At 49.3% G+C, this 57,671-nt stretch carries 34 protein-coding genes and 2 pseudogenes (1 of these 36 running past the window's edge); 14 read left to right on the top strand and 22 right to left on the bottom strand.

What is annotated here, in order from left to right; all coding sequences use genetic code 11:
- The 3 genes from Q3C19_RS09685 to Q3C19_RS09675 form a co-directional block, all read right to left on the bottom strand.
- Positions 1–289: the 5' portion of a Xaa-Pro peptidase family protein gene (locus Q3C19_RS09685; protein WP_302728978.1), read on the bottom strand. It extends 875 nt beyond the left edge of the window; only the first 289 of its 1,164 coding nucleotides appear in the window; its start codon is at positions 287–289; its stop codon lies off the left edge, out of view.
- Between the two features lie 183 nt (positions 290–472).
- Positions 473–1,810 carry an NADP-specific glutamate dehydrogenase gene (gene gdhA, locus Q3C19_RS09680; protein ID WP_071148823.1) on the bottom strand — a complete coding sequence of 446 codons (1,338 nt, stop codon included), beginning with the start codon at positions 1,808–1,810 and terminating at the stop codon, positions 473–475.
- 163 nt (positions 1,811–1,973) lie between these two features.
- Complete coding sequence (locus Q3C19_RS09675) at positions 1,974–4,091, bottom strand: prolyl oligopeptidase family protein (protein WP_302728976.1); 2,118 nt, start codon at positions 4,089–4,091, stop codon at positions 1,974–1,976.
- 660 nt (positions 4,092–4,751) lie between these two features.
- Between Q3C19_RS09675 and Q3C19_RS09670 the strand changes: the two genes are divergently transcribed.
- Positions 4,752–6,581 carry a S41 family peptidase gene (locus Q3C19_RS09670; protein WP_277122618.1) on the top strand — a complete coding sequence of 610 codons (1,830 nt, stop codon included), beginning with the start codon at positions 4,752–4,754 and terminating at the stop codon, positions 6,579–6,581.
- Positions 6,582–6,631: 50 nt separating this feature from the next.
- On the opposite strand, the gene Q3C19_RS09665 is transcribed toward Q3C19_RS09670, so the two are convergent.
- Genes Q3C19_RS09665 through Q3C19_RS09650 form a run of 4 tightly spaced genes read right to left on the bottom strand, consistent with a single transcriptional unit; the run spans position 6,632 to position 13,742 of the window.
- On the bottom strand, positions 6,632–7,390 hold the full coding sequence (locus Q3C19_RS09665; RefSeq protein WP_071148820.1) for a LytTR family DNA-binding domain-containing protein: 759 nt from the start codon (positions 7,388–7,390) through the stop codon (positions 6,632–6,634).
- Positions 7,387–8,430 carry a sensor histidine kinase gene (locus Q3C19_RS09660; protein ID WP_071148819.1) on the bottom strand — a complete coding sequence of 348 codons (1,044 nt, stop codon included), beginning with the start codon at positions 8,428–8,430 and terminating at the stop codon, positions 7,387–7,389. The genes Q3C19_RS09665 and Q3C19_RS09660 overlap by 4 nt, the downstream gene beginning before the upstream one ends.
- 9 nt (positions 8,431–8,439) lie before the next feature.
- Positions 8,440–9,363 carry an efflux RND transporter periplasmic adaptor subunit gene (locus Q3C19_RS09655; RefSeq protein ID WP_235817049.1) on the bottom strand — a complete coding sequence of 308 codons (924 nt, stop codon included), beginning with the start codon at positions 9,361–9,363 and terminating at the stop codon, positions 8,440–8,442.
- A gap of 53 nt (positions 9,364–9,416) precedes the next feature.
- Positions 9,417–13,742 (bottom strand): CusA/CzcA family heavy metal efflux RND transporter, encoded by a 4,326-nt coding sequence (locus tag Q3C19_RS09650; RefSeq protein WP_302728971.1) that lies wholly within the window; start codon positions 13,740–13,742, stop codon positions 9,417–9,419.
- Between the two features lie 282 nt (positions 13,743–14,024).
- On the opposite strand from Q3C19_RS09650, the gene Q3C19_RS09645 reads away from it, so the two are divergent.
- Positions 14,025–16,994, top strand: coding sequence for a PEP/pyruvate-binding domain-containing protein (locus tag Q3C19_RS09645; protein ID WP_071148817.1), 2,970 nt, complete (start codon positions 14,025–14,027; stop codon positions 16,992–16,994).
- 23 nt (positions 16,995–17,017) lie between these two features.
- Here the strand turns inward: Q3C19_RS09645 and Q3C19_RS09640 are convergent, their stop codons facing one another.
- The 6 genes from Q3C19_RS09640 to Q3C19_RS09615 form a co-directional block, all read right to left on the bottom strand.
- Positions 17,018–18,085, bottom strand: coding sequence for a metallophosphoesterase (locus Q3C19_RS09640; protein ID WP_302728968.1), 1,068 nt, complete (start codon positions 18,083–18,085; stop codon positions 17,018–17,020).
- 120 nt (positions 18,086–18,205) lie between these two features.
- Entirely contained in the window at positions 18,206–19,138 is a 933-nt protein-coding gene (locus Q3C19_RS09635) for a hypothetical protein (protein WP_277122607.1), read from the bottom strand.
- A gap of 124 nt (positions 19,139–19,262) precedes the next feature.
- Positions 19,263–19,964: a porin family protein gene (locus Q3C19_RS09630; RefSeq protein ID WP_302728965.1), complete on the bottom strand. Its 702-nt coding sequence runs from the start codon at positions 19,962–19,964 to the stop codon at positions 19,263–19,265.
- Positions 19,965–19,987: 23 nt separating this feature from the next.
- Positions 19,988–21,067, bottom strand: a complete 1,080-nt coding sequence (locus Q3C19_RS09625; protein ID WP_277121969.1) for a DUF4848 domain-containing protein — start codon at positions 21,065–21,067, stop codon at positions 19,988–19,990.
- 60 nt (positions 21,068–21,127) lie between these two features.
- Entirely contained in the window at positions 21,128–21,508 is a 381-nt protein-coding gene (locus Q3C19_RS09620; RefSeq protein ID WP_277121971.1) for a DUF3244 domain-containing protein, read from the bottom strand.
- Between the two features lie 130 nt (positions 21,509–21,638).
- A complete protein-coding gene (locus tag Q3C19_RS09615) occupies positions 21,639–23,333 on the bottom strand; it encodes a tetratricopeptide repeat protein (RefSeq protein WP_277121973.1) in 1,695 nt (564 codons plus the stop codon).
- Between the two features lie 146 nt (positions 23,334–23,479).
- Here Q3C19_RS09615 and menA point away from each other — a divergent pair, with 146 nt between their 5' ends.
- Complete coding sequence (gene menA / locus Q3C19_RS09610) at positions 23,480–24,391, top strand: 1,4-dihydroxy-2-naphthoate octaprenyltransferase (protein ID WP_302728961.1); 912 nt, start codon at positions 23,480–23,482, stop codon at positions 24,389–24,391.
- An 89-nt stretch (positions 24,392–24,480) separates the two neighbouring features.
- Positions 24,481–25,344, top strand: a complete 864-nt coding sequence (locus Q3C19_RS09605) for a DMT family transporter (protein ID WP_302728959.1) — start codon at positions 24,481–24,483, stop codon at positions 25,342–25,344.
- A 288-nt stretch (positions 25,345–25,632) separates the two neighbouring features.
- Here the strand turns inward: Q3C19_RS09605 and rfbB are convergent, their stop codons facing one another.
- The 3 genes from rfbB to Q3C19_RS09590 all read right to left on the bottom strand — a co-directional run bounded on the left by rfbB (position 25,633) and on the right by Q3C19_RS09590 (position 28,694).
- Complete coding sequence (gene rfbB / locus Q3C19_RS09600) at positions 25,633–26,772, bottom strand: dTDP-glucose 4,6-dehydratase (protein ID WP_071148810.1); 1,140 nt, start codon at positions 26,770–26,772, stop codon at positions 25,633–25,635.
- 151 nt (positions 26,773–26,923) lie between these two features.
- Positions 26,924–27,796: a glucose-1-phosphate thymidylyltransferase RfbA gene (gene rfbA / locus Q3C19_RS09595; protein ID WP_022163381.1), complete on the bottom strand. Its 873-nt coding sequence runs from the start codon at positions 27,794–27,796 to the stop codon at positions 26,924–26,926.
- A gap of 400 nt (positions 27,797–28,196) precedes the next feature.
- A complete protein-coding gene (locus Q3C19_RS09590) occupies positions 28,197–28,694 on the bottom strand; it encodes a metallophosphoesterase (RefSeq protein ID WP_071148809.1) in 498 nt (165 codons plus the stop codon).
- A gap of 54 nt (positions 28,695–28,748) precedes the next feature.
- Here Q3C19_RS09590 and Q3C19_RS09585 point away from each other — a divergent pair, with 54 nt between their 5' ends.
- On the top strand, positions 28,749–30,800 hold the full coding sequence (locus Q3C19_RS09585; RefSeq protein WP_302728955.1) for an RNA degradosome polyphosphate kinase: 2,052 nt from the start codon (positions 28,749–28,751) through the stop codon (positions 30,798–30,800).
- A 76-nt stretch (positions 30,801–30,876) separates the two neighbouring features.
- Positions 30,877–33,126 carry an inorganic phosphate transporter gene (locus Q3C19_RS09580; protein WP_302728953.1) on the top strand — a complete coding sequence of 750 codons (2,250 nt, stop codon included), beginning with the start codon at positions 30,877–30,879 and terminating at the stop codon, positions 33,124–33,126.
- 330 nt (positions 33,127–33,456) lie between these two features.
- Here Q3C19_RS09580 and Q3C19_RS09575 read toward each other — a convergent pair whose 3' ends face one another.
- Positions 33,457–34,896, bottom strand: a complete 1,440-nt coding sequence (locus tag Q3C19_RS09575) for a CCA tRNA nucleotidyltransferase (RefSeq protein WP_022164386.1) — start codon at positions 34,894–34,896, stop codon at positions 33,457–33,459.
- A 172-nt stretch (positions 34,897–35,068) separates the two neighbouring features.
- Between Q3C19_RS09575 and Q3C19_RS09570 the strand changes: the two genes are divergently transcribed.
- Complete coding sequence (locus tag Q3C19_RS09570) at positions 35,069–35,893, top strand: hypothetical protein (RefSeq protein WP_302728951.1); 825 nt, start codon at positions 35,069–35,071, stop codon at positions 35,891–35,893.
- 2 nt (positions 35,894–35,895) lie between these two features.
- Here Q3C19_RS09570 and Q3C19_RS09565 read toward each other — a convergent pair whose 3' ends face one another.
- Positions 35,896–39,909, bottom strand: coding sequence for a DEAD/DEAH box helicase (locus Q3C19_RS09565; protein ID WP_302728949.1), 4,014 nt, complete (start codon positions 39,907–39,909; stop codon positions 35,896–35,898).
- An 84-nt stretch (positions 39,910–39,993) separates the two neighbouring features.
- Between Q3C19_RS09565 and Q3C19_RS09560 the strand changes: the two genes are divergently transcribed.
- The 7 genes and pseudogenes from Q3C19_RS09560 (at position 39,994) to Q3C19_RS09535 (ending at position 52,020) form a co-directional block, all read left to right on the top strand.
- A complete protein-coding gene (locus tag Q3C19_RS09560) occupies positions 39,994–41,640 on the top strand; it encodes an ABC-F family ATP-binding cassette domain-containing protein (RefSeq protein ID WP_302728947.1) in 1,647 nt (548 codons plus the stop codon).
- 544 nt (positions 41,641–42,184) lie between these two features.
- Entirely contained in the window at positions 42,185–45,562 is a 3,378-nt protein-coding gene (locus Q3C19_RS09555) for a glycoside hydrolase family 2 TIM barrel-domain containing protein (protein ID WP_302728945.1), read from the top strand.
- A 77-nt stretch (positions 45,563–45,639) separates the two neighbouring features.
- On the top strand, positions 45,640–46,059 hold the full coding sequence (locus tag Q3C19_RS09550; protein ID WP_302728943.1) for a DUF6769 family protein: 420 nt from the start codon (positions 45,640–45,642) through the stop codon (positions 46,057–46,059).
- 110 nt (positions 46,060–46,169) lie between these two features.
- Positions 46,170–47,393: an efflux RND transporter periplasmic adaptor subunit gene (locus tag Q3C19_RS09545; RefSeq protein ID WP_302728941.1), complete on the top strand. Its 1,224-nt coding sequence runs from the start codon at positions 46,170–46,172 to the stop codon at positions 47,391–47,393.
- A gap of 101 nt (positions 47,394–47,494) precedes the next feature.
- A pseudogene (locus Q3C19_RS18435) lies at positions 47,495–49,075 on the top strand (efflux RND transporter permease subunit); the annotation flags it as partial.
- Between the two features lie 225 nt (positions 49,076–49,300).
- Positions 49,301–50,797: pseudogene (locus Q3C19_RS18430) on the top strand (efflux RND transporter permease subunit); the annotation flags it as partial.
- Positions 50,794–52,020 (top strand): TolC family protein, encoded by a 1,227-nt coding sequence (locus tag Q3C19_RS09535; protein WP_302728937.1) that lies wholly within the window; start codon positions 50,794–50,796, stop codon positions 52,018–52,020. The pseudogene Q3C19_RS18430 and the gene Q3C19_RS09535, both read left to right, overlap by 4 nt.
- Before the next feature lie 64 nt (positions 52,021–52,084).
- On the opposite strand, the gene Q3C19_RS09530 is transcribed toward Q3C19_RS09535, so the two are convergent.
- From Q3C19_RS09530 to Q3C19_RS09515, 4 genes are all read right to left on the bottom strand, one after another.
- Positions 52,085–53,578 (bottom strand): rRNA cytosine-C5-methyltransferase, encoded by a 1,494-nt coding sequence (locus Q3C19_RS09530; protein ID WP_302728935.1) that lies wholly within the window; start codon positions 53,576–53,578, stop codon positions 52,085–52,087.
- A 26-nt stretch (positions 53,579–53,604) separates the two neighbouring features.
- Positions 53,605–54,567: an Rpn family recombination-promoting nuclease/putative transposase gene (locus tag Q3C19_RS09525; protein ID WP_302729015.1), complete on the bottom strand. Its 963-nt coding sequence runs from the start codon at positions 54,565–54,567 to the stop codon at positions 53,605–53,607.
- Positions 54,568–54,906: 339 nt separating this feature from the next.
- Positions 54,907–57,207, bottom strand: a complete 2,301-nt coding sequence (locus tag Q3C19_RS09520; RefSeq protein WP_302728933.1) for a TonB-dependent receptor — start codon at positions 57,205–57,207, stop codon at positions 54,907–54,909.
- A 110-nt stretch (positions 57,208–57,317) separates the two neighbouring features.
- Positions 57,318–57,656 carry a hypothetical protein gene (locus Q3C19_RS09515; protein ID WP_071148794.1) on the bottom strand — a complete coding sequence of 113 codons (339 nt, stop codon included), beginning with the start codon at positions 57,654–57,656 and terminating at the stop codon, positions 57,318–57,320.
- Between the last annotated feature and the right edge of the window lie 15 nt (positions 57,657–57,671).

The following is a 57,671-nucleotide window of genomic DNA, read 5'->3' as shown; positions in this document are numbered from 1 at the left end:
CGCCTTCCAACATCAGTTTTTTGGGCAAAGGCAAGCCACACTCCAGTATCAGTTCCGGCAATTGTTCGGGCTTGCGTACAGGAAGTACATGTTCTCCGGTAATGTTATTGGGGCGCTTGACAAACAGACGGGCAGGCGATTCCAGCGGCAAATACAGGTAACCGCTAACTACAGTTCCGTAGGTATATATCAGATTGACATTGCAAGCAATAAGGGCGGCATCAATTCCACGTTGAGCCATCAGTACACGTATCTTATCACGTCTTTGTTTTAATTCCGGTTGTAACATCTTTTATAATTATGATTGGTTAGCATTCTTCGTTTTCGCACACAAAGATACAATTCTCCCGTCATAATTCCATCAATCCGGAAAATGATTATATACGCCTATATAAAAAAAGTACTGCCCCATACCTTCACAGGCCGCAGGCAGCACAAACCACAAATACAAATACAACTAAACAAAGTTTCTTTATACTATTCCCTGACCCATCATGGCGTGAGCCACCTTCATGAATCCGGCGATATTTGCGCCTTTCACATAGTTGATGTAACCGTCAGGTTCTGTACCATATTTAACACATTGCTCATGTATGCCGTGCATGATAGTGTGCAGTTTCTCATCCACTTCTGCAGCACTCCAGCTCAGGTGCATGGCGTTCTGCGACATTTCCAGTCCGCTGGTAGCCACACCACCGGCATTTACAGCCTTACCCGGTGCATACATAATCTTGTTTTCGATAAAGAGGTCGATGGCTTCGGGCGTACATCCCATGTTGGATATTTCGCCTACGCAAGTCACGTTATTATCTATCAGGTGACGGGCATCTTCGCCATTCAGCTCGTTCTGTGTAGCGCAAGGCAGTGCGATGTCTACCTTCACTTCCCACGGACGTTTGCCAGCTACGAATTTTGCACCCGGGAACTGCTCGGCATACGGTTCAACGATATCATTGCCCGAAGCACGAAGTTCCAGCATATAGTCAATCTTTTCGCCACTGATGCCATCCGGATCGTAAATGTAACCGTCGGGACCGGAAATGGTAACCACCTTGGCACCCAGTTGCGTAGCTTTTGTAGCAGCACCCCAAGCCACGTTACCGAAACCGGAGATAGCTACTGTCTTACCTTTAATATCAATACCTTTCGTCTGCAGCATCTGGTTCACGAAGTACAAACCACCGAAACCTGTAGCCTCAGGACGGATCAGCGAACCGCCGAATTCCAATCCCTTACCAGTAAACGTACCGGTAAACTCACGGGTCAGCTTCTTGTACATACCGAACATATAGCCTACTTCGCGGCCACCTACGCCGATATCACCGGCAGGAACATCCATATCGGGTCCCAGATGACGCCACAATTCCAGCATAAATGCCTGGCAGAAACGCATAATTTCGGCATCGCTCTTACCACGCGGTGAGAAGTCGGAACCTCCCTTACCGCCCCCCATAGGCAGCGTAGTCAGCGCGTTCTTGAAAGTCTGCTCAAATCCTAAGAATTTCAGGATGGAAAGGTTGACGGAAGCATGGAAACGGATACCGCCTTTGTACGGACCAATGGCATTATTGAACTGTACACGGTAACCCAGATTCGTCTGAACTTCACCCTTATCGTCCACCCACGTAACACGGAACGTAAAAATCCGGTCAGGTTCAACCAATCGTTCTATAATCTTTGCTTTTTCGAACTCTGGATGCTGGTTATATATATCTTCTATAGAAAGAAGTACTTCCTTTACGGCTTGAAGATATTCAGACTCGCCGGGGTGCTTAGCCTCCAAAGAGGACATGATACGTTCGATGTTCATAATATTACTTTTTTAAAAGGTTATTGCCTCTGTTATTTATTCAAGGTCATTCGAGCAATTTGTCAACAAACAACACTGCAAATATAGGAAAACTTTTCGTATTTCCTAAATTTTAAAGCGATATTTTGATTAATAAATGATAAAATGACAAAAACTACGTATTTTATTCCTTAAAACCCATTCCCAGGTTGTACATGATGAAGCTATATATGTCTGCCTGCTCCTCCAGCACCTTGCTCATGGGCTTTCCTGCTCCGTGTCCGGCCTTGCTGTCGATGCGGATAAGGGTCGGATTCGTTCCATCATTGCAAGCCTGCAGCATTGCCGCAAACTTGAACGAGTGTGCCGGCACTACGCGGTCGTCGTGATCGGCCGTCGTAACCATAGTGGCAGGATATTTTGTACCCGGTTTCAGGTTGTGCAAGGGCGAATACCCCTTCAGGTACTCGAACATTTCTTTGCTGTCTTCGCTCGTACCGTAATCGCTTGCCCAGTTCCAGCCAATGGTGAACTTATGATAGCGAAGCATATCCATCACGCCCACTTCGGGAATGGCTACACGGAACAGATCGGGACGCTGCGTCATGCAGGCACCTACCAGCAGACCTCCGTTCGAGCCTCCCACGATGGCTATCTTGTCCTTATTGGTATAGTTGGCAGCTATCAGATACTCGGCCGCCGCAATAAAGTCGTCGAAAACATTCTGCTTCTGCATCTTTGTGCCGGCCACATGCCAGGCTTCGCCATATTCGCCGCCTCCGCGCAGGTTGACCTGCGCATAGATTCCTCCGTTCTCCAGGAAAGGAATGCGCATAGCCGAGAAGCCAGGATTCAGACTGATGTTGAAACCTCCGTAACCGTACAGGTATACCGGATTCGTACCGTTCTTTTTCAGGTCTTTCTTATATGTAAGGAACATGGGAATCTTCGTACCGTCCTTGCTGGGATAGAACACCTGTTCGGTAACGAAAGCATCGGCATCGAAATCGACCTTCGGCGCACGGAACAGTTCGTATGTATTCTTATCCATATCATATTTATAGGTAGCACCCGGAATGGTGAACGAAGTAAAGCTGAAGAAACATTCCTTGTCGTCCTTGTCGCCACTGAAGCCCACGGTTCCCAACGACGGCAGCTTGATTTCCTGCAACTGCTTGCCGTCGAGTCCGTACACATAAGCGTGGTTGGAAGCGTCTTTGTCGTAAGTCAGGAACAGCTTTCCGCCAATCACCTGTGCGCCCGACAGCACTGCTTCCGACTCGGGCACCAGTTCTGTCCAGTCTTTCAGTTCGCTCTTGGCAAGGTCGGCCACCATTATGCGGTTTTTCGGAGCTCCGTGGTTGGTGAACAGATATATTTTCCCGCCAATCACTTCCAGCGGACTATACTGATAGTCCATATCTGTAGCCATCGCCACAAAGGGAGCGTCATTCCGGCGCAGATCCTTCACGTACAAGGCATTTCCACGTCCTTCTCCGCTTTCGTACAAGAAGAGCATCGTCTCATCCTCGCTCACACTGCAAGTATAGAAGCGTTTGGGATAGGCCGGATTCTGGTACACCAGCTTGTCCTGCGACTGGGGAGTACCCAGTTTGTGATAGTATATCTTATGATTGGCATTCATGTTGGAGAACTCCTTTCCTTTCTCGGGAGCATCGTAAGCACTGTAATAGAATCCGTCGCCCTGCCATTCGGCTCCGGTAAACTTGGCCCATTCGATGTGATCGTCCAGCAGCTGTCCGCTTTCTGCATCCATCACATAAATCTCGGTCCAGTCCGAACCGCTACGCGAAATGGTATAGGCCGCATACTTTCCATTGTGTGAGAAGAAGATGCCGGTCAGTGCCACCGTACCGTCGTCCGACAGACGGTTAGGATCGAGGAACACACGTGGTTCGCCATCCAGCTTGTCCTGCACATACAATACGCTCTGATTTTGCAGACCGTCATTCTTGAAGAAATAATACTTTCCGTGTTTTTTGAACGGCGTACCTATCTTTTCGTAGTCGGACACCGCAGTCAGGCGTTTCAACAATGCCTCACGAAACGGAATCTGCAACAAGTAACCGTTTGTAACCTTATTCTGAGCTTCGACCCACGCAGCCGTTGCCGCACTGGTATCATTCTCCAGCCAACGATACGGATCGGGGACTTCCGTGCCGAAATACACATCTACCGTATCTACTTTCGCCGTTTCGGGATACACCAATTTGGATTGTTTCACACCACAAGATACTGCTGTCATACTCATAGCCAATGCTAAAATCTGGACTTGTTTCATAAAATATTTCCGTTCGTTCAGTGTTATTGGCGCAATATACGAATAAAAAATGAATATTTAAAAAACTATGGTTCGAAATATCGCGAATATTCTCCCCCGTTTTTTCCCCAGTTAGGAAATATTTTTTTCCCAGTTAGGCAGATATTTTTTCCTAACTGGGAAAAAAACGGCACCCTTAAGTATAAAAGAATAGGCAGGAAAGCACAGGAAAACACAAAAAAACAGGAAACGAAGTCATCCGTCTTTCACCCTTCACAGCAATTCATTGATTATCAGCGAGATGCGGTGAAACTTCACACAGAAAACTTTGTTTACAACAGAAAAAGCGGTGAAATCACGATGTTTCACCAGTCTCCCAAACAAGTCTTGTAAACCACTTGCACGGCTCACGAACGACACTTGTATGGCTCGCGAGCAACACTTGCACGGCTCACGAGTAACACTTGTACGACTCACGAGCTACACTTGCATAATAGCCCTCACAACTATGGACTTTAGCAACGTAAAGAGGGACTTGGGAGGCGTAAAGAGGGACTTTCGGAGAATAAGGTTTGAGATAAAATGATAGGGGAATTTTTATTGAATAAGAATGTAAAAACGGCCTTGAAACAAAAAAATAGATTACTTTTGTCTTAGCATAAATCCAATAATAAATTAAGTATGAAAAATATGAATCTGGCTGTAGTCAGAATTATTCTGCTGTTTATCTGTTTTTGCACATATACGAGCTATTCACAAGCGATAAATATATCTCATTACGTTGAATTTGCCCACACATACGGCGTCATCCGCTACTTTTCTCCCAACCCATACACTAAAGACTGGTCAGAAAGCGATTGGATGAAAGTGTGTGCGTTACTTGCACATAGGATAGAGACGCAACCACTTGAGACGGTATTCCAACCGCTTGCTCCCACTTTATACTTCTCAACCGCACCCATTTTATCAAAGAAAGACACCACAAAATCGACTACTTCTGCCCAATTCTATTATTACAGTGGATCAGGGGAATTGAAGGTACCTTTTCTCGCTAAATTGCAGATGCCCGGGCTTGCCAATTATATTCCTTATTACAAAAGACTCTCTACCGTTCTCAACCTCCAAGACTCTGTAACCGCGCCAGTGCCCAACCGATATTATAACTACGCAGTAGGCAATGAAAAATATCTAAATATCCAGCATGCACTACCCAAAGAAATGTTTGATAGCAAGACTACGCATCGGCTGCTTACCGAGGCTAAAAATTATTGGAAACATCATCAAAGTAACGACAAGATGTTATCCTCAAATCGCCGATTTATTTTCGGACTACTGTCAGACAAAGCAGTTAGAATAGCTGATTTAGCTGTCCGTTGGAATATAGTCCGCCACTTCTACCCTTATTACGAAGAGGACAATCTTGATTGGGATCATCAATTAAAAATCTATCTGCAAAAAGCCATTCAAATAGGAGAAATAGATTCTTTTGAATCACTTCTTGAATGGTACGATACAATTAACCGTTTTCTCAATCCAATAAAAGACGGACATCTTTTCGTACGCAGAGACATGAATATTTCTAATATCAAAGCAACCTATCTACCCGAATACTTTGCAGACGTTGAAACAAGGTGTGTAAATGACACGTTACTCATACGTACAGAAATCGGTGGCAAACAAACTTGGCGTATGCTCCACACTATTAACGGTAAGCCCGCTTCCATACGTTTACAAAGTTGCAAGGAAATGACAAATGCTGCAACAGAAGCACATCGAAACAAAATAGCTGTTGACAAACTATTTTCATCCTCCGTATACGATACTCCGTTTGTTATCGAAAGTAGTGGCCTTGCGGAACAAATGCATAAAGATACACTTTATACTCGATACCCTGATTTACCTGTATCCAAACATGAAAACCAGCCTATCCGGAAATACGACAATGGGTTCCTGTACATTGACGCCACTTCACACAAGCTGAACGAGAAACGCTTTTTATCAGCACTAACTCCTGATATAAAAAAACTTTGTTTCGATTTACGAGGACTACCTTCGTACCGATTCGAAGATATTTTAGCACATTTAATCTCTTCCAACGTGAAAGCTCCAGCAACGGAAGTTCCGATTAACAGTTTCCCCTTCCAACAAAAATTATCGTGGCGTGTCAATACAGAAACTCTTCAAGCCAAATTACCTCATGTTAATTTGCCGGCAGTCTTTTTGTGTGATGCAGGAACCGTCAGTTGGGGCGAAACCATTCTGATGATAGTCCGTCACTACGGATTAGGCACAATTATTGGACAAACAACAGCAGGAACCACAGGCGATATGACACAATTCGATCTACCTCTGTTCCCGTTCGCTATGACCGGTATGCGTATGCACTGCATGGATGGAGAACAACACCACGCCCAAGGCATTGTGCCCGACAAAATTATTCCCATCTATGCCAATGACTATATAACTAATTATGACAGAACTTTAAATGCAGTTTTCAATATATTAAAATAAGTTCAAAAAAACACCTACAAACAACTTCCATACCTCTACATGCATAACCATCAAAACCATACCCTGAAAGCCGGCACACGTGCTTTGCTGATGATGACTTTTTCGTCGGTAGGAGGCGTAAGCTGAAGAACCATCCGCCCGCCAAACCACAGACTGACGCCTACGACGGCTTTGTGGGCAATGATATACTGACGGTTGGCCCGGAAGAACTGACGGGGATTCAGCAACTCGGCCAATTCATCGAGCGTCTGTCGGAAAATAAAAGTCTCGGAAGACTGGAGAACTGCCTTAACCACTCCATCGCTGATGTAGAAATAAGAGATCTGGTCTACACTGACCGGCACGAAACGGTCGCCTTTCACAGGAACCAGAAAGTGAGTTTTATATCCTTCTTCCCGCTTCAGGGCGTGCATGACAGCCTGAAAATCGGTCTTCGTACTCTCCGCTTTCGCACCTCCGAGCAGCTTCAGCTTGTCGATGGCCATTTGCAGGTCGGCACTGCTGATGGGTTTCAGCAAATAAGCAATGCTATTCACGCGAAAAGCCTGCAAAGCATATTCATCGTAAGCGGTGGTAAAGATGATGGGACAGGTGATGTCAACCTGCTCGAAGATGCCGAAAGCCGACCCGTCTGCCAGGTGGATATCCATAAATACCAGTTCGGGCATGGAGTGGCTGGCAAACCACTCCAGTGTATCGGTCACACTATCCGTCTCGCCTACAATATCGAAATCGGTATCCACCTCTTGCATGGCTGCTTTCAGGTTGCGAAGGGCAGCCTTTTCGTCTTCTATAATCAGTGTCCTCATATCAGTGGCAAGGTTACTTTAAAGTCGTTGTTGCTTTCTTCGATGGTAATGTCTTTCCCGAAAAGCAGCCGATAACGTTTGGACAGATTGGCCAGTCCGATGCATGTACTGCTACTGCTTGACAGTTTGGGCTGTATACGATTCGTGACATACAGTTCATTACCATTCGCCCGGATGCTGATCGTTAACGGATTCCGCCGGCTGATTTCATTATGCTTCACCGCATTTTCCACCAGCATCTGTACTGCCATTGGCGGTACCTCCCGCTGCAACAGCTCCTGCGGGATATCTATATCGAAGTGCAGATTGTCCTCGTAGCGCATCTGCAAAAGATATATGTACGAACGTACAAAAACCATCTCTTCATTCAGAGTGACAGTATGCGACAGATTGTCGTGCAACGTATAGCGCATGACCCTCGACAGTTCCTGAAGATAATTCTGAGCCTTGTCCGGCGATTCCCGTATCAGCGAATACAACGTATTGAGCGAGTTGAAAAGCATATGCGGATTCAGCTGGCTTTTCAAAGATTCGTATTGGTTGACAAGATTTTCCGTACGCAACTGCTCGTTTTCGAGCAGCATCTTGCGGCTACGCCGGTTCTGATAATCCAGATAGCAAGTGCCCGTCACAATGCAGGCTATCAGGATGTCCCTCAACGGATGCAGGTAATGATGGAGCATGGCAGTGATGGCCGGTATGCCGAAGTGCTGGTGAGCATAAACAAAGCCTTTTCCCAACAGGTTGCATACAACCAGTGTGACCACAAAACTCACCACTACTCTTTTCCAACTCAATGCTGTAGCCAAGCTGCCGGACATCATGATTCTGACATTGATGAAAAACAACAACAGTATGGAGAAATAAGTAAACAGTATTTCGTAACAGACATTGAGCCAATGAATATCCGGGAACAGATGGCTGCCCGATACAGGATCGGACAACGCTATCAGTTCGGGCAAGTGCATGAGGAACGCCACGATAACGGAAATGGCATTCAACATCAGCAGAAACTTCTTATGGATGCGCAATAACTTCATGCGGCAAAGTTAGTGTTTTTTATCCATAATTCTGGCCGCCACATACATTCCCGGCCGGAAATCGGAATTAGTCTGCGTGATACGCGCATAGACTTTAATGGAACGGTTGACGTTGTCCACCATCTGATCTACCGAAACAAGTTCGGCTGTGAACGTTGTATCCTGCATGCCATTGACCTTGAACGAAAAGCGACTGCCGGGCAACAGTTTGTCCAGGTCTTTTTCGTAAGCCGTAAGCTGCAACATGGGGTTGCTCTTGTCAATCACATCACAGACTGGTTCGCCGGCAGCAAAATACTTGCCTGCATTGACATTCATGTTGGTTACGTAGCCGTTGCGCGGAGCACGTACTTCCAGATAGGTGCGAATACCGTCGCGAGTCACTGCTACAGTATCTGTACCCAGCAAGGCCAGTTGGGCGGCAGCAGCCTCCATACGGCTTTTCATGGACAGATAGTCGGCCTTGCTTTGCTGCATACGTTTCAACGAAGCCGATTCGCCGGAAACAAGTTTCTGCTGACGCTCGTATTCCTTCTTCAGATATTCGGTCTGGGCAGCAGCATCGAGATAGGATTGCTGAAGCTCGATAAAGTCCGGATTGGCCAAAGTCAGCAGGATTTCTCCCTTCCGTACATATTCACCCGGCAGGACACGGATGTCGTGTACCGAACCGCCCATGCTCAGCGTAACAGTCACATGACTCTGCGGAGGCATGACAATAACACCGTTGAACGACGGCGGATTGGCCACGTTGGTAGCACCGCTTATGCCGTCTACTTCGGGAGTCTGTGTGGTGTCCGAACCGGCTTGCTCTGCCATCTCTGTAGCGTTTGCCGATTCAGTCTGCTGGGCAGAGGGATTTGAACACGATGCTGCCAGCAAAGCAAGCATCAGGTAAATCATTCGTTGTTTCATCAGGTTCATCTTATTCATTTTTTCTAATGTTCGTTTTTAGTGATAAATTCTTGGACTCAGGAACCACTGTCTTATTCAGTGTAAAGTTCCAATTCTAATAAGGTAACGTTGTAGGCATAGACCGTTTCAATATACCCACGCTTGATTTCGCGGACAGTATTCAGGCTTTGAATGAATTCGCTGATATCGGTTTCATTCTCCTGAAACTTTTGGGTTGCACTTTGCTGTAAAGCTTCAGCTTCCTTGATAGCTGCCTGCTGATAATAAGTCAGACGTTCGCGCTGACGGGCAAGCAGGCTTTGCAGTTCGCTTACTTTATTGGACAGTTGCTGCCGATTGGCCTCTGCCTCCCAGCCGGCTGCCTGCATAGCGATGCGCGCCTGTCTGGCACGGCTCCGCTGAGGGAAAAAGAGAATGGGGAAAGAAGCCCCTACCATCCACGAATTAAGTCCGGTAAGCGGAGCTATCTTCTGACGGACATAACCAATGGAAAACTCAGGAAAGAAACGGCTTCGTTCAATTTTCAACAAGTCTTTTTTCTCTTGCAGCTGAGCATTGAAATAATCCAGATGACGGGTTGACAGGATACGACCCTCTGTCGGCATCTGCATAACCGACAGGGTCGTATCGGCAGGGACCAAAGGCCGATCGCTATAACAAGTCCATACAAACCGGCGTTCGGCCAGTGTCAGGTCTCCGGCTGTTTCCATCCATCGTGTATTCAGGTCGGCTGCCAGTGCTGTTATCATGTTACGTTCGGCCAGATCAATGTCTCCCTGAAGGTAACGCTGTTCACCACTGTTCCGCAACTGTTCAGCCAGTTCTTTCTGTCCATTGTACAAAGCGTTAAGGTTGAAAGCATACTGGTAGTACGCCCATGCCCGCTTTACTTCTGCAGTGATTTCTTTCTTCACCATGTCCCGATAGCTTTTTCCTTTGTTTATCTGCGTGTTGGACAATGCATTCTTGTAGAAAGGAGTCAGCAGAGAGCCAAGTGACTGCTCAATAGCCAGTTCGTTATCGTGGCGGTCGGTACCATTCAACTGTCCCCACGAATAACTGAAAGAAGTATTGCCACCATCCCAGGCTTCGCCTTTCGAAGCACGGGCACGTTCAATCTCCGACTCGGCCATCTTCAGACGCGGATGATTGCGCAAGGCTATTTCAACAGCCTGCTCCAAGGTCACCGGCTGCTGCGCTTGTACGGCAGGCACACTGATGACCAGCATGGCGATGCCAAGCATCATCCGACGAAAAGCAAGACGATTCTTCCTGCGTATGCGTCTGGCAGCGATACTGCCCACCAGGCGGTAGAATACAGGAATAATGATCAGCGTCAGTATGGTAGACACAATCAGTCCGCCTATCACAACTGTAGCCAGCGGACGCTGTACTTCGGCACCGGCCGAAGTAGCGATAGCCATCGGCACAAAGCCCAACGAAGCTACCAAACCGGTCAGGAAGACTGGGCGCAGCAAATGCGGACACCCTAAAGATATGATACGATCGGTACACATATGATATTTAGTTTGTTTGCGTATGTCGTTGAAATGATTGATCATCAGAATTCCGTTCAATACGGCCACACCAAAAAGGGCAATGAAACCGACACCGGCCGAGATACTGAAAGGCAAGCCGCGCAGCCACAAGGCTACGATACCTCCAATCAGTGAAAGCGGAACGGTGGAGAATACAACCAGCGAATAGATGACGCTGCGGAACGCGAAGAACAGCAACAGCAGGATGAGCAGCAAAGCAATAGGGATAACCACCGTCAGAGTGCTGATAGCGTTCTGCAGATTTTCAAACTGACCGCCGTATTCGAAATAATAACCGGGCTTAAGTTTCACGTTCTTTTCGAGCGCGTCGCTGATTTGGCTGACTACTTGCTGAATGTCGGCATTGCGCACATTCACACCAATGACAACCCGGCGTTTGGTAGCGTCACGATTAATCTGGAGAGGTCCGTTCACCAGTTCGATACTGGCTACTTCACTAACCGGCAACTGAATGTTATCCTTAGTACGGACAAACAGTTTGTCGATGTTCAAATCACTCACCTTTTCCTTGTCCAGACGAACAACGAGGTCGAACCTGCGCTCGTTCTCGAATACCACTCCTGCCGTCTCGCCTGCATAAGCAGTACGGATAACAGTATTCAGTTCTTCGATGTCGATACCATAACGGGCTATTTTTGCGCGGTCGTAGTGGACAAGCAACTGTGGAAGTCCCATGGCCTGTTCCACCAATACGTCGGCTGCTCCTGGAACCTGTTCCACGTAGCGGGCTGCTTCCTGAGCCTTTGCATACAATTCGGCCATGTCTTCTCCATAAAGTTTGATGGCAATATCGGCCTTGGCACCTGTCATCAGCTCGTTAAAACGAAGCTGGATAGGCTGACTGAAGTTAAATTCGGCTCCGTCAATAGAGTCCAGACACTGTTTCATCTTCTCTACCATCTCTGCACGGCTCGACGCGGAAGTCCATTCGGCAAAAGGTTTCATAACAATCATCACATCGGCATCTTCCACCGCCATCGGGTCGGTCGGAACTTCGGCCGTACCGATCTTGGCTACAACATGCTTGATTTCGGGAAAGCGTTCTTTGAGACGTTTTTCTGCTTCGAGCGAAACTTCAATGCTACGGCTCAGCGAACTACCAGCAGGCAGCGTCATCTGCATGGCAAAGTCGCCTTCGTCAAGGGTCGGGATAAATTCGGCTCCCAACTTTGTGAAAAGCAGCAACGAAAGCAACAGGGCTACAAAAGAAGCAGCAATAGTGCCCCACACATGAGCCAGACTGAAACGAAGCACACGCTGATAGATTTTATTCAGCCAGTCGAAGAAACGGTCGGCCAGTGTAGGCTTCACCGTCATGGTACGTTTCAGGAAGAGGGATGCCATCATCGGAACATAAGTTATAGAAAGAAGAAGAGCACCGATAATGCAGAACACCAGTGTCTTGGCCATCGGCGTGAAGTATTTGCCTTCGATACCGGTCAAAGTCAAGATAGGGAAGAACACGATCAGAATGATAAGTACGGCAAACGTAGCACTTCTCACCACACGGCCTGCTCCTTTTTCTACTTCCTGATCCATCTCCTGAGAAGTCAGCGTACGTCCTTTCAGTTCCCGCCCGTAAAGATGGGCCAGAATTCCTTCCAGAATAACAATGGAACCGTCTACCACGATACCGAAGTCTATCGCACCAAGACTCATAAGGTTGGCCGAGACATTAAATATACGCATCAGAATAAAAGCGAAAAGCATCGCTAGTGGAATGACCGATGCCACAATCAGGCCGGCACGCATATTGCCTAAGAAGATAATCAGTACCAGAAACACAATGATGGCACCTTCCACCAGGTTACGTATTACGGTAGAGATATTACGTTTCACCAGCTCCGAACGGTTCAGATAAGGTTCCACACTCACTCCTTCGGGCAACATCTTCTGGACTTTCTCCACCCGCTTCTCCAGTTCCTTGGTCACGACATTGGAATTGGCACCTTTCAGCATCATGGCAATACCGCCCACACACTCTCCTTCGCCATCTTTCGTCATGGCTCCAAAGCGTTTGGGAGCGCCGAACTGTACTTTACCAATGTCTCCGATGTGTACTGGTATACCGCCACGATTGGTCACAACAATCTGCTCCACATCATGCAAATCGTTGATCATACCTTCCGAACGGATATAATAGGCACGGTTTACCTTTTCTATATAACTGCCACCCGTATTCTGGTTGTTGCGGCTCAAGGCTTCGAATACCTCGCCGATAGTAATGTTGAGCGAATATAAGGCATCAGGATCTACCGCTACTTCATATTGCTTCAGATAACCACCGAAACTATTGATTTCTACAATACCGGGAATACCCGACAATTGTCTTTTCACAATCCAGTCCTGAATGGTGCGCAACTCCATGGCATCATAACGGTTTTCATACCCCGGAGCTACCTTAAGCACATACTGATATATTTCGCCCAAACCCGTCGTGATAGGCATCAGTTCGGGAGTTCCTAGTTCCGACGGAATTTCACCCGCCACCATCTGAATTTGTTCGTTAACCAGTTGCCTGGCGTCCAGCGTAGGAACATCTTCCTTGAAAACAACCGTTACAACCGACAGCCCGAAGCGGGATACCGACCGTATTTCCTCTACGTTCATGACGTTGCTCATGGCTATTTCGATAGGGAAAGTGATAAGCTGTTCCACTTCCTGCGGAGCCAGTGTAGGCGACACAGTAACAATCTGCACCTGATTGTTGGTAATATCGGGCACGGCATCAATGGGCAGCGTCAGCATGGAATATATGCCAGCCGCCAGCAAAAGCAGCGTGGTCAGCGCCACAAACAGCTTCTTTCTGATTGAAAAATGTACGATTTTTGTAAACATAAAATAAGCGACACTAAATTTATAATGATTACAAAGTTAGTGCTTATACAATCTACATTCTCCACCTCACCGTTGAAACGCCCAAAATGCAGGTTGAAATACACAATACGGGAAATGACCTTACCACAACATTCGTTCACAGTTCCCATCCCCAAACGTTTCGGAAGTGTTCAATGTCCGGAACATCGCCAGTAAACTCCATTTTTTATTACCGCCTCCTTGCATATCCCAAGAAAAAGCACGAATTTTGACGGACTAATCTATTAAATTGCAAAAACAGACATGCTCAGCAAGTTCAAACTAAACCAGCTGTACTTCAAGGACACACAGTTTGCCAACCTGATGACCAGACGTATCTTCAACGTTCTGCTGATAGCCAATCCTTACGACGCTTTCATGTTGGAAGATGACGGGCGCATCGACGAAAAGATATTCAATGAATACACCTCGCTCTCGTTGCGCTATCCGCCGCGCTTCACACAGGTCAGTACGTGCGAAGAAGCCCTGAAGCAACTGTCATCCATAACCTACGACCTCATTATCAGCATGCCGGGAACAGGCGACAACGAAGGTTTCGACGTGGCACGTAATATCAAAGGGCAATATCCCAACATCCCGATGGTGATACTGACCCCCTTCAGTCACGGCATCACCAAACGCATAGCCAACGAAGACCTCAGCCCGTTCGAATACATTTTCTGCTGGCTGGGAAATACCGACTTGCTGGTATCCATCATCAAGCTGATAGAAGACAAAATGAACCTGGAGCATGACGTCAACGAGGTAGGCGTCCAGACCATTCTGCTGGTAGAAGACGGCATCCGCTTCTATTCGTCCATACTGCCTAATCTCTATAAATTCGTGCTGAAGCAGAGTCAGGAATTCTCGACCGAAGCCCTGAATGCCCACCAACGTACCCTGCGCATGCGTGGACGACCCAAAATAGTGCTGGCACGTACTTACGAAGAAGCTATTCACATTTACGAAAAATACAAAAACAACATATTGGGTGTCATTACCGATGTCCGTTTCCCTCGCGTAGAGCGTGGCGAAAAAGACGGGCTGGCCGGTATCAAGCTTTGCGCCGCCATCCGCAAGGAAGATCCGTTTGTGCCACTCATCATCCAATCGTCCGAATCGGAGAACGTTTCGTATGCAGCCAAATACGGTGCAGCTTTCATCGACAAGAACTCCAAAAAGATGGATGTGGACCTGCGCCGCATCGTATCGGAGAACTTCGGTTTCGGCGACTTCATCTTCCGCAATCCCGACACACACGAAGAAATTGCCCGCGTAAAGAACCTGAAAGAACTGCAAAACATCATCTTTGCCGTACCTGCTGAATCGTTTCTTTACCACATCAGCCGCAACCACATCAGCCGTTGGCTCTATTCGCGTGCCATGTTCCCCATTGCCGAGTTCCTGAAACCCATCACCTGGAACAGTTTGCAGGACGTGGACGCTCACCGCAAAATCATCTTCGAGGCCATTGTAAAATACCGCAAGATGAAAAACCAGGGTGTGGTAGCCATCTTCAAGCGCGACCGCTTCGACCGCTACTCCAACTTTGCCCGCATCGGCGACGGCTCGTTAGGAGGCAAAGGTCGTGGATTGGCTTTCATCGACAACCTGGTGAAACGGCATCCCGAATTTGAAGAGTTTGACAATGCACGAGTAGCCATTCCCAAGACTGTCGTTCTGTGTACCGACGTCTTCGACGAATTTATGGAGACCAATAATCTGTATCAGGTAGCCCTGTCGGATACAGACGATGCCACCATACTGCGCTACTTCCTGAAAGCCAAACTGCCCGACCGACTGGTAGAGGACTTCTTCACCTTCTTCGACGTGGTGAAGTCGCCCATTGCCATCCGCTCGTCCTCGTTGCTCGAAGACTCACACTACCAGCCCTTTGCCGGCATCTACAATACGTACATGATTCCCTACCTGGACGATAAGTACGAAATGCTGCGTATGCTCAGCGATGCCATCAAGGGCGTATATGCGTCGGTCTACTTCCGCGACTCCAAGGCCTACATGCAGGCCACAAGCAACGTCATCGACCAGGAAAAAATGGCTGTCATCCTGCAAGAAGTTGTGGGTAACCAATATGCCGAACGATACTATCCTTCGATGTCGGGTGTAGCCCGCTCGCTGAACTACTACCCCATCGGCGACGAGAAGGCTGAAGAAGGCATCGTAAACCTGGCTCTCGGATTAGGCAAGTACATCGTGGACGGAGGATTAACCCTACGCTTCTCGCCCTATCACCCCAACCAGGTGCTGCAGACCAGTGAAATGGAGATTGCCCTGCGCGAGACACAGACTCGGTTCTATGCCCTCGACCTGAGCAACGCCGGACACAACTTCTCCATTGACGACGGCTTCAACCTGCTGAAACTGCACGTCAAGGAGGCCGAGAAAGACGGTGCACTGAACTACATCGCTTCAACCTACGATCCGTATGACCAGATCATACGCGACGGGCTGTATCCGGGTGGACGAAAAGTCATCACCTTTGCCAACATCCTGCAACACGACGTTTTCCCACTGGCACGCATCCTGCAACTGGCTTTGAAATACGGCCAGGAAGAAATGCGCCGTCCCGTCGAAATAGAGTTTGCCGCTACCATGAGCCGCGAAAAGGATAAGACAGGTACCTTCTACCTGCTACAGATACGCCCCATTGTAGACAGCAAGGAGATGCTCGACGAAGACTTGGCCGCCATCCCTGACGACCAACTATTGTTACGCTCGAACAACTCGCTGGGACATGGCATCATGAACGAACTGTACGATGTGGTCTACGTCAAAACAGATCACTACAGCGCCTCGCACAATCCTGAAATAGCACGCGAGATAGAAAAGCTGAACCAACAATTCCTGAACGAACAGAAGAACTACATCCTTATCGGACCGGGACGCTGGGGAAGCAGCGATTCCTGGCTCGGCATCCCCGTGAAGTGGCCGCACATCAGCGCAGCCCGCATCATTGTGGAAGCCGGACTGACCAATTACCGTGTAGATCCCAGTCAGGGTACGCACTTCTTCCAGAACCTGACCTCGTTCGGTGTGGGCTACTTCACCATCAACGCCTTTATGAACGACGGCGTCTATAATCAGGACTTTCTGAACGCACAGCCTGCCGTATACGAAACGCAATACCTGAGGCACGTACGTTTCAGTCAGCCGGTTATTGCTAAAATGGATGGAAAGAGGAAACAGGGAGTCGTATTGTTGCCGTCCGATTAAAAATACAACCGCCGTCCGTCTTTTCACCGAAGCCTGTGCAGGGTAATCATCACCACCTCGGCCGGAGCGAACAGACGGATGGCGTGCTGGGAAGTACCGATGCCGTTGGTCACAATCATCGGAATGTGAGCGGAATTGTATTTCAGCCCAGTCAGGAAACGTTGGCCATAGCGCGAAGGAACCACCGGTGCATAACCGAAGAGGGTGACTTGTCCGCCATGCGTATGTCCGGCCAATATCAAGTCGGCATGGGTTACAGGCACATCCTCAGCATAGTCAGGCGTATGGGTTAGCAATATCACAAAGTCGTCGGGCGACAGAGCAAGTGTAGGCGATTGCCCGTTCTGCTTCAGGTCGAACGGATTGCACACACCGGCTACCAGTATGCGATCCTTATCCCGCTTCAACGTATCGACCTTATGCTCCAATAAACGGATGCCGCGACGTTTCATCTCGTTCACCACTTCGCTGTAACAGGCTTCGTAATCGTTGTTTCCTAATACGGCATAAGTCCCCAACGGAGTTTTGACCTGCGCCAGGGCAGCCATCAGCGGAGCCACATATTGGCAACCTTCGTGATAGTCGCCGCCCATCAGCAAGACATCAGCATGCAGGAACGAAAGTAACCGTACCAGATCAGCCAACCCCTCCTCTTTCAGCAGACTCTTGTAGTGCAGATCGGAAATGAAGGCAATCCGGCAACTGTCGAAAGCCTCTGGAACATCGCGATGAGTGAAATCGTACATCCGAACACGCTTCACCCCTTTGTACGACGACGAGACATCAAGCGTGGTAAACGTAATCTGTGTGCCCCGTTTCACGATCTCCTTCTTCCTGATCTTCAGCTTAGCCAACGAACGCGACGAACGGGCAGAACGCCCCGACATGCGGCGAATGTCCCGCAAATCGGACTGATCGAACGTAAGCACTCCCACAAGCGAGACCGGTAATCCTACCGTATCGGCTCGTAAAACGCTGTCAGCAACCACTTCGAGTGACGGTAAGGATGACACTAAATTCCGCTTCGACTTACACGACGACAGAAGCATCAACAGCAAAAGAATGGATATATAAAAGAACTTCTTATTCATAACTGGGTGCAAAAATAGGCTTTTTTGCTATCTTTGCCCGTGGAGATTCACATTTATTAGATTAGAAAGGTAGTGAAAATAAAGAGGCAGAAACAAACATACATAAATATAATGCGAATACTATCCGGCAACTTCCGGCAACCAATCATAAACAGTATAAAAGAAAGCCCATGCCTCTGTTTCCACCCATTGTTTGGTTTTAAAATCATAAAGTTTCATTTGCAAATCTATACGGAACACATCTTGCATTGTTCGTTCCATGCCCACCACACGAATTCTAGGATCTGTTTCCCCACTGTCCAATGAAATCTGAGTACCATTGTCTATTTCGGTAAAAGAGCAAAAGAGACTGATAGAATGAATTATATTAGATCCCACAGAAGTTTCAACATTCCACGACTGAACAGGAAAACAGAAACTTGCTTGAATGTGTCCGTTTCCATCAGATATCGCAGGGCTATAAGCCTCAGGAGTCTTAAAATTATACATGGGTTGCTTACCGGTAGTCAGTTCCTCATACAAATTTGTTGATGCCTTTCCATCATTATTGACGTCCAAAGCCTTATCTGTATAGAATGAAGCTATGTAATAGTTATTATCTGCGAATGGGCTAAATTTCGCTATCTTAAGAAATCCAATTCCACTAATAATTTTCCCTGGCATTGCAAAGGCAAAAGAAGCTTCCAATACGTCTAAAGCCGTAAAACGACCATTCAATCTTAAATAACAAGGAGGAAGCGTATCCTGACCTTCTACCCAATACCATTCATCCAAAATCGGGTTCTCGACAACCACAATTCCATTATCGAAAGTATAATGGCCTTTAGCACAAAGATGCGGACTATAAGTCGGAAGAGCAGACAGACTACGATAGCTAACGCTATCTGCACTTTCGAACGTAAGTGCAAAATCACCGTCGAATGCATAGGTTTTCCCAATAGGCGCACTTGTCATAACAAACGGGGTTTCATCCGTTATTACATCATTACTGACGCAAGAGAAAAAAGACAATAAAGCAAATAAAATAAACAGGTAACGAAGATTTCTTATCATGCCATTTCCATAAAATAATCAGATTATCAACCACATAACACATATTATCAACTTCTGCAAGTTTTGGTAAAGTCGAAACTTGCAGAAGTTAAAGATTATCGTCTACTTTCACAAAAAAGGAATATCAGAAACGATAACCCACCGACAACTGAAGGCCGTAATCACGCAAACTGCACATTTTATGAATACGTTTCAGCGCTTCGAAATAATCCAAAGACACGGTATAATGTTTTCCTATCACCGCTTTCAGACCAGCTACTCCCCCGTACGTCCATTTGCGCAAAGGAGATATTCCATCAGTTATTATTCGAGGATCCTCAAAAACGACGTAAGAAAAGCCATCCATCGGTTTCCATTGTGTATATATCATGGATTTTCCCTCTGCCTCCTGTTTCCCCGGATAAGCAATTGAAGAACTTCCGGCATTGAAGTTCCACATGGCATACAAGCCAATAGAAGGAATAAGGTTCAGGTTCTCTCTGATACGAAAGTTGTAGCCTACTTTTACAGGAAGCACCAAGTGATTCAGTTTGATTTCAGTATCGGGAAAAGGGAATCCTCCAAAAGTAGATCCCAACTTCATATTACTTTTTGTATTCATAAAGGTCAATCCCGAAAGCAACATCCAATGTCGCTTAAACTCATAATCGACCGTTACTCCTACTTGTCCTCCCGGTTTCATACCGCCTACCTTCTCCGACATCAATTTATGAAGCCCTTTAAAATGTGTCAGATTCATTCCGGCCTCTACGCCCCAATGAAATTCTTGAGCGAATATCAGACAAGGGAAAAACGCAACTAATAATACTGTAATAAACCTTCTCATAAACTTTATCCATTAAAAATAAATTATCTACCTATTGTGAAAGCTCCACCAAATGCCCTTGCTTTATTTAGGACAGGAAGTTCAACTTTATTTTGTGGATTACCATCAATAAGTACTTCCATATATGTGGTATTAGTAGATTCTACAAAGTGGTCAGTCCATACGTAAAAAGTTCCTTCTATTGCTCGTATATTTGGATGCAATGCTCCTATAGTATAATCAAAAGATCCTTTATGAGGATAAAAATATAAATCAAAGGGAGTGGGTCTCGAAACATCTTGTTTATGATCTCCTATTTGCATCTGATATAAGTAATACATATGAGTCGACGGAGCACTAAATTGGAAATAGACATCTCTATCGTTATCCCTTTTCCAACCATACCACATTTTTTTCTGAGTGCCAACATGAACTCTTATTGTATAATTAGATTCAAGATTAACAGAGCCAGAAACTTTCTTTGAATCAGCATAAATATTTTGAAAAGTATAAAAAGGCTCAATTCCAGGAAGTGAAGAAACAACTGTCGGTATTGCAAAAACAGCCTTATCAGCCTCGCTCATATCATTTTCCAATGAAACTGTTTTAATTTTGTCACCAATTACGACCTTATGTTCTTCGTTTATTACATACGTTGCCATATCATCACCTTCGGGTACATATAATGACAAATCTGAAGTGTCATATTGATTATTTATCAGAAATCCTTCATATTTCTTTGTATATGAATCATACAATTCTCTAAATTCTGTTTCACTATTTGCTTCACTTCCTATTATTTCCAACTCATCATCTGCAATCTCAGCTAATTGCTGTAATGAAATTAATCCATAAGATTTCACATATGACAGTCTTTCTTCATGCGTCATTTCCTTCAATTGATTCAAAAAGGATTGATAGGTAGTTTCAGAATTAAATTGTAAGGCAAGTTTATCTGCATTCAAACTCCTTGTATTTGCTCCTGTAGCAGAAATAACACCTTCATCTATATTCACCAAACGTATTAAATTGGTATTAGCACTCGGCTCGATAGTAACCAAATCCTCTTGTTGACAAGAGTACGCAACTAAACTAATAGCTGCCATAAATAAAAGTTTTTTCATGATTAACTTATTTAAATATTTAACAATTTGAAAGTTACAATATGCGAACAATTATTGTTGTCATTCTTCCGATGTTATCTCTCCTTTAATATCCACTAACGAAGAGGTTAGTTCCAAAGCATAAGGATAAGCTTGAGGAGTATATAAATACAAGGCTTTTCCTTCTTGAGAATTCACTTGATGATTCTCAATTATCACATTTCCATTACAGTCTGTCACTGTAATATTAGCATCTTGTAAAGGGAACAAAAATAAAATTTGCAGGTAGTTTTCACCCTCTGTCACTTCGATATTATAATCTATAGGGACCCGGGTAACAAGTTTGTCATTACATGAGGCAAAATTGAAACGTGTACTTTTTCTTTTAGCATACTGTGCTGCTTCGCTCATTGGTGTTACAAAAAATACCATCAAAAGAGCCATAACTAATTTTGTTTTCATTTTAGTGCTTTTTATTGATTAACGACTGCAAAGTTAATGTCCAACAATAAAAAACAGGCAAAAAATGAATCACACTACAAATGCATAAGTAACTGTTTTACAAGCAAATAAAATTTTAGAATATCACATTTCATCTATAATCTCTATTCATCCGTTCCTTAATGCGATATTTCCGCTGGGCAATAATATGTGTATCTGTATTCCCAAAGCAAAGAGCAATAGTTTGATTGGAAAGCTCCGCTTTCTCCAAACACAAATATAAAAGATCCTCTTCTGTCAATAACGAATAATGAATCTTCATGTCGGAAATAAAATCTGCAAAAAGCTCCCAAACCACTTCTTTAAGTTTCTTCTGATCGCTATTACCTAATACAAGTAGTTCTTTCTTACAGTTCACTTCTTGTGTTGAAAGTCTTAATATTTTTTTGTAAATAGCACTCTGTTTAAAAAGCCAAATACGCAGGTTTTCTTTTTCAAATGTAAGCTTTTCAATAATTGCTTCCCGTTCTTTAATTTCCAGTTTATATCTTTCATTTTCTTGCGAAAAATCAACCTGCTTTTTCTGAAGAAGAGAAATGATACGCTGGCTTTCAGCAATTGAATGCTCCAGATTTTTATACCTTTCACGAGCTTGCCGCAAATTTTGTTCGATTACTATTTTCAGTTTATTCTGCTTATTGATACGATATTGAAAAAATAAAACAAGAATCAATCCACCAAATATAAAAGCTGCAACTATGTTTTTCAAAACAGACTCGTTTTTTTGTTGTGCTCTACTAAGTTTTTCCTTAATATCATACTGATGTACTAATTGTTCAATTTTAGTTGATTGATTAGTTCTGTAAACAGAATCAACTATCTCAATAAATTGGAATAACAAATCCGTGCATTCTAAATAATTTTCCTGTTCTTCTTTTATACAACCTAAATTCAATAATATGCTAGCTTTCTCTTTCAAACTCAAACGACTACTATCCTCCAAACTCTTATTCATATAATAGGCAGCAGAATCCAAATTATCTTTCAAATAAAAGATATGTCCTATATTATTATAATGCACAGATGGTTTTTCCTTTTGGGAATGCCACAACAAAGATTGCTTGGCATAATATAAGGCAGAATCATACTGTTCTTGAGCACTATATACAGCACTCAATTTACTAGTAAAAAGATCTACCATAGCAGAATCTTTTTGCATCACACCATACTCCAAAGCCTTTCGCTGACAAAATATGGCTGAATCATTTTCTCCTATAATAGAATAATAATGACCAAGATTATACAACGCTATCGCCTTATCTTTATCCGTATAACAACAGCGATACAGTTCATCGAAAGTGTTTTTTGCTTTTTCGTACAAACGTACATTGTAGTACTCATTACCTAAAGAACTTAGCAAATGTCTCTTCGTCTCTATCTCTTCAGGATAATTCCGAATAATATCAAGGCCTTCCAACAGAAAGCCAATAGCACGTTCGCTTTGTTCCATCTCTATTTCCAAACGGCCTTTATAAAGCAAAGTGATGGCACGTTCCTTCTGGTCGCTGTCATAATAATCCAAAGCAAGATCCAACAGTGAGTCGCAAGGAAGCAGGGACTTTTCGCACTTATCTGTGGCACGAGCCAGCAATAGCGCATAATACGCACTTTCCGATGCAGACAAATTACATGTATCAGCCAACGTCTCCAACAGATAAAGGGCACTATCGGGACGTTCGGCCAGCAATGAATCGGCTTGTCGGAAAATTGTTTCCAAATGTTTGTCAGGGCTACATGCCCAAAAAGAAAACAACAGCAAATACAAAATCAGATTTTGTTTTTTCATCGTTATTCATGTATGTTGTTCGGCACTTCAAAAGTACAGCATTTTCCATCCAGATTTTAGCCTTCTACCATCAATTAACAGGAGTTTTGGCTTTTTACTCCTTTTTTTCGTTAACTTTGCAAATATACTTCTATTATTAGAAAGCCATGAAAGAGATTAAGCAAAATTCACTACGGGCATGGGTGCTTGCCGCCCGTCCCAAGACCTTGACTGCCGCCCTCATCCCCGTACTGCTGGGTAGCGCACTTGCTTTCAGCGACGGGTGTTTTCAGGAAATACCGGCCCTGCTGTGTGCCTTTTTTGCCTGCTTCATGCAAATTGCCGCCAACTTCATCAACGACCTGTTCGACTTCCGCAAAGGCAGCGACCGCGAAGACCGGCTCGGTCCCGAACGTGCCTGTGCCCAAGGCTGGATTACGCCGTCGGCCATGAAGACCGGAATCGGCCTGACACTGCTGATTGCCTCGCTGACCGGCTTGAGCCTGCTGTTCTACCTCTGGGGAAAACTGCCACATGGTGGCTGGGAACTGATTCTGGTGGGTGTACTGTGCATACTGTTCGCATTCCTATACACCACCTACCTTTCTTATCGGGGCTGGGGCGACCTGCTGGTGCTGATCTTTTTCGGTTTTGTTCCCGTAGGAGGTACTTACTACGTACAAAGCGGCACACTGAATGCCGATGTGCTAGTGCTCTCCATCGTCTGCGGACTGGTGGTTGATACCCTGCTCATACTGAACAACTACCGCGACCGCGAACAAGATGCACGTAGCGGAAAGCGCACACTGGTAGTCCGCTTCGGCGAAAAGTTCGGCAGCCAGTTGTATCTGGGTTGCGGCATCCTGGCCGTATTGCTCTGTCTGTGGTTCCTCTACACCGGTCACCTGACATTACTCGAATTTATCTGGGCTCCCTGCGTTTACTTCTACCTGCATGCACTGACGTGGCGGAAGATGGTTGCCATACACAGCGGCAAAAAGCTGAACAGCATACTGGGAGAAACTTCGCGCAACATGTTGTTTATGGGGTTGCTGCTGAGCGTAGCGCTCTGTCAATGACAGATGCAACTTTCATAACCTCCTGAACCGCATCAAAGTATACTAAATCTCAAACTTAAACGTATTGTATAAACTGTATAAAACCTAAAATGAACAAACTGAACGGATTTCTTTACGGAATCATCTCGTCGGCATCATTCGGTCTGATCCCGCTTTTCGCCATTCCGGCCATGCAACACGGCATGGACTTTATGAACGTGATAACTTACAGATTCCTTTTCGCCACCATCGCTTTAGCCATCCTTCTCAAAGTGAGGAAAGTATCTTTCGCCATTGAAAAGTCCGACTTACCTACCCTGCTGCTACTTTCGGTCTTCTACATCGTTTCGTCAGTCTTTCTACTTTGGGGCTACAAGTTCATGCCGTCGGGAATAGCTACCACCATCCACTTCATGTATCCTGTCATCACAACCCTGGTTATGATGCTTCTCTTCCACGAAAAAAACTCGCTGAGCCGCACGCTGGCCATCCTTATGGCAATAGCCGGAGTATATGCTTTATCGTATACCGACTCGCAAGGCGAAACCAATCTTGTCGGAATCATCATCGTATTATTGTCGGCCGTAGGCTATGCACTTTATCTGGTGACCGTCGGACAACGGAAAAACAAAGAACTGAAAGGCCTGCGACTTACCTTCTACGTATTCTTTTTCAGCACGCTGATGCTTATAACCGGAATGCTTACCACAGGCAGCCTGCATTTGATACCCGACATCCCGACCTTCGGCAATCTGCTGCTTCTGGCCATTATTCCTACCATCGTATCCAACCTGACACTCATCGAAGCCATCAAATACATTGGAGCAACACAAACTTCGGTACTGGGAGCTATGGAACCTGTAACGGCTGTCATTGTTGGCATCACAGTATTTGGAGAGGCTTTCACACTTCCCATTGCCATTGGAATCGTACTTATTATTGCAGCTGTCACCATCATCATCCTAAAAAGATGACAACAACCGAAACGGAGGTGTATCGTACCCGTTTCTTCCACACTTGCACCGCTCAAAACAAACACTTGCACGGCTCATGAGCCACACTTGTACGGCTCGCGAGCCGTGCAAGTGTGGAAGAAAGGTACTTTTTGGCAGGAACAACGCTTGCACGGTTGGCACATACGGATGCACAGAAAAGCCCGCAACCGAAAAGCATCTAAATAAAAAATGGAAAACAGAGAACCGCATCGGCCGTCCTCCGTTTTCCATTATTTGTCTATATGCACATCTCCTTACGCTATATGCTCAGCGCTTACCGTACATCCGTTCGTAGTAATTCTGATAGTCGCCGCTGGTTACTTCTTCAACCCAAGCCTGATTGTTCAGATACCATTCGATGGTCTTCACAATACCGACTTCGAACTTCGTTTCAGGATACCAGCCCAAAGCGTTGGTAATCTTGGTGGGGTCGATGGCGTAACGCTGGTCGTGCCCCAGACGGTCCTTGACAAAAGTAATCAAGTCTTCGTTGATCCAGCTGATATCAATCTGACCGTCGGCGCCTTTCACCTGTTTCTTCAATACCTGGCGGTATTCGGGCTTCTCGGTCATCAGGCGATGAATGGTGGCGATGGTCAGCTTCACAATCTCCAGATTGGTCTTCTCGTTATGACCGCCTACGTTGTAAACTTCGCCTTCTGCACCTTCGCGCACCACAAGGTCGATGGCCTTGCAATGGTCTTCCACGTAGAGCCAGTCGCGTACGTTGCTTCCGTCGCCATAAACAGGCAGCTTCTTGCCTTCAAGGATATTCTTGATAATCAGCGGAATCAGTTTCTCGGGGAAGTGATACGGACCGTAGTTATTGGAGCAGCGAGTGATAGTCACCGGCATCTTATAAGTATCGTGATAAGCCATTACCACCATATCGGCACTGGTCTTGCTGGCACTGTACGGGCTGTGCGGACAGAGCGGGGTAGTCTCGGTGAAATAACCTTCGGCACCCAACGAACCATATACCTCGTCAGTCGATACCTGATGATAGCGCACGCCTTTGCGCCAAGTAGGATAGCCAAACTCGTCCTTGCCAGTCACCCAAGCACGGCGGGCAGCATCCAACAGGTTCTGCGTACCCAGAATGTTGGTTTGCAGGAACAACTGCGGATTTTCGATACTACGGTCCACGTGGCTCTCGGCAGCGAAGTTCACTACATAGTCGAATTTGTATTCGGCAAACAGACGGTCGGCCAACTGGCGGTCGCAAATGTCGCCTTTCACAAAGAAGCAGCGTTCGTTGTCGATGTCAGCTGCAATGGTACCTAAGTTTCCAGCATAAGTCAACGCATCCAGAATGACCACTTTGATGTCGTTGTGCTTAGCCAGAATATATTTAATGTAATTTGCTCCGATAAACCCGGCAGCACCGGTTACAAGATATGTCTTCATTTGATGAATGAAAAATTAATAATGAATATTAAGTATTTAGTTCCTTAGCTTTTGAGTCTGTAAGTCCACAAGTTACTGTTTTACCTTACTCCATAGACCTACGCACTTACCAACTCCCCCTCTCCTTGGAAGAGGGGACAGGGGTGAGGCATTATTTATGCGACTCTGCCAGTTCCATCAGGTATTTGCCGTACTCCGTTTTGCCCAGCTGCTCGCCCAGATGATAAAGCTGGTCTACATCAATCCAGCCCTTACGCCATGCAATCTCCTCGATGCAGCTTACGCGGAAGCCCTGACGGTTCTGAATGGTAGCAACAAAGTTGCTTGCTTCGAGCAGGCTGTCGCAATTGCCGGTATCGAGCCAGGCAAAACCGCGTCCGAAGAGTTCCACACGTAACGTACCTTCTTCAAGGTAGAGGCGGTTCAAATCGGTAATCTCGTATTCGCCACGGGCCGAAGGCTTCAGGCTCGCCGCTTTCTCGGTAACGGTAGCGTCGTAAAAGTAAAGACCGGGAACGGCATAGTTGCTTTTGGGCACTGCCGGCTTTTCTTCGAGAGAAATCGCTTTGCCGTCGGCATCGAACTCGACCACCCCATACGCACGCGGATCTTTCACATAATAACCGAAGATGCAGGCACCCTTCTCAATGGAAGCAGCACGCTTCAGCATGGCCGAAAAGCCCTGACCATAGAACATGTTATCGCCCAGAATCAGGCAGCCCGGTTCGCCGTTCAGGAAATCGGCTCCCAGCACAAAAGCCTGTGCCAGTCCGTTGGGCTGCTCCTGTATCTTATAAGAAAAGGACATTCCCAGTTCCTCGCCTGTACCCAGCAAGTCGCGGAACATCGGCAAATCGCGCGGAGTAGAAATAATCAGTACCTCACGAATACCGGCTAACATCAATGTAGAGAGAGGATAGTAGATCATAGGTTTGTCATAAACAGGCATAATCTGCTTGGAAATGGCCTTTGACAACGGATAAAGACGAGTGGCACTGCCACCGGCAAGAATAATTCCTTTCATATTTCAGTTCTTAGGTTTTATAAATATCAACGGGAGAATAAAATAAGAAGGAGGACAAAGCCCCACGGCTCTTGGTGCTATTCAAGACGCAAAGGTAACGAAATTTAGTTGGAGGACAAAATTAAAAGATTAAAAAATTCGACCATCTAATAATGGATTACGGCAGAAGAAAGATAGAATAAATCATGCTTTTTTTGTTAAAATCCACTTCAATCCTCAAAAGTGTGTTATAAAACACAAGTTTTCCTACAGAAGATTTGCAGATTCCAGAAAAGGCCGTACCTTTGCAATGTGTTTTTCATAGTATTAGATTTAAGGTTAACAAAGGTTGGAGTACAGCGGTACTCCTTTTTTTATGCCCATACCCGAAGGCAGACACACTGTACATACCGCCATCCCTCTACTTCCGGTCTGCCAGTTCGATGACTTCCAAATCCCTGAATGTACCACTGTCTATCACAAAACGCACCAACGTACGCACTTTGTGAAACCCGCTGATTCCTGCCGCTCCCGGATTGATGTGGAGCAGGTCGAGCGTCTTGTCATACTTCACTTTCAGAATATGCGAATGCCCGCTGACGAACAGTTTGGGTGGATGCACCAGTATGCTGCCCCGTATGGAAGGATCGTACTTGCCGGGGTAACCGCCGATGTGCTTCATCAGCACTTCCGCTCCCTCGACCGTAAAGCGCAATGTCTGCGGATAAAGCCGACGGATGTCCTGCCCGTCAATGTTTCCATACACAGCCCGGAAGGGACGGAAAGCAGCCAATTTCTGTGCTACTTCCAACGAACCGATGTCGCCGGCATGCCAGATTTCGTCACACGGCTCAAAGTACTGCAGATACCGCTCATCCCAATAAGCATGGGTATCCGATAATAAACCTATTTTCACCATAGTTTCTTTGTTTATTAGACAAAGGTAGCTATTTTTGTATAAAACTTAAAGCTCATGGAAAACAGATATTTCAAGCGCGACATCAGTTGGCTGTCATTCAACTATCGCGTACTGCTCGAAGCCGACGACGACAGTCTGCCTCTCTACGAACGCATCAATTTCATTTCCATCTATTCGTCCAACCTGGAAGAGTTCTACAAAATACGTGTGGCCGACCACAAAGCCATTGCCTCCGGAGTCACCCTAAGCGACGAAGAGAGCAAACAGTCGGCAGCCGAATTAGTAGAAGAAATCAACCGGGAAGTCAACCGCCAATTAGAAGAACGTATCCGCATCTATGAAAAAAAGATTCTGCCCGCACTGAAGAAGAACCACATCATATTCTACCAAAGCCGCAACGTAGAGCCTTTCCACCAAGACTTCGTACGCCGCTTCTTCCGCGAAGAGATATTCCCCTACCTGGCTCCGGTGCCCGTAAGCAAAGACAAAGTCATCTCCTTCCTGCGCGACAACCGCCTGTATCTGGCCGTCCGCCTGTTTCCCAAGCACGCCCCTGCCCAACCCGAATATTTCGTTATGAAGCTGCCCTACAGCAAGGTGCCACGCTTCATCGAACTGCCACGCCAGGGCAACGACTATTACCTGATGTTCATCGAAGACATCATCAAGGCGAACATCGACACCATCTTCCCCGGCTACAACGTAGACAGCAGCTACTGCATCAAGATATCACGCGATGCCGACATCCTGATAGACGATACGGCCAATACGTCGGAAATCATCGAACAGGTGAAGACCAAGATAAAAAAACGCAAGATAGGTGCCGTATGCCGTTTCGTCTACGACCGTGCCATGCCGCAGGATTTTCTGGACTTTCTGGTAGACGCCTACCGCATCGACCGGAACGAACTGGTGCCGGGCGACAAGCATCTGAATATGGAAGACCTGAACCACCTGCCCAACCCCAACAGGAAACTGCTTCCCATCCGAAAGCCTCAGCCCATGAAGCTGACCTGTCTGGACGAGCGTGAATCCATCTTCCACTATATTGAGAAGAAAGACCTGCTGCTGCACTACCCCTATCATGCTTTCGACCACTTCATCCATTTTCTGTACGAAGCCGTTCACGAACCGACCGTACGCGAAATCATGGTGACGCAATACCGCGTAGCAGAAAACTCCAACGTCATCAACACCCTGATAGCCGCGGCACAGAACGGGAAGAAAGTCACCGTCTTCGTTGAACTGAAAGCCCGTTTCGACGAAGAGAACAACCTGGCTACGGCCGAAATGATGCAGAATGCCGGCATCAACATCATCTACAGCATACCCAAACTGAAAGTACACGCCAAAGTGGCCCTTGTGTTGAGACGCGACCGCCAGGGGCACAAAATGACAAGCTATGCCTACATCAGCACAGGCAACTTCAACGAAAAGACCGCTACCCTATATGCCGACAGCGGCCTGTTCACCTGCAATCCACGGCTGGTCAACGACCTGCATAACCTGTTCCGCACCTTGCAAAGAAAAAAACAGAACCCTAAATTCAGCCTGCTGCTTGTAGCACAGTTCAACCTCATCCCCGAACTGAACCGGCTCATCGACCACGAAATAGAACTGGCCAAGCGCGGAAAAGGAGGCCGCATCATTCTGAAGATGAACGCCCTACAGGACCCCACTATGATAGAACGCCTGTACGAGGCCTCGCAAGCCGGCGTCGAGATAGACCTCATTGTGCGCGGCATCTGCTGCCTCATCCCCGGACAGGAATACAGCCGCAACATACGCATCACCCGTATCGTCGACACCTTCCTGGAACATGCCCGCATCTGGTACTTCGGCAACGGCGGAAAACCCAAGCTGTTCCTGGGGTCGCCCGACTGGATGCGCCGCAACCTGTACCGGCGCATCGAAGCCGTCACTCCGGTTCTGGATCCCGACCTGAAACAGGAACTGGCAGACATGCTATCCATACAACTGTCGGACAAACGAAAGGCCTGTTTCGTCGACGACAAACTGCGCAACTGCTGGAAGTCGCCCCACCCGCAAAAAGAGAAAATACGTTCGCAATACACCTTTTACGAGTACCTGAAAAGCAAATTGTAACACGGTTGTAATATGTATGACATTTCCATGCAACAAAAATGCTGTTCCTTTGCAGCCAAATAAAATACAATAGTTCATGGAAACAATTTATCTGTGTATCGTCATCTTCCTGTTCGTCCTTGCGGTATTCGACCTTATCGTGGGAGTCAGCAATGATGCAGTCAATTTTCTTCAGTCGGCCGTAGGAGCCAAAGCAGCTTCGTTCAAGACAGTCCTGTTCATTGCTGCTATCGGAGTCTTTATCGGCGCCTCACTCAGTAACGGCATGATGGACATTGCCCGGCACGGTATCTACCAGCCGGAACATTTCTATTTCGCCGAAATCATGTGTATCCTGCTGGCGGTCATGCTGACCGATGTCGTACTGCTGGATGTATTCAACAGCATGGGTCTCCCCACTTCTACCACGGTATCGATGGTATTCGAGCTGTTGGGAGGTACATTCGCACTGGCTCTTATCAAAGTCTACAGTGATGACTCACTCGATCTGGGAGACCTCATCAACACAGACAAGGCCCTGTCCGTCATCATGGCCATCTTCGTATCTGTGGCCATCGCGTTCTTCTTCGGTATGCTGGTACAGTGGCTGGCACGTATCATTTTCTCCTTCAACTACAAAAAGCACATGAAGTACAGCATTGCGCTGTTCGGCGGTGTAGCTGCCACTTCCATCATCTACTTCATGCTGATAAAGGGTCTGAAGGACAGTTCGTTCATGACATCCGAATACAAACACTGGATACAGGAGAACACCGGAATGCTGATCGTAGCGTTCTTCGTATTCTTCACCATCCTGATGCAGATTCTGCACTGGTGTAAAGTCAATATATTTAAGGTAGTGGTGCTGCTGGGAACATTTGCACTGGCACTGGCTTTTGCCGGTAACGACCTGGTGAACTTCATCGGTGTGCCTCTGGCCGGTTATTCTTCCTTTATGGATTATACGGCCAACGGTGCGGGAGCCGGAGCCGACGGCTTCCTGATGACTTCTTTGCTCGGTCCGGCCAAAACACCCTGGTACTTCCTCTTTGCAGCCGGAGCCATCATGGTCTATGCGCTTTGCACCTCTAAGAAAGCACACAATGTAATCAAGACTTCTGTCGACCTGTCCCGTCAGGACGAAGGAGAAGAAAGTTTCGGTAGTACTCCGATAGCCCGTACATTGGTACGTTTCAGCCTGGTATTGTCCAACGGAGTGTCGAAGATTGTTCCCGAAAGCACCAAACGCTGGATTGACACCCGCTTCCAGAAAGACGAAGCCATCATTGCCGACGGTGCTGCTTTCGACTTGGTACGTGCTGCCGTCAATCTGGTACTTGCCGGTCTGCTGATCGCCTTGGGTACTTCATTGAAGCTGCCTCTCTCTACTACCTACGTTACTTTCATGGTGGCTATGGGTACTTCGCTTGCCGACCGTGCCTGGGGACGTGATTCTGCCGTATTCCGTATCACCGGCGTACTGAGCGTCATTGGTGGCTGGTTCATCACGGCTGGTGCAGCCTTCACCATCTGTTTCTTTGTAGCCCTCCTGATTCACTTCGGCGGAACAATTGCCATCGTTGCACTGATTGCACTGGCCGTATTCATGCTGATCCGCAGCCAGGTAATGTACAAGAAGCGCAAAGCAAAAGAACAGGTTAACGAAACCCTGAAGCAGTTGCTCCAAAGCTCGGACAATGCCGAAATCATCGAACTGCTCCGCAAGCATACCCGTCAGGAACTGACCAAGGTACTGGAGTTTACCGAAGAGAACTACGAACGTACAGTCACTTCCTTCCTGCACGAGAATCTGCGTGGCTTACGTCGCTCCATGGGTTCGGTTAAATTCGAGAAACAGCTTATCAAGCAAATGAAACGTACCGGAACATTGGCCATCAGCCGTCTGGACAACAATACAATCCTCGAAAAAGGATTGTACTACTATCAGGGCAACGACTTTGCCAGCGAACTGGTCTATAGCATCGGCCGCCTCTGCGAGCCGTGTCTGGAGCACGTTGACAACAACTTCAAGCCGCTGGATGCCATACAGAAAGGCGAATTTGCCGACGTCAGCGAGGACATCACTTACCTGATACAAACTTGCCGCCACCGCGTAGAAGACAACAACTACGACGGCATGGAAACCGAAATCCGCAAAGCCAACGAGCTGAACGGCGAACTGGCACGCCTGAAACGCGAGGAGCTGCAACGCATTCAGGGTCAGAGCAGCAGCATCAAAGTGAGCATGCTTTACCTGACCATGCTGCAAGAAGCACAGAACGTGGTAACCTACACCATCAATCTGATAAAGGTCAGCCGCAAGTTCCAAAGCGAAGAAGAGGCATAACAAGCCTGTCGACACAACTTTTACATAGAACAACCGCAGCATTCGGAGACTGCTACAGTCTTTTGAATGCTGCGGTTGCTTTTTTGTCTATTCCCGTTCCGGATTTTATCCCTACACGTTTCTTCTCCCGTCCTACTGATTCTCATTTGTTCTCCAAGCTTGAGAACAATATTCTCATGCCTGTGAGAACGCCCTTCTCATAACTGTGAGAATTGTTTTCTCATAACCATGAGAATGTTGTTCTCATGACTATGAGAATAAACTTCCCCAACCGGGTTATTATCGCTAATGCCTCGGGTAAATGCGGAATCTCAGTTAACTTGGAAAGCTCTATTGGTCCGATACCTTTTTCAATCCCATCTTCTGGGCACGCTCCAGCATGAACTGACGGGCCGCTTCGTACTCGTTGGGAATGACACCGTCCAGTATGGCATCCTTGATGGCGCTCTTCAGTGCACCTACCTGCTGGCAGGGAGGCAGACCGAATGTTTCCATTATCTCCTCTCCGCTGACTGGCGGCTGGAAGTTGCGGATGCGGTCGCGTTCTTCCAGGTCTTTCAGTTTCTGGCGCACTAGTTGGAAGTTGTTCAGGAAGCGCTGTTTCTTGTCCATGTTCTTCGAGGTGATGTCGGCTTCGCAAAGCGTCATCAGGTCGTCGATATCATCGCCCGCCTCGAACAGCAGACGACGGACGGCCGAATCGGTCACTTCTTCATCGGCTATCACGATGGGGCGCATGTGCAGTCCGACGAGCTTCTGCACATATTTCATCTTCTCGTTCATCGGCAGCTTCATCTTACGGAAGATGTTGGGTATCATCTTCTCGCCAATGAAGTTATGATTGTGGAAAGTCCAGCCCAAACGGGGCTCCCAGCGCTTGGTGGCAGGCTTGGCTATGTCGTGCAGCAAGGCCGCCCAGCGCAGCCAAAGGTTATCGGTCTTCTTGCTGATGTTGTCGAGCACTTCGAGGGTGTGATAGAAATTGTCCTTATGGGCGCGTCCGTTGCGCGTCTCCACTCCCTGCAGGGCAACTAATTCAGGGAAAATCAGTGCCAGAAGGCCGCAACGATCCAGGTCGACAAAACCTTTCGAAGGTACGGGCGACAGCATGATTTTGTTCAGCTCGTCGGCAATGCGTTCTTTCGAAATGATGGAAATGCGCTCCTTGTTGCGGCAAAGCGAATCGAACGTCTCATCGTCGATGTAGAAATTCAGCTGGGTAGCAAAGCGGATGCAGCGCATCATGCGCAAGGGGTCGTCGCTGAACGTCACGTCCGGGTCGAGCGGCGTGCGGATGGTACGTTCTTTCATATCGTCCATGCCGCCAAAGGGGTCTACCAGTTCGCCGTAGCGAGCTTCGTTCAGGCAGACAGCCAGAGCGTTGATGGTGAAGTCGCGACGGTTCTGGTCGTCTTCCAGCGTACCATCTTCCACAACAGGCTTGCGGGAGTCGTGCGTGTAGGACTCCTTGCGGGCACCGACAAACTCCACTTCCGTGCCGCGGAACTTCAACTGGGCTGTACCGAAGTTCTTGAAGACAGACACATGCGCACCCTTGCCCAACCGACGGCCCAACGCCTCGGCCATGGCAATGCCGCTGCCCACCACAACCACATCGATATCCTTGGAAGGACGTTGCAGAAAAATGTCGCGAACGTATCCGCCTACCACGTAGCATTCCAGCCCAAGCTCGTCTGCCGTCGCGGATATTTGCTTGAATATATTGTCACTGAAACGCTGTTTCAGTTCTTCAGCTGTCAACTCTATCATATTTTATCGTTTAAGGAAACGCAAAGATACGGATATTATTTCTATTTTTGCTTCAAAATACGCTTACCTAAGTAGACGAGTTTACCAGTTTATAAGTCTTTGCAGTTTTAAATTGAAGTAAAACAATAACTTATAAACTTACAGACTCAAAAAAACAAAGAACGGAACACCCATGAAGAAAGAATTACTCCTGGCCTGCCTTTGCGGCCTGCTCGTAGCCTGCGAAAACATCGAAAAGAAAGCTGCCGTACAGCTGCAGGCAGCACGTACCGCCTACGAAAACGGCGACTACAACGAAGCCAAACTGCGGATAGACAGTATCAAGATACTCTACCCGAAAGCATTCGACACACGGCGCGAAGGCCAGAAGCTGATGCTTGAAGTGGAACTGAAGGAACAGGAAAAGACTCTTGCTTATCTGGACAGCACCCTCAACGGAAAACAGAAGGAACTGGATGCGCTGAAAGGGAAATTCGTACTCGAAAAAGACACTGCCTACCAGCAAGTCGGGCTCTACCTGCATCCGTCACAGGTGATTGAGAAGAACCTGCACCGCTCGTTCCTGCGCTTCCAGGTGGACGAGACGGGACGGATGAGCATGACTTCCATCTACTGCGGAGCAAACAACATCCACCACATCGCCGTGAAAGTGACAGCCCCCGACGGCAGCTTTGCCGAAACCCCTGCCTCGAAAGACAGCTACGAGACAACCGACCTGGGCGAAAAGATAGAAAAAGCCGACTACAAACTGGGCGAAGACGGCAACGTCATCGGATTCATCTGCATGAACCGCGACAAGAACCTCAAGGTGAACTATCAGGGAGAGCGTTCCTACTCGACCACCATGAGCGCCACCGACCGCCAGGCTGCCGCCGGCATCTACGAACTGGCCCAAGTGCTGGCTGCCATCACCGAAATCAAACAGAATATCGAAGAAGCCAACCGGAAGTTGGAGTTCGTCAAGCATAAGCTGGCACAACCCCGCACGGAGGAGTAGACTTATCCGTCCTGTTCCGTCAGCATCTCCAGCAGTTCCTTGTCGGTCAGCTTGTAACCGGCATTGGCGCCTTCGAGCAACGAGTCGGCCAAGTCGCGCTTGGTGCGGTGGAGGCGCAGTATTTTCTCTTCGATGGTGTGCTGGGCTATCAGGTGATAGACGGTCACCCGATTCTGTTGCCCGATGCGATAGGCACGGTCGGTAGCCTGCTGTTCGATGGCCGGGTTCCACCACGGGTCCAGATGGATGACGTAATTGGCGCCCGTCAGATTCAGTCCTAACCCGCCAGCCTTCAGACTGATGAGGAAGATGGGGCACTCGCCCTGCTGGAACTTGCGTACCAGTTCCTCGCGCTGCTTCATGGTTACCGAACCGTCCAGATAGAAATAAGGTTCGCCCTGCTCGTCAAGACGCTTCCGAACCAGTTCCAGGAAAGACGTGAACTGGCTGAAGACCAGCACCCGGTTGTTGCCCTCCTTTATTTCAGCTATCAGGTCGAGCAGCATCTGTATCTTCGTCGTCTCGCCTTTCCAGCGGCTGTCTGTCAGGGCTATGGAACAGGCTGCCTGACGCAATCGGGTGATTTCGGCCAGTGTACTCATGCTTACGGCATTGCTTTCTTCGAGCATCGCCTTGGCACGACGGCGAATCACTTCGTACACCGCCATTTCTTCTTCCGACAGCTCGACCGGCAAGGTGATTTCCATCTTCTCGGGCAGTTCTTCCACTACCTCGGACTTGGTGCGTCGCAGCATGAAAGGCTGGACAATGCGCTTCAGCTGACGTTGTTTCTCCTTATCGCCTTCTTCAATGGGAACAATGAACTTCAGGCGGAACTGTTCGTAACTGCCCAACAGGCCGGGAGTGATGAAACGGAACAGATTCCACAACTCGCTGAGATGGTTCTGTATGGGAGTACCCGTCAGGATGAGGCGTGCCGATGCCTGCAGTTGCATAGCTACTCTCGACGTCTTCGTATCACGATTCTTTATGGTATGTGCCTCGTCCAGACACACCACATTCCACTGCTTGCTCACCAGCGGCTCTTCCGCATTGACCAGCAGGCCGTAAGTCGACAACACCACATCGTATTCGCCCGCACCGTCGATAAGTGCCTTGCGGTCGTCTGCCCCGTTCAGTACATGTACGTTCAGCGTAGGGGCAAAGCGTTGCAGTTCGTTCTTCCAGTTGGGAACCACCGAAGCCGGAGCCACTACCAGCGAAGCTCCTTCGGCTGCTCTGTACAACAAGAAAGCAATGGTCTGTACCGTCTTTCCCAAACCCATGTCGTCGGCCAGGCAGGCACCGGCTCCCCAACCGGACAAACGCACCATCCAGCGGAATCCTTCGAGCTGATAACCGCGCAACGTAGCCTGCAAGGTGTTGGGCACACCGGCTTCGACCTTCATGCTGCGCCTGATCGACGCACGCAAGTCGTCCAGCAAACGGTTGCCTTGTACTTCCAGTTCACCCGTCATGGCGTCGTCCAGCAAAGGCGCGTTGAAGCGCGAAATATGCATCTGCCCATGTTCCTTCACGGTAAGCGCCTCCAGCTTACGCAGCTGTTTCAGCAGACTTTCGTTCAGTTTCAGGTAATCGGTTTCGTTCAGACGGATAAAGTTTCCATGGCTCTGTCCCAGCAGGTCGAGCAACTGTGTCATGCTGAGCACGGTGTGGTCGTCAATCTGCACATCTCCTTCGATGTCGAACCAGTCGCCCTTTGTCTCCAGACGCACGTGCATGTTCTCGGCCGAAACGGGAAGCTTCAGACGCAGCTTTTCGCCTTCGGGCCACTCGATGTAATAAGTGTCGGAAGACTGGCGCACAAAGTCGATAAGCGAAAGCAACTCTTCGGGCAACAGGCTGATGCTCTGCCTTTCGAGCGAACGGCCGAAGCTGTCTTCCATGAAGTTGTTCAGCACTTCGTAATTCCTGCGTTCCTTGCCGAGGTGGCGCTTCACCTGCACCCGCTTGCCGTCTGCCTCGTCGAACACCAGTGCGTTTCCTTCGCCGGGCAGAAAAGCTCCCTTGCCCTTCGGCAAAGGCTTGACATAGGTCTTTACCTCGAACTGCCTGCCTTGCGGACGGACTTGCAAAGCTATCTCAGCACTCCCTTCTACCGTTTCCAGCGTAGAGCCGTTCTCCAGCAGCGACGAATGCACTTCTACCGTATCACTGATGCGGGGCAGGAAGTCCTTCAGTTGCGCCTCGGCTTCCAAAGGGAAATATCCTACCATGAGCAGACGACGGTAATAATCCCACTGCTTCGGCGTGATAGGAATCACGGTATAATAAGTATCAGACTTCTTCAGTACAATATGACTATCGGGCGTATCAAGCAGTGCCGACAGGGGGATGTTGGAGGTTATGTTAAACCGGTTCCCCACTTTCTCCACCGACAGATAAGGTTTCTCCTCGTCTACCTTCACTTGTTCGAAAGGGGCGTAATAGCCGGTATACAGACGGTCGCAGCCTACCATCATAGGCAGCATCACACTCAAATACATCGAATCATAGTTGCCCTGCCGGTATTTATTCCAGATCTGCCTGTCAAATTCGTCCATCAATGCCGAACCTTCCTGAAAGTAACGCATATTCGAAATGGGTTTTCCACTGCTCCACTTCCCCGACTTCAGGCGGGTCTGTTCGCGTACTTCTATGTAGTTGTACTTGATGAGGTACATCAGCCGTGCATCCTTTTCTTCCTTCTGCACGCCGCCAGCCTGGCCTTCGTTCTTCAGTAAATCTTCGATCAACAGCTCCCATGCCTGCTTCCGGCGTATGGAGGTCAGGGCAGGCGACGTACCGTAAGCTCGGGTAAGCCGGGCACGTTCGTCCTCAGTCAGATCAAGGTAAGCGGACAGTTCGTGCTTTAATACGGCCTGTTGCGGATGCAGTTCGCTGAAGTCTTTGTCCTGCAAGAAATCTGTCAATTCAAAGTAACGGATAAACAGAAAGCCCAAGTACGAATAGAAGATATACGGATGGAAGAATGAATCAAAGAGGTGCTGTATCAGTCCCGAGCTGGCTTTTCGTTCTTCGTTTCTGAAAGCACTGGCTACGATATAAGCCGGCAACAGGTTCATCTGGTCTTTCACTCCTCTTTTGTTCCTGAACTGGTCCAGTTTTTTGATGCTTGCAGGCGAATCATCGTGTACGTAGGCCATTATAAGGAAATAACATGTCAGGGGATTCTCGAAGATGTTCTTTTCGCGGGCTATCTTGTTTCTTATCTTCAAAGCCTTGTCGAACAATGCCACAGCATCGGCATACCTTTCCCTATGCAGGGCATATACGGCATTCAGTATCCAGAAGTAAACGTCGTCGGACGAATCCTGCAAGGGTTTGTACTCGCCGTGCGAATAGTAACGGTAAAGGGCCAGCATGGAACGCAATCGGGATCGCATCGCTGCCGGCAAGGATTTTGTTTCCAACCATTGCGGCAAATGATTCTGGTCGTCAAGATAGTCGTTCTCCTGCATATAGACCAGCAATTTCGAAAAAGCCTCTGCAAACAAGTCATTGTCAAGTTTCAGGAACAAAGGGCTGATGCAGGGATCAAAAGCTACAGGAAGCAGGTAAGAGTACATTGAAACCGAAATACGCAACGACGGCAAATCGGCTTCCCGATGTTCGAGTACCGCCATAAAAGCTTCTTCCAGTTCGAGAAACATCGCATTCTTGTTATAATCGTGGTCCACACACCGGCGATAATCGGCTTCCCACTCCGGATGGCGTGTCTTCAGAAAATAAAGAACCGGGAAATAGTATTTATACGAAACACTATACTCATACATTTTGGAAGCCCAGTTGTAGTTGAAGATTGACAACATTCCCTTCGAATTCAGCAAGTCCAGCGCCTTTTTCATGCCATGCGGCATGGTCGGCAATGTTTTCCACAACGTTTCCAGGCTCTTGACTGAAACAAAGTCGGCACAATATGCGTAAAAGCACAATACTTTCTGGAGGGTTTCATCCAGTTCTTCTATTTTCGTACAGTTTATAACCAGATTCATGACACAGTTTTCGATTAAGGGAAGCAAAGATAAAAAGAATTACATACAAATGCACTATCTTTGCACCTCATTTAAAACGGACTTATGATTTCAATAGACGGACTGGCCGTAGAATTTGGCGGCACTACTTTATTTAGCGACATTTCTTTTGTGATTAACGAAAAGGACCGCATCGCCCTCATGGGAAAGAACGGAGCCGGAAAAAGCACCCTGCTGAAGATTCTCGCAGGCATCCGGCAGCCCACACGGGGAAAGGTATCGGTGCCCAAAGACTGCGTTGTAGCCTACCTGCCGCAGCACCTGATGACGGAAGACGGACGCACCGTGTTCGAGGAAACCGCCCAGGCCTTTGCCCACCTGCACGAGATGGAGGCCGAGATTGAACGCCTGAACAAGGAACTGGAGACGCGCACCGACTACGAGAGCGACAGCTACATGCAGCTCATCGAACAAGTGTCGGCCCTGAGCGAGAAGTTCTACGCCATCGATGCCACCAACTACGAGGAAGACGTGGAAAAGACCTTGCTGGGACTTGGCTTCGAGCGGAGCGACTTCGGCCGCCCCACCAGCGACTTCAGCGGCGGATGGCGCATGCGTATCGAGCTGGCCAAACTGCTGTTGCAGAAGCCCGACGTCCTGCTGCTGGACGAGCCTACCAACCATCTGGACATCGAGTCCATACAGTGGCTCGAAGACTTCCTCATCAACAACGGTAAGGCGGTGGTAGTCATCAGCCACGACCGTAAGTTTGTAGACAACATCACCACCCGCACCATCGAAGTGACCATGGGACGCATCTACGACTACAAGGTGAACTATTCCAAATACTTGGAGCTGCGCAAGGAGCGCCGCGAGCAGCAACAGAAAGCCTACGACGAACAGCAGAAGTTCATTGCCGAAACCAAAGAGTTCATCGAACGCTTCAAAGGGACTTACTCGAAAACCTTGCAAGTGCAAAGCCGCGTGAAGATGCTGGAAAAACTGGAACTGCTCGAAGTGGACGAGGAAGACACCTCGGCCCTGCGCCTGAAGTTCCCCCCGTCGCCCCGCTCGGGCACCTATCCCGTCATCATGGACGGCGTGGGCAAGACGTACGGCGATCACGTGGTGTTCCGCAATGCGACGCTCACCATCGAACGCGGCGACAAGGTGGCTTTCGTAGGTCGCAACGGCGAAGGAAAGTCCACATTAGTGAAGTGCATTATGGGCGAGATTGAACACGAAGGAACCCTGACGCTGGGCCACAACGTACAGATAGGCTACTTCGCACAGAACCAGGCTTCGCTGCTGGACGAAAACCTGACGGTGTTCCAGACCATCGACGACGTGGCCAAAGGCGAGATACGCAACAAGATACGCGACCTGCTGGGTGCTTTTATGTTCGGCAGCCCCGAAGCCTCGATGAAGAAGGTAAAGGTGCTCTCCGGCGGCGAGCGTACCCGACTGGCGATGATCAAACTGCTACTCGAACCGGTCAACCTGCTCATCCTGGACGAGCCTACCAACCATCTGGACCTGAAGACCAAAGACATCCTGAAGCAGGCACTGATGGACTTCGACGGCACACTGATTGTTGTCAGCCACGACCGTGACTTCCTCGACGGACTGGTAAGCAAGGTGTACGAGTTCGGCCACCAGCGCGTCCGCGAACACCTTTGCGGCGTCTACGAATTTCTGGAAAAGAAGAAAATGGAATCGCTCAGCGAACTGGAGAGAAATAAGGTTTCCTGAAAAATCTTTTTGCATACCCAAACAGCCGTTTTCCCGTCTTCGTGACAGGCAAACGGCTGTTTTGCTTACCGCCTCTTTATCTGTTTTCCGCGAAACAGAAGCCCGAACAGCATAAAACGCCCGCAAAAGTGCATAGATATGCACAAAAACACTCCTGAAAACGCTTGTTTTCCACTTTCGCAACGCTTGTGCGGAGCCGGAAGAATGCTTGTACGGCTCGCGAACATTGCTTGTGCGGTACACGAACAACGCTTGTGTGCCTCGGAAACATAGCTTTCTGGTGGAAGGGAGACTGGTTCTGGCTTCATTTCCCGTCGTTTCCATTCTATTTCAACTGTAAACATTTCGCTATCCGTCTATCTATAAGAAAGATACAGAAATCTGCCCGCAAAATTGCGCACATCCCGGGCAACGGGCAGAAATAACGGATTCTCACCGCTTCGGAAATACAAAATGACATTCTGTCAAACCGTTTTCCTCCGCATTTGCGAGACTTGATTTTTAGCGTTATCTTTGTCAACATATAACCTTAATATTCCTATTCATGGTACATCTCTTAAAAAACAGTCTGCTCCTGGTTCTCCTGAGCTGCCTGTGCCTGACCAGCGCACTGGCAAACGACACCGCCGGGCAACCGGAAAAGCCTTACTGGCAAGACATTCAAGTGATTTCGGTGAACAAGGAAGCTCCCCGCTCCTCGTTCATGACCTACGGCGACCGAGCTACGGCCCTCACCGCCCGTTACGAAAACAGTCCCTACTACCAGCTGCTGAACGGCACATGGAAGTTCTACTTTGTCGATTCCTACCGCCAGCTTCCTGCCGGCATCACCGACCCGTCGACCGACACTTCGAACTGGGCCGACATCACCGTGCCCGGCAACTGGGAAGTGCAAGGCTTCGGCACCGCCATCTACACCAACCACGGTTACGAATTCAAACCACGTAACCCGCAACCGCCGCTGTTGCCCGAAGCAACTCCCGTAGGTGTCTACCGCCGCGACTTCACCATCCCCGACGGCTGGGACGGACGCGACATCTATCTGCACATTGCCGGAGCCAAGTCGGGCGTGTACGTCTACGTCAACGGCCGCGAAGTGGGCTACAACGAAGACTCAAAGAATCCTGCCGAGTTCCTCATCAACCCTTACCTGCAATCCGGCAAGAACGTGCTGACGCTTAAAATCTTCCGTTGGAGCACCGGCTCCTATCTGGAGTGTCAGGACTTCTGGCGCATGAGCGGTATTGAGCGCGACGTCTTCCTGTGGTCGCAGCCCCGCATCGCCGTGCAGGACTACCGCATCGTTTCTACCCTCGACGACACCTACCGCAACGGTCTCTTCCGCCTGGCCATTGACCTGAAGAACCACAGCGGACAGGCCAAATCCGTCAGCATCGGTTACGAACTGCTCGATGCCGCTGGCCGTACAGCCGCCGCATCCGAACAAACCCTGACGCTGAAACCCGACGGCCCCACCACAGCCACCTTCCAGAAAGAACTGGAAAACGTCAGCACTTGGAGTGCCGAGCATCCCAACCTCTACAAGTTGCTGCTCACCGTCAAGGAAGACGGCCGGGTGACCGAAGTCATCCCGCAAAACGTAGGTTTCCGCCGCATCGAAATCAAACCCATCGACCAGATAGCCGGAAACGGACAACCTTACACCGTGCTCCTGTTCAACGGACAGCCTATCAAGCTGAAAGGTGTCAACATCCACGAGCACAATCCTGAGACGGGCCACTACGTGACCGAAGAACTGATGCGCAAGGACTTCGAGCTGATGAAACTGAACAACATCAACACCGTCCGCCTGTGCCACTATCCGCAGGATCGCCGCTTCTACGAACTGTGCGACGAGTACGGACTCTACGTTTACGACGAGGCCAACATCGAGTCGCACGGCATGTACTATAACCTGCGCAAAGGTGGCACCCTAGGCAACAATCCCGAATGGCTGAAACCCCACATGGAGCGCACTGCCAACATGTACGAACGCAACAAGAACCATCCTTCGGTCACCTTCTGGTCGCTGGGCAACGAAGCCGGAAACGGATATAACTTCTACCAGACCTACCTCTATCTGAAGGAAAAGGAAGAAATGAACCGCCCCGTCAACTACGAGCGCGCCCAATGGGAGTGGAACTCTGATATGTACGTACCTCAGTACCCCAGTGCCAAATGGCTGGAAGAAGTAGGAAAAACGGGCAGCGACCGTCCCGTAGTGCCTTCGGAGTATTCGCACGCCATGGGTAACTCCAACGGTAACCTTTGGGACCAGTGGAAAGCCATCTATAAATACCCCAATCTGCAAGGTGGATACATCTGGGACTGGGTTGACCAAGGCTTGCTCGTCAAGGACAAGAACGGTACACCCTATTACGCCTACGGTGGCGACTTTGGTAAAGACATGCCGAGCGACGGAAACTTCCTGTGCAACGGTATCGTAGGACCCGACCGTACGCCTCATCCAGCCATGGCGGAAGTGAAATACGCCCACCAGAATGTAGGTTTCGAAGCTACGGACCTGGCCAATGGCAAGATTAAAGTAACCAACCGCTTCTACTTCACCGGCCTGAAGGACTACGCCATCCGCTATGCCATCCGTGCCAACGGCAAGACGCTGCGCGACGGCCGCCTCACACTCGACCTCGCACCGCAAGCTTCGCAAGAGATTAGCGTACCCGTGGCAGGACTCAAACCCCAGACAGGCACCGACTACCTGATAGACTTCGAAGTAACCACCACACGAGCCGAAGGCTGCATCCCCGCCGGACACGTCATTGCGCACGACCAGTTCGTCCTGCCGCAAGTGCCGGCCGACAAGGACGCTTATCAGGCTGGTGGCCCCGCACTCAGCATCGACAACGAGGGCAACGAACTGAAGGTTACCTCCTCGAAAGTCAACTTCACGTTCAATAAGCAGTCGGGCATCCTTACATCCTACCGCGTGAACGGTACCGAGTACTTCAACGGCGGATTCGGCATCCAGCCCAACTTCTGGCGTGCTCCCAACGACAACGACTACGGAAGCGGAAACCCCAAACGACTGGAGATATGGGAAGTATCGAGCCGCAACTTCCAGGTATCAAGCGCCACGGCCGAAATGTCGGGTCGCAATGCACTGGTGAACATTGTCTACAAGCTGCCTGCCGGAAACGAGTTCTTCATTACTTATAAGATATATCCCGACGGCGTGATGAATGTGTCTACCCGTTTCACTCCTGCCCACCTGGACGGCGTGAAGATAGACATCTCCGAAGCTACCGCTACGGCCACTTTCTCGCCCGGACGCGATGCTCAAAGCGTCAGCGCACGCGACAAGATGGTAGTTCCCCGCATCGGTGTCCGCTTCCGTCTGCCTGCCACGATGAACCAGCTGGCCTACCTTGGCCGCGGACCGCAGGAAAACTACTGGGACCGTAAGGCCGGTAGTCTGATAGGACTGTACAACAGCACGGCCGACGACGAATACTTCCCCTACGTACGCCCGCAGGAGAACGGTCACCACTGCGACACACGTTGGCTCTCGCTGAACGGACGCGGAAAGAGTCTGCTGATTGTAGCCGACAGCCTGATGGAGTTCAACGCCCTGCGCAACTCCGTCGAGGACTTCGACGCCGGAAAGGCCATCAACCGTCCCTACCAGTGGAACAACTTCACTCCGCAGGAGATAGCCAACCGTCCCGAGATAGGTGCTTACGACAAACCTCGTCAGACGCATATCAACGACATCACCCCGCGCGACTTTGTTGAAGTCTGCCTCGACCTGAAGCAACAGGGACTGGCCGGTTACGACAGCTGGTACTCGCGTCCCGAACCTGAATACACCCTGCCTGCCGACCGCGAATACACCTGGGGATTCACCCTGATACCCGGAGCAGGAGCCAGTCAGGCGGTGAAGAAGTTGAAATACACTTATTAATCGACTAATTTATTATCTTAGTTCTTGGCAAGTATACAATTTACTTTTATCTTTGCAACCATCAGAAGCAAAAAGGCATGGAAAAAGAGAAAAAGTACATTGTATACTTGCTTTTTTTAGTCAGCATCATCATGCTGGCTGTACCCGTCTTTCCCCATCATCACCATGCCGACGGCCTCATCTGTATGAAGAACGATGTAGAGCCCAGCTGCTGCCACACATCTCATCACCATCACCCCGCAGGACATCCTAACTGCTGTCACGACAAGGGTTGCATCGCCAGCCACTTCGTTCAGCGCACCCCACGCACCGAGCGTCAGGCTCCCGTGCTGAAGCCCGTCCTGCTGCCTGCCGTACTCAGCACATTCCTCAGGCAACTGTACGCCTTTGGCGAACCTTGCCAACCTGTTTCATACTCACCCTACATCGAGTCACTGCACGGTGTCTACATAGCCCGTGCCTCGGGATTAAGGGCTCCTCCCAGCCATCTTGCATAACAGATGCAGTGTGCCCGCACATTGCAACCCGGTTGCACTCTTTGGTCAGTACCTTTGCAGCCGGAAATCATACTTACATTATTTTGCAAGAACTTAATCCATTTATATCAATGAAGAAACTGATATTTCTGGGAGTCCTCGTTGCATTGTCACTGGGCTCCTGTCAGAACAAGTCCGCCCACGATCACGACGGACACAATCACGAGACCGAGAACCACGACCATGAGGCCGAACTTCACGAAGGACACGACCACGACGGTCATAACCACGAAGCCGACGCCCACGAAGCCGAAGAAGGGCACAGTGCCGGCAGCGGTGAAATAGTCCTGCCACCAGCCAAAGCCCAGGCAGCAGGTGTAGAGGTCAGCACCGTAGAAGCGGGCACCTTTCACCAGGTCATCAAGACCAGCGGACAGGTATTGGCCGCACAGGGCGACGAAAGCGTAGCCGTTGCCACCGTAGCTGGTGTCGTATCGTTCCGCAACAAGGTAGTCGAAGGTATGCAGGTAGGCAAAGGCACTCCGCTGCTTACCCTCTCGTCGCAGAACATGGCCGAAGGTGACCCCGTACAGAAAGCCCGCATCGCCTACGAAGTCAGCAAGAAAGAATACGAACGCATGAAGGCGCTGGTAGCCAGCAAGATTGTTTCCGAAAAGGAATTTGCCCAAGCCGAACAGGCATACGAGAATGCCCGTATCAGCTATGAAGCCGTAGCCCGCAACCATACCCCGCAGGGACAGACGGTTGTTTCGCCCATCGGCGGTTACGTCAAGAGCCTGTTGGTAAAGGAGGGCGATTACGTCACCGTAGGTCAGCCGCTGGTCAGCATCACGCAGAACCGTCGCCTCTTCCTCCGTGCCGATGTTTCCGAGAAATACTACAACGCACTGCCTTCCGTAGCCTCGGCCAACTTCTGCATGCCCTATAATAATAAGGTATATGCATTGAAAGAGCTGGGCGGCCGTCTGCTGTCCTACGGCAAAGCTTCGGGCGAAGGCAGTTATTACGTACCTGTCACTTTCGAGTTCGACAACAAGGGCGACGTTGTCCCCGGTTCCTTTGTCGAAATCTATCTGCTTACCACGCCGATGGAAGGTGTCATCAGCGTCCCCCGCTCGGCCCTCACCGAAGAGCAGGGCAGCTACTTCGTCTACCTGCAAATAGATGAGGAATGCTACCAGAAGCAGCTTGTTACCCTGGGTGCCGATGACGGCGAACGGGTACAGGTACTCACCGGCCTGCACGCCGGCGACCGTCTGGTGACCAAAGGCGCCTACCAAGTGAAGCTGGCAGGAGCTACGAATGCGATACCGGCACACAGCCATGAACACTAATTAAACGAAAAATGAAGAATGGAAGCTGCGCTTCCTAATGAAGAATTTTCCATACACAAGAATTCTTCGTTCTTCATTCTTAATTCTTCATTTAACAAGTTATGCTCAACAAAATCATACACTTCTCCCTTCAGAACCGCATCCTGGTGCTCGTAGCATCGGTGCTGTTGCTGATTGGCGGTACTTACACCGCCGTACATACGGAAGTAGACGTGTTCCCCGACCTGACGGCACCCACCGTAGTGGTGATGACCGAAGCCAACGGCATGGCAGCCGAAGAGGTGGAACAGCTCGTCACCTTCCCCATCGAGACCGCTGTCAACGGAGCCACACACGTACGCCGTGTACGCTCCTCGTCTACTCACAGTTTCTCCGTAGTCTGGGTCGAATTCGACTGGGACACGGACATCTACTTAGCCCGGCAGATTGTCAGCGAAAAGCTTTCGCTCGTAGCCGAAGAACTGCCCGCCGGAGTGGGCAAACCTACACTGGGACCGCAGTCGTCCATCCTGGGCGAGATGATGATTATCGGCCTTACAGCCGACTCCACTTCCATGCTCGACCTCCGTACGCTGGCCGACTGGACCATCCGTCCGCGCCTGCTCTCTACGGGTGGCGTGGCACAGGTAGCCGTGCTGGGCGGTGACATCAAGGAATACCAGATACAGCTCGATCCCGAACGGATGCGCCACTACGGCGTCACGCTGGGACAAATACTGGAAGCTACCCGCGGCATGAACCTCAACGCCAACGGTGGTGTCATCTACGAATACGGCAACGAATACATCGTCCGCGGACTGACTGCCACGACGAATACGGAGTTGCTGGGGAAAACCGTGGTTAAAGCTACGAGTGACGAGCTACGAGCTACAAGTGGTAGTGGCAGCAACCCGTCACTCGTCACTCGTAGCCCGTCACTTCCAATTCTATTGGAAGACGTGGCCGACGTACGCATCGGCGCACAGACGCCCAAGTTGGGTCTGGCTTCGGAACGCGGCAAACCTGCCGTACTGCTCACTGTAACAAAGCAGCCTGCTACCAGCACCCTGGAACTGACCGCCAAGCTGGAAGCCTCACTGAAAGACTTGCAGAAAAACCTGCCCCCCGACGTGAAAGTCTCGACCGACATCTTCCGCCAGAGCCGCTTTATCGAGAGTTCGATTGGCAACGTGCAGAAGTCGCTCATCGAAGGTGGTATCTTCGTGGTCATCGTACTGTTCCTCTTCTTAGCCAACGTGCGTACTACCATCATCTCGCTGGTCACCCTGCCCCTGTCGCTCGTCGTTTCCATACTGGTACTGCACTACATGGGACTGACCATCAACACCATGAGTTTGGGTGGTATGGCCATTGCCATCGGTTCGCTGGTCGATGACGCCATCGTCGATGTGGAGAACGTCTACCGCCGCCTGCACGAGAATCGCCTCCTGCCGCCCGAGCGTCGCCTGCCCATCCTGCAGGTGGTGTTCAACGCTTCGCGCGAGGTACGTATGCCTATCCTCAACTCCACGCTCATCATTGTGGTCAGCTTCGTGCCCCTGTTCTTCCTGAGCGGTATGGAGGGACGCATGCTGGTGCCGCTGGGCATCGCCTTCATCACTGCCCTGGCCGCCTCAACGGTCGTGGCACTGACGCTGACACCTGTGCTCTGCTCGTACCTGCTGAAGAGTAAAGAAGACAAACAAACAGAAGATGCCCAAAGACTTCCCGAAGTCACAGCCGATGACTCCCGGAAGTCTCAGGCTATGACTCCCGGAAGTCATGAGGCAAGACTCCCGGGAGTGTCCGGCGGTAACTCCCGGGAGTGTCCGGCACCCCCCTCCAGAAGTACCTGTGATACCGATTCGGGCGACTCCGCCGTGGCTCGTACGCTGAAGAAGGCATACGGTGCGCTGCTCGAAAAAGCCTTACATCACAAACGCGCCGTACTGGGCTGTACCATTGCCCTCTTTGCCGTCGCCTTAGGACTGTTCTTCACGCTGGGTCGCTCGTTCCTGCCGCCGTTCAACGAAGGCTCGTTCACCATCAACGTCTCTTCACTGCCGGGCATCTCGCTCGAAGAAAGCGATGCTATCGGACGCCGTGCCGAAGAACTGCTGCTTACCATCCCAGAGATACAGACCGTAGCCCGCAAAACCGGCCGCGCCGAATTGGACGAGCACGCCTTAGGCGTGAATACCTCGGAGATTGAAGCTCCCTTCGAACTGAAAGACCGGCCGCGCAGCGAAGTCGTGGCAGAAGTTCGCGAAAAGTTGGGCAGCATCGTCGGCGCTAACATCGAGATAGGCCAGCCCATCAGCCACCGTATCGACGCCATGCTGTCGGGTACGAAAGCAAACATCGCCATCAAGCTCTTCGGCGACGACCTGAACCGCATGTTCGCCTTAGGCAACGAGATAAAGGACAAGATACAAGACGTTGAGGGCGTGGCCGACCTGACAGTAGAGCAGCAAATCGAACGTCCGCAGCTCACCATCACGCCCCGCCGCGAGATGCTGGCACGCTATGGCATCACCCTGCCGCAGTTTGCCGAATACGTCAACGCCTGTCTGGCGGGTGAAGCCGTTTCGCAAGTCTACGAACAGGGTAAGTCGTTCAACCTGACCGTACGCATGCGTGATGACTTGCGCGACCAGGCACAGAAGATAGGCAACCTGATGATTGACACGGGTGACGGATTGCAAGTGCCGCTCAACTACGTGGCCGACATCCGCTCGACCATGGGACCGAACACCATCAGCCGCGAGAACGTAAAGCGTAAGATAGTCATCTCGGCCAATGTTGCCGACCGCGATCTGCGCTCCGTAGTGAACGACATTCAAGAACGTATCGACACCCAAATTCAACTGCCCGAAGGCTACCACGTAGAGTACGGCGGACAGTTTGAAAGCGAACAGGCAGCCAGCCGCACGCTAATGCTGACATCGTTCATGTCTATCGTTGTCATCTTCCTGTTGCTCTACCACGAGTTCCGCAGTACGAAGGAGAGTGCCATCATCCTCATCAACCTGCCACTGGCACTGATCGGTGGTGTGTTTGCCTTGTTGCTGACCACAGGCGAAGTGAGCATCCCTGCCATCATCGGTTTCATCTCGTTGTTCGGCATTGCTACCCGAAACGGTATGCTGCTCATCAGCCATTACAACCACTTGCAACGCGAAGAAGGCTATGGCATCTACGACAGCGTTCTGCGCGGTTCGCTCGACCGTCTGAACCCGATTCTGATGACAGCCCTCAGCAGTGCTCTGGCCCTTATTCCGCTGGCTTTGGGCGGCGACCTGCCCGGCAACGAAATACAAAGCCCGATGGCCAAAGTCATCCTGGGCGGTCTGCTGACCTCGACGTTCCTCAACGGATTCATCATCCCGATAGTTTATCTGCTAATACACACCAAGAAAGAATGAAGAAAATAGTAATCATTTGTGTATGCCTTGCCCTGGCGGCAGGGCTACACGCCCAAAACAGCATTGAAACCATCCTCACCCAGATAGAGCAGAACAACCGGCAGTTGCAAGCCAATGCCCAGAATGTGAATGCCCAGAAACTGGAAAACCGGACAGCCAATAACCTGGCCAATCCAACCCTGTCGTACGCCCATCTGTGGGATTCGGACGACAAGAACATCACCGTGGGCGAAATGGTCATTGCACAAAGTTTCGACTTCCCGTCGCTCTACATCACCCGCGCCCGCATGAACCGCTACAAGGCTCAGTCGCTCGACGCCCAAGCCCTTGCCCTGCGCCAGGACATTCTGTTGCAAGCACAGGAAGCCTGCCTCGACATCATCATGCTGACCCGTCAGCAGTCCCTCCTCGACGAACGCCTGAAGAACGCCGAAGAGCTGGCAGCTTTCTACAAGAAACGACTGGAAACCGGTGATGCCAGTTCGCTGGAAACCAATAAAATCAATCTGGAACTGCTGAATGTACGTACCGAAGCCCGCATGAATCGTACAGCCCTGGAAAACAAGCTGCGCGAACTGACCGCCCTTAACGGTAACCAGTCGCTCGTACCCGGCCGTCCTTTGGCCGAAGGAGCTGCTACGCCTCATGCACTCAACCTGGGGCTTACCGATTATCCCGATGTCCCCCTGCCTGCCGACTTCGGCCCCTTGTGCGACGAGCTGCTGGCTTCCGACCCCACCCTGCTTGCCCTGCAGAACGACGGCGAAGCTGCACGCCGCCAACTGTCCGTCAGCCGCCAAGGCTGGTTACCCGACTTAGAATTAGGTTATCGGCGCAATACGGAAAGCAAACATCCGCTCAACGGCGTGGTAGTAGGTTTCTCCTTTCCCATCTTCCAGAACCACGGAAAGGTAAAAATGGCACGCTCGCAACTGCAAAGCATCGATTACCAAAAGGAGAATGCTCGACTGAGTGCTTCCACCGCCTTATGGCAGCTCTACGAAGAAGCTTCCAACCTGCAAGCCTCCATACACGAGTATACCGAGACTTTCGGCCGTCAGCAGGACTTGCGCCTGTTGCGCCAGGCACTCGAAGGCGGACAAATCAGCATGATAGAGTATTTCGTAGAAGTATCCGTAGTCTACCAAAGCCAGACCAACTTGCTACAACTGGAGAACCAGTACCAGAAAGTAATGGCCAGAATATACAAGAGCAAGCTTTAAATAATGAAGAATGGAAAATGAAGAATGAAGAATGGAAAAAGAAAAAATTCTTCATTCATCATTCTTAATTTCCCAAGGTTTCCGGTTGCTCCGGTACATAACTGCTCCGGATGCGCCACTCCTGCGGATAAAGATTATTGGCACGATTGCCGATGTTCTTCACAAATCCAAGAGGGAAACCACGGTACGTAAGAAGTACAAAACCGCGAGGGGCTGTGTCCGAAAGGACTACAGCCTCTTTGCGCAAATAGGCAATAGCAGTAGGATAATCCACCTCCTCGCAGGCAAAAGCATCTTGCCGAAGCAGGCTACTCATGGCCAGCGCATGGGCGGGAATACAGTCTTTCCCTTTCACTCCAGCCACTTCTACACCTGCCTGCATCACTTTGACATGCTGCTTCAAAACTGTCAACAAAGGTAGCCATGCCGTAGGGAAAGCCGCCAGCGTCTGTCCTTCGGGCATCAAGGTGTAACCTTCCGCATCACGCAGCCAGCCTTGCACCATTGCCAGCTGTTCCTTTCCGAAAGCCGATCCCGAAGAAGCCTTTCCTCCATTTCCTTTCTTCCCGCGCTGTTTGCCCGCCGACTGTCTATCCGCGTTCATCCGTCCCGTTTGCATCATCGATATATCTTCGCTTGCTGTTTCTTCTGCCTCACCAGCCTTACGCAATACAGCCAGGAAGAATCCTTCTCCCTGCGTCTTATGTGGTAAGAAACGGTAGACAGGGAAATCTTCTCCAGCCAGCAAATTGCCAGTGATCCCCCATTCAGCTGGCACGTCGAGCGGCAGCACTTCGGCTCCCAACTCCCGACACAACCAACGCACATTTTCTTCGTTCTCTTTCGTATTATAGGTACATGTACTATATACCAACAGTCCACCCGGCTTCAGGCAAGGCCAGATGTCTGTCAGGATACGCCGCTGACGCTGCCAGCAGATTTCGACATTCTCCGCACTCCACTCGCTTATGGCAGTCTTGTCCTTACGGAACATGCCTTCGCCCGAACAGGGAACATCGGTCAGAATAAAGTCGAAAAGGTGTTCCAAAGGTGTGAAATCGGAAGGATCGCTATTTGTCACCACCACATCAGGATGCCCCCACTTGGTCAGATTCTCGGCCAGTATCTGGGCACGGTTGCGCATCACTTCGTTGGCTACCAGCAGACTGCCTTCGGGCAACAGGCTACGTACATGGGTAGACTTTCCGCCCGGAGCTGCACAAAGGTCAAGCGCAGCCAACGGTCTGCCCGGCAGGTAACGCTTCAACGCCTGTTCCACAAACATTGACGACGCTTCCTGCACGTAGTAGCAACCGGCATGAAACAACGGATCGAAAGTAAATGCCGGACGCTGGTTCAAATAGAATCCGCGTTCCGCCCAAGGCACCTTGTTCAATGAAGAATGAGAAATGACAGAAGAAGAATCTGTACACTTTTGGGCATTCACACGTATGCTGACCGGCTGTTCCGCCTCCAGCAGAGCGATAGCCAGACTGTTATATTCTTCCTCGCCCAACAAAGCGCGGGTATATTCAGTAAATAAAGGAGGTAATTGCATGATAATCTTCTATCTTCTCAAATTTCTTATAATGCAGCAATTTCTTCCATGCTCAATCCTGTACTTTGAGCAATAAGTTCAATAGAAACACCGGCTTCCTTAAACTTGCGTGCCAATGCCTTCTTCTCTTCTGCACGGCCTTCTGCAAGTCCTTCCGCACGGCCTTCCGCAAGCCCTTCTGCACGCCCCTCCGCACGACCTTCTGCACGCCCCTCCGCACGGCCTTCTGCACGACCCTCTGCACGGCCCTCTGCACGGCCTTCCAACTTGGCAGTATCCAGCACATCATTCTGTATCATCACGGCATTGATATGCTCGTCGTACACATGACGTTCCTTGGGCGACATATTGTAATACTTCAGTTTTTCCCTTGCCTCGGCCAATCCCGGTGCCGTGGTATCAGAACTGATTTCGCCACTTTTCAGATACGAGATCCATTCCTCCAGCGGTGTCTTTGCTACCTTATTGAACTCGTTCACCCTAATCAGGTAGTATTCGGGGAACACCTCGCGCGGCATCTTGCGGATGATTGCTCCTTCCTGCTTGGCCGAAATGCTCAATTCGTCGCCGGTATGCACCCCAACAAAGTTTGTCACTCCGTGATACAGGTAGTCACTGCCTTTACCGATGTCGAAATAGAGAATACTGATGGAATATACCTTTTTCACCTCTGCATACGAATTCCCCAAAGAGATGTGCTCCGTAATGGCTTTCGAAACACCATATAGCACTCTCTCCAGATAGTACAGTTCTCGCGTATTCTGTATTTCAACAATGATGATGTCCCCGTTCTCCTCTTTTGCCTTGATGTCCACACGATTGAACTTATCATCATAGTTTGTCTGGTTGGCTTCGCTTTCGAGTATTTCCAGAATGGTGATTTTCCGTTCCAGCAACACGGTGAGCAAGCCTTCGAGTACTACAAAATTGGCCTTATCTCGCAACATACGCTTCATGGCCCAATCGAATCGGATATATTTATCTTGCATCATGAGGAAGAGGTTTTGAGTTTATAAGTCTTTGAGTTATTGAGTCTTTATTTTCTGGAGTATCTTACCAGATGCAGCAAATATACGAAAAGGTAGTTGCAGCGGCAAATGAAAACAGGGTTTTCTAAAAAAGTTCTTCGTTCCAAGTTTCCCAGTTAGGGAATTTCCATTCCCTAGTTAAGAAATTCTCGTTCCCTAGTTAGGGAATTGCGGTTTCTCAGTCAGGCAATAAAAAAGCTTCTTCCCAGATGCCGCATACGAGTAATGTATATCCGATTGAATTCTATACATTCCGCATCATGCGCCTCTGAAAAGAAGCTTCTTCATTCAACCCCTACATCAGTAACTGATCTTCACTCCCGCAAAGTAGGAACGCGGCAGGCCGGGACCGTAGATGTAACCCGAGTCGCGCAGTTTGCCTTGGTCGAAGTCTTTCTGATAGGCGTTGAAAAGATTCTGCACGCCGGCATTTACCTGAAGGGTGATGTTGTTGTAGAGCGTGAAGTCGTACGCAGCTTTCAGATTCATTTCCCAAAAGTCGGGGGTAGTTTCGGCACGGTCTTTCTCGATGTAGCCGGCACGGTGCTCTACCAGCATACTGCCCGTATACGTACCTGACAGGGCAATGCTCAACGGCTTCACCGGACTGTAAATCAGCGTCATATATCCATAGGTATCGGGCGTGCGGAAAATACGTTTCTCCAGAGGAACAGTCTCATCGTCGCTCCACTGGCGGGCTTCCTTGTACTCGGCTTTCTGTAAGGTAACGCCTGACTGAAGCTGAAGCACACTGAGCCAAGCCAGTTTGCCTTCGAGCGTCATGCCGTAGACGCGGGCTCCCTTTTCGTTGTAACGCTCGTTCTTCAGAATACCGTTCTCGGTACCAATCTCGCGCAAAGCAAATACGTCGGACAAGTCGGTATAGAAACCTTCGAGTAACAAGTTACCCTGCCAGGCTCCCCAGCGGTGATACATATCGGCCGAAAGGCTGAAACTACGCGACTTTTCTTCACGCAAGTCCTTGGCCAGCTGAATCATGGACACGCTGCCACCTACATTCTCCACATGCAAATCCTCGTCGAAAGCCTGCGGAGCACGGAAACCTACGGAGTAAGCGGCACGGAAGTTAATGTCCTTTGTCGGGTTGTAGCGCAGATTAACGCGCGGACTGAAAATGACATGATCTATCAGATTGTGCTTGTCCAGACGTCCTCCCACGAGGAAGCTCCAGCGGTCGTTTTTCCACTCGTTCTGCAAGAAAGCACCGGCGATGCGTACCGTCTGGTCGATGCGGCGGTTGTAGCCCCACATGTTGTCGTGCATGGCATCCTGATTATACTCTACCCCACCCGTCAGGTCGGCAGGCAGGAAGAGACAACGGTCAAAGTGATAAACGTATTGCGAACCAACTACCCACGTCAGGTCGGTAGTAGCACCGTAAGCGTCGAGCGAATGGTCGCCACCGTAGTAGCTGTCGCGATCGATGTGCTGCACAGAGGCATAAACGTTCATGCGGTGCTTCTCGTTGGGCGAAAAGTAATCGAACTTCACACTTCCGCTGTTGATGCTGTGCTGGGTCTGCTCGGTGATGTCGGTCTCGTGAGGCGGACGGTCGAGCAAATTGCCACCACGGCGGAATTCCTGCAGATGATGGTATTCAAAAGTCAGTTTGGAGTAAGTGCTCGTCTTGAGAAACGAACGGAAGCCAACCGTCTGATTGCGTAACTGGGGCAGCTCAGTAAATCCGTCGTCGTCGTAATCGAAGCCACTGCGCTGACGGTTCTGTCCAAAGACGTAAATACCTGCCTTATGGTCGTCGGTCACCAACGAAGCGTTCATGGTCGTATTATTGTCGAACACCGAAAGGCCGCCCACGCCCATAATGGTATGTCCCAGCTGGGCAGAGTTGCGCAACGGTTCTTTGGTAATGATGTTGATGGTTCCCGCAATGGCCGATGCGCCAAACAGTGCCGAACCGCCTCCACGCATCACCTCCACTCTCTCTATCATGTTGGCCGGTATCTGTTCCAGTCCGTACACTCCTGCCAAAGCACTGAACACGGGGCGCGAGTCTATCAGAATCTGCGTATAAGGACCGTCAAGACCGTTGATGCGTACTTGCTGGAAACCACAGTTCTGGCAGTTGTTCTCTACCCGCACACCCGGCTGGAAGTTCAGTCCCTGTGCCAGTGTGGTTGAATTGGTCTGTTCGAACAGCTTGAAGTCCATGACATTGACCAGCGTAGGAGCCAGACGACGGGTTGTTTCGCTGCGGTTAGCAGTCACCACTACCCCGTCCAATGCCACGAGGTCTTCTTCCAGTTCGAAGTTCTCTTCCAGCGTAACGCCTTTCTTCAGCACAACGTTACGTGTCAAAGTTTTATATCCCACGGCACTGACCTGCAGTACGAACTCGCCTTCGGGCAGATTCTTCAGGAAGTAATGTCCTGTTCCGTCGGTTAGCGTACCGATAGTGGTACCTTTCAGTGAAACAGATATATAAGAAAGGTGTTCTTTGGAGTGTTTCTCAAGTACATGCCCCACAATGTTGGCATCCGATTTGTTCAAGTCTTCGGCAAAGGTTGTGGCTGGCAACAGTGCATAAAGCACCGCCACCACAAGAAAAATATACGTTTTCATGTGTCTTCTTTCTATAAATTAATAAAATGAGGAAAAGGGTAGATGTTTCCAAATAATCCATGGTGAATCCATGACACATCTACCTGTCATACAAATATAAATCGCGTCAGTCAGAAGACACAAACGGGAGGGGCACGCAAACGAAGGCCGTTTTCCTGTCGTGACAGACAAAGCCGTACCACACGGGGCACCGCCAATACGTTCAGCAAAACCAAGAAACAGGAAACGGCAGTCAGCAACGACGGAAGCGAAGAAGCGGTATAATGGCCCAGAAAAAATATCGTCTCGGCCTGATCCGGCGTATGCTGATGATTGGCTTGGAAGGGATGCGAGTGCACAATGATAACCCCGTTCACCACATGCGAGTGGTTGAACAGTGTGATTCCTCCCCAATACATCAAGAACAACAGGGGAAGAAAGAACTTCATGATGCGACGCAACTTCTCCAAAGAAGATTTATATGA

This window comes from Bacteroides sp. ET489 (assembly GCF_030518095.1).
Taxonomy (GTDB): domain Bacteria; phylum Bacteroidota; class Bacteroidia; order Bacteroidales; family Bacteroidaceae; genus Bacteroides; species Bacteroides ndongoniae.
Note: the sequence above shows the minus strand (reverse complement) of the source record. Positions and strands in the feature narration are given on the sequence as shown.

Coding starts and splice junctions, on each gene's coding strand:
- gdhA (WP_071148823.1), bottom strand. CDS start 1,810: ATGAACATCGAACGTATCATGTCCTCTTTGGAGGCTAAGCACCCCGGC.
- Q3C19_RS09675 (WP_302728976.1), bottom strand. CDS start 4,091: ATGAAACAAGTCCAGATTTTAGCATTGGCTATGAGTATGACAGCAGTA.
- Q3C19_RS09670 (WP_277122618.1), top strand. CDS start 4,752: ATGAAAAATATGAATCTGGCTGTAGTCAGAATTATTCTGCTGTTTATC.
- Q3C19_RS09665 (WP_071148820.1), bottom strand. CDS start 7,390: ATGAGGACACTGATTATAGAAGACGAAAAGGCTGCCCTTCGCAACCTG.
- Q3C19_RS09660 (WP_071148819.1), bottom strand. CDS start 8,430: ATGAAGTTATTGCGCATCCATAAGAAGTTTCTGCTGATGTTGAATGCC.
- Q3C19_RS09655 (WP_235817049.1), bottom strand. CDS start 9,363: ATGAATAAGATGAACCTGATGAAACAACGAATGATTTACCTGATGCTT.
- Q3C19_RS09650 (WP_302728971.1), bottom strand. CDS start 13,742: ATGTTTACAAAAATCGTACATTTTTCAATCAGAAAGAAGCTGTTTGTG.
- Q3C19_RS09645 (WP_071148817.1), top strand. CDS start 14,025: ATGCTCAGCAAGTTCAAACTAAACCAGCTGTACTTCAAGGACACACAG.
- Q3C19_RS09640 (WP_302728968.1), bottom strand. CDS start 18,085: ATGAATAAGAAGTTCTTTTATATATCCATTCTTTTGCTGTTGATGCTT.
- Q3C19_RS09635 (WP_277122607.1), bottom strand. CDS start 19,138: ATGATAAGAAATCTTCGTTACCTGTTTATTTTATTTGCTTTATTGTCT.
- Q3C19_RS09630 (WP_302728965.1), bottom strand. CDS start 19,964: ATGAGAAGGTTTATTACAGTATTATTAGTTGCGTTTTTCCCTTGTCTG.
- Q3C19_RS09625 (WP_277121969.1), bottom strand. CDS start 21,067: ATGAAAAAACTTTTATTTATGGCAGCTATTAGTTTAGTTGCGTACTCT.
- Q3C19_RS09620 (WP_277121971.1), bottom strand. CDS start 21,508: ATGAAAACAAAATTAGTTATGGCTCTTTTGATGGTATTTTTTGTAACA.
- Q3C19_RS09615 (WP_277121973.1), bottom strand. CDS start 23,333: ATGAAAAAACAAAATCTGATTTTGTATTTGCTGTTGTTTTCTTTTTGG.
- menA (WP_302728961.1), top strand. CDS start 23,480: ATGAAAGAGATTAAGCAAAATTCACTACGGGCATGGGTGCTTGCCGCC.
- Q3C19_RS09605 (WP_302728959.1), top strand. CDS start 24,481: ATGAACAAACTGAACGGATTTCTTTACGGAATCATCTCGTCGGCATCA.
- rfbB (WP_071148810.1), bottom strand. CDS start 26,772: ATGAAGACATATCTTGTAACCGGTGCTGCCGGGTTTATCGGAGCAAAT.
- rfbA (WP_022163381.1), bottom strand. CDS start 27,796: ATGAAAGGAATTATTCTTGCCGGTGGCAGTGCCACTCGTCTTTATCCG.
- Q3C19_RS09590 (WP_071148809.1), bottom strand. CDS start 28,694: ATGGTGAAAATAGGTTTATTATCGGATACCCATGCTTATTGGGATGAG.
- Q3C19_RS09585 (WP_302728955.1), top strand. CDS start 28,749: ATGGAAAACAGATATTTCAAGCGCGACATCAGTTGGCTGTCATTCAAC.
- Q3C19_RS09580 (WP_302728953.1), top strand. CDS start 30,877: ATGGAAACAATTTATCTGTGTATCGTCATCTTCCTGTTCGTCCTTGCG.
- Q3C19_RS09575 (WP_022164386.1), bottom strand. CDS start 34,896: ATGATAGAGTTGACAGCTGAAGAACTGAAACAGCGTTTCAGTGACAAT.
- Q3C19_RS09570 (WP_302728951.1), top strand. CDS start 35,069: ATGAAGAAAGAATTACTCCTGGCCTGCCTTTGCGGCCTGCTCGTAGCC.
- Q3C19_RS09565 (WP_302728949.1), bottom strand. CDS start 39,909: ATGAATCTGGTTATAAACTGTACGAAAATAGAAGAACTGGATGAAACC.
- Q3C19_RS09560 (WP_302728947.1), top strand. CDS start 39,994: ATGATTTCAATAGACGGACTGGCCGTAGAATTTGGCGGCACTACTTTA.
- Q3C19_RS09555 (WP_302728945.1), top strand. CDS start 42,185: ATGGTACATCTCTTAAAAAACAGTCTGCTCCTGGTTCTCCTGAGCTGC.
- Q3C19_RS09550 (WP_302728943.1), top strand. CDS start 45,640: ATGGAAAAAGAGAAAAAGTACATTGTATACTTGCTTTTTTTAGTCAGC.
- Q3C19_RS09545 (WP_302728941.1), top strand. CDS start 46,170: ATGAAGAAACTGATATTTCTGGGAGTCCTCGTTGCATTGTCACTGGGC.
- Q3C19_RS09535 (WP_302728937.1), top strand. CDS start 50,794: ATGAAGAAAATAGTAATCATTTGTGTATGCCTTGCCCTGGCGGCAGGG.
- Q3C19_RS09530 (WP_302728935.1), bottom strand. CDS start 53,578: ATGCAATTACCTCCTTTATTTACTGAATATACCCGCGCTTTGTTGGGC.
- Q3C19_RS09525 (WP_302729015.1), bottom strand. CDS start 54,567: ATGCAAGATAAATATATCCGATTCGATTGGGCCATGAAGCGTATGTTG.
- Q3C19_RS09520 (WP_302728933.1), bottom strand. CDS start 57,207: ATGAAAACGTATATTTTTCTTGTGGTGGCGGTGCTTTATGCACTGTTG.